The 57671-nt window shown below is 55.0% G+C and carries 50 protein-coding genes, 1 other RNA gene and 1 pseudogene (1 of these 52 running past the window's edge); 6 read left to right on the top strand and 46 right to left on the bottom strand.

What is annotated here, in order from left to right; genetic code table 11:
• Window positions 1-117: 117 nt before the first annotated feature.
• Entirely contained in the window at window positions 118-1452 is a 1335-nt protein-coding gene (locus FHS19_RS09755) for a PhoH family protein (protein ID WP_183581713.1), read from the bottom strand.
• 48 nt (window positions 1453-1500) lie between these two features.
• Here FHS19_RS09755 and FHS19_RS09750 point away from each other — a divergent pair, with 48 nt between their 5' ends.
• Window positions 1501-2124: a YhcN/YlaJ family sporulation lipoprotein gene (locus FHS19_RS09750; RefSeq protein ID WP_312887186.1), complete on the top strand. Its 624-nt coding sequence runs from the start codon at window positions 1501-1503 to the stop codon at window positions 2122-2124.
• A gap of 270 nt (window positions 2125-2394) precedes the next feature.
• On the opposite strand, the gene FHS19_RS09745 is transcribed toward FHS19_RS09750, so the two are convergent.
• The 5 genes from FHS19_RS09745 to FHS19_RS09725 form a co-directional block, all read right to left on the bottom strand.
• On the bottom strand, window positions 2395-3474 hold the full coding sequence (locus tag FHS19_RS09745; RefSeq protein ID WP_183581711.1) for an LCP family protein: 1080 nt from the start codon (window positions 3472-3474) through the stop codon (window positions 2395-2397).
• Window positions 3475-3566: 92 nt separating this feature from the next.
• Window positions 3567-3863, bottom strand: coding sequence for a YlaH-like family protein (locus FHS19_RS09740; RefSeq protein WP_076169828.1), 297 nt, complete (start codon window positions 3861-3863; stop codon window positions 3567-3569).
• A gap of 45 nt (window positions 3864-3908) precedes the next feature.
• Entirely contained in the window at window positions 3909-5750 is a 1842-nt protein-coding gene (gene typA / locus FHS19_RS09735) for a translational GTPase TypA (RefSeq protein ID WP_183581710.1), read from the bottom strand.
• Between the two features lie 150 nt (window positions 5751-5900).
• On the bottom strand, window positions 5901-6410 hold the full coding sequence (locus FHS19_RS09730) for a hypothetical protein (RefSeq protein ID WP_183581709.1): 510 nt from the start codon (window positions 6408-6410) through the stop codon (window positions 5901-5903).
• 253 nt (window positions 6411-6663) lie between these two features.
• Entirely contained in the window at window positions 6664-7326 is a 663-nt protein-coding gene (locus FHS19_RS09725; protein WP_183581708.1) for a TerC family protein, read from the bottom strand.
• Window positions 7327-7458: 132 nt separating this feature from the next.
• Here FHS19_RS09725 and FHS19_RS09720 point away from each other — a divergent pair, with 132 nt between their 5' ends.
• Complete coding sequence (locus FHS19_RS09720; RefSeq protein WP_183581707.1) at window positions 7459-8148, top strand: TerC family protein; 690 nt, start codon at window positions 7459-7461, stop codon at window positions 8146-8148.
• Window positions 8149-8227: 79 nt separating this feature from the next.
• Here FHS19_RS09720 and thiI read toward each other — a convergent pair whose 3' ends face one another.
• The 6 genes from thiI to FHS19_RS09690 form a co-directional block, all read right to left on the bottom strand.
• The gene (gene thiI, locus FHS19_RS09715) at window positions 8228-9457 is read right to left on the bottom strand and encodes a tRNA uracil 4-sulfurtransferase ThiI (protein WP_183581706.1); all 1230 of its coding nucleotides are present in this window, start codon (window positions 9455-9457) and stop codon (window positions 8228-8230) included.
• The gene (locus FHS19_RS09710) at window positions 9454-10614 is read right to left on the bottom strand and encodes a cysteine desulfurase family protein (RefSeq protein WP_183581705.1); all 1161 of its coding nucleotides are present in this window, start codon (window positions 10612-10614) and stop codon (window positions 9454-9456) included. Before FHS19_RS09710 ends, thiI begins: the two co-directional genes overlap by 4 nt.
• A 132-nt stretch (window positions 10615-10746) precedes the next feature.
• Window positions 10747-11472, bottom strand: a complete 726-nt coding sequence (locus FHS19_RS09705) for a lytic transglycosylase domain-containing protein (RefSeq protein ID WP_183581704.1) — start codon at window positions 11470-11472, stop codon at window positions 10747-10749.
• Between the two features lie 163 nt (window positions 11473-11635).
• Complete coding sequence (locus tag FHS19_RS34830; RefSeq protein WP_246426533.1) at window positions 11636-12274, bottom strand: DUF5353 domain-containing protein; 639 nt, start codon at window positions 12272-12274, stop codon at window positions 11636-11638.
• A gap of 59 nt (window positions 12275-12333) precedes the next feature.
• Window positions 12334-12552 (bottom strand): DUF1540 domain-containing protein, encoded by a 219-nt coding sequence (locus tag FHS19_RS09695; RefSeq protein ID WP_183581703.1) that lies wholly within the window; start codon window positions 12550-12552, stop codon window positions 12334-12336.
• Between the two features lie 136 nt (window positions 12553-12688).
• The gene (locus tag FHS19_RS09690; protein ID WP_183581702.1) at window positions 12689-13195 is read right to left on the bottom strand and encodes a YpuI family protein; all 507 of its coding nucleotides are present in this window, start codon (window positions 13193-13195) and stop codon (window positions 12689-12691) included.
• 249 nt (window positions 13196-13444) lie between these two features.
• Here FHS19_RS09690 and FHS19_RS09685 point away from each other — a divergent pair, with 249 nt between their 5' ends.
• On the top strand, window positions 13445-15334 hold the full coding sequence (locus FHS19_RS09685; RefSeq protein WP_183581701.1) for a S8 family peptidase: 1890 nt from the start codon (window positions 13445-13447) through the stop codon (window positions 15332-15334).
• Window positions 15335-15848: 514 nt separating this feature from the next.
• Here the strand turns inward: FHS19_RS09685 and rnpB are convergent.
• From rnpB to FHS19_RS09530, 31 genes are all read right to left on the bottom strand, one after another.
• Window positions 15849-16259, bottom strand: an RNA gene (gene rnpB / locus FHS19_RS09680) — RNase P RNA component class A.
• Window positions 16260-16342: 83 nt separating this feature from the next.
• A complete protein-coding gene (locus FHS19_RS09675; protein WP_183581700.1) occupies window positions 16343-17458 on the bottom strand; it encodes a Nif3-like dinuclear metal center hexameric protein in 1116 nt (371 codons plus the stop codon).
• A complete protein-coding gene (locus FHS19_RS09670) occupies window positions 17434-18210 on the bottom strand; it encodes a tRNA (adenine(22)-N(1))-methyltransferase (protein ID WP_183581699.1) in 777 nt (258 codons plus the stop codon). Before FHS19_RS09670 ends, FHS19_RS09675 begins: the two co-directional genes overlap by 25 nt.
• A 364-nt stretch (window positions 18211-18574) precedes the next feature.
• Complete coding sequence (gene rpoD, locus FHS19_RS09665) at window positions 18575-19708, bottom strand: RNA polymerase sigma factor RpoD (RefSeq protein ID WP_183581698.1); 1134 nt, start codon at window positions 19706-19708, stop codon at window positions 18575-18577.
• Window positions 19709-19749: 41 nt separating this feature from the next.
• Entirely contained in the window at window positions 19750-21570 is a 1821-nt protein-coding gene (gene dnaG / locus FHS19_RS09660) for a DNA primase (RefSeq protein WP_183582872.1), read from the bottom strand.
• A gap of 48 nt (window positions 21571-21618) precedes the next feature.
• Window positions 21619-22077 (bottom strand): YaiI/YqxD family protein, encoded by a 459-nt coding sequence (locus FHS19_RS09655; RefSeq protein ID WP_183581697.1) that lies wholly within the window; start codon window positions 22075-22077, stop codon window positions 21619-21621.
• A 287-nt stretch (window positions 22078-22364) separates the two neighbouring features.
• On the bottom strand, window positions 22365-24440 hold the full coding sequence (gene glyS / locus FHS19_RS09650) for a glycine--tRNA ligase subunit beta (protein ID WP_183581696.1): 2076 nt from the start codon (window positions 24438-24440) through the stop codon (window positions 22365-22367).
• Window positions 24433-25320: a glycine--tRNA ligase subunit alpha gene (glyQ, locus tag FHS19_RS09645; protein WP_183581695.1), complete on the bottom strand. Its 888-nt coding sequence runs from the start codon at window positions 25318-25320 to the stop codon at window positions 24433-24435. Before glyQ ends, glyS begins: the two co-directional genes overlap by 8 nt.
• Before the next feature lie 378 nt (window positions 25321-25698).
• On the bottom strand, window positions 25699-26460 hold the full coding sequence (recO, locus tag FHS19_RS09640; protein ID WP_183581694.1) for a DNA repair protein RecO: 762 nt from the start codon (window positions 26458-26460) through the stop codon (window positions 25699-25701).
• 36 nt (window positions 26461-26496) lie between these two features.
• Entirely contained in the window at window positions 26497-26652 is a 156-nt protein-coding gene (locus FHS19_RS09635; protein ID WP_094598739.1) for a YqzL family protein, read from the bottom strand.
• Between the two features lie 125 nt (window positions 26653-26777).
• Window positions 26778-27677 (bottom strand): GTPase Era, encoded by a 900-nt coding sequence (gene era / locus FHS19_RS09630; RefSeq protein ID WP_183581693.1) that lies wholly within the window; start codon window positions 27675-27677, stop codon window positions 26778-26780.
• A 145-nt stretch (window positions 27678-27822) separates the two neighbouring features.
• Entirely contained in the window at window positions 27823-28239 is a 417-nt protein-coding gene (locus FHS19_RS09625) for a cytidine deaminase (RefSeq protein WP_183581692.1), read from the bottom strand.
• Window positions 28240-28270: 31 nt separating this feature from the next.
• Complete coding sequence (locus tag FHS19_RS09620; protein WP_183581691.1) at window positions 28271-28636, bottom strand: diacylglycerol kinase family protein; 366 nt, start codon at window positions 28634-28636, stop codon at window positions 28271-28273.
• A complete protein-coding gene (ybeY, locus tag FHS19_RS09615; protein ID WP_183581690.1) occupies window positions 28636-29133 on the bottom strand; it encodes an rRNA maturation RNase YbeY in 498 nt (165 codons plus the stop codon). Before ybeY ends, FHS19_RS09620 begins: the two co-directional genes overlap by 1 nt.
• A 3-nt stretch (window positions 29134-29136) precedes the next feature.
• Window positions 29137-31392, bottom strand: coding sequence for an HD family phosphohydrolase (locus FHS19_RS09610; RefSeq protein ID WP_183581689.1), 2256 nt, complete (start codon window positions 31390-31392; stop codon window positions 29137-29139).
• Window positions 31393-31406: 14 nt separating this feature from the next.
• A complete protein-coding gene (locus tag FHS19_RS09605; RefSeq protein ID WP_373558043.1) occupies window positions 31407-32324 on the bottom strand; it encodes a PhoH family protein in 918 nt (305 codons plus the stop codon).
• A 60-nt stretch (window positions 32325-32384) separates the two neighbouring features.
• Window positions 32385-33581, bottom strand: coding sequence for a sporulation protein YqfD (gene yqfD, locus FHS19_RS09600; RefSeq protein ID WP_183581687.1), 1197 nt, complete (start codon window positions 33579-33581; stop codon window positions 32385-32387).
• Window positions 33578-33871, bottom strand: a complete 294-nt coding sequence (gene yqfC, locus FHS19_RS09595) for a sporulation protein YqfC (RefSeq protein WP_076169802.1) — start codon at window positions 33869-33871, stop codon at window positions 33578-33580. The genes yqfD and yqfC overlap by 4 nt, the downstream gene beginning before the upstream one ends.
• A 338-nt stretch (window positions 33872-34209) precedes the next feature.
• Complete coding sequence (locus tag FHS19_RS09590; RefSeq protein ID WP_183581686.1) at window positions 34210-34833, bottom strand: YqfB family membrane protein; 624 nt, start codon at window positions 34831-34833, stop codon at window positions 34210-34212.
• A gap of 13 nt (window positions 34834-34846) precedes the next feature.
• On the bottom strand, window positions 34847-35854 hold the full coding sequence (floA, locus tag FHS19_RS09585; RefSeq protein WP_183581685.1) for a flotillin-like protein FloA: 1008 nt from the start codon (window positions 35852-35854) through the stop codon (window positions 34847-34849).
• Between the two features lie 96 nt (window positions 35855-35950).
• Window positions 35951-37279, bottom strand: a complete 1329-nt coding sequence (locus tag FHS19_RS09580; RefSeq protein ID WP_183582871.1) for an NfeD family protein — start codon at window positions 37277-37279, stop codon at window positions 35951-35953.
• 159 nt (window positions 37280-37438) lie between these two features.
• Window positions 37439-37882 carry a GatB/YqeY domain-containing protein gene (locus FHS19_RS09575; protein ID WP_076169799.1) on the bottom strand — a complete coding sequence of 148 codons (444 nt, stop codon included), beginning with the start codon at window positions 37880-37882 and terminating at the stop codon, window positions 37439-37441.
• Between the two features lie 16 nt (window positions 37883-37898).
• On the bottom strand, window positions 37899-38072 hold the full coding sequence (rpsU, locus tag FHS19_RS09570) for a 30S ribosomal protein S21 (RefSeq protein ID WP_005547957.1): 174 nt from the start codon (window positions 38070-38072) through the stop codon (window positions 37899-37901).
• Between the two features lie 138 nt (window positions 38073-38210).
• The gene (locus FHS19_RS09565) at window positions 38211-38570 is read right to left on the bottom strand and encodes a histidine triad nucleotide-binding protein (protein WP_183581684.1); all 360 of its coding nucleotides are present in this window, start codon (window positions 38568-38570) and stop codon (window positions 38211-38213) included.
• Between the two features lie 183 nt (window positions 38571-38753).
• Window positions 38754-39308: a RodZ family helix-turn-helix domain-containing protein gene (locus FHS19_RS09560; RefSeq protein WP_183583014.1), complete on the bottom strand. Its 555-nt coding sequence runs from the start codon at window positions 39306-39308 to the stop codon at window positions 38754-38756.
• Window positions 39309-39408: 100 nt separating this feature from the next.
• Window positions 39409-42861, bottom strand: a complete 3453-nt coding sequence (locus FHS19_RS09555; protein WP_183581683.1) for an SbcC/MukB-like Walker B domain-containing protein — start codon at window positions 42859-42861, stop codon at window positions 39409-39411.
• Window position 42862: 1 nt separating this feature from the next.
• Window positions 42863-44035, bottom strand: a complete 1173-nt coding sequence (locus tag FHS19_RS09550) for an exonuclease SbcCD subunit D (RefSeq protein ID WP_183581682.1) — start codon at window positions 44033-44035, stop codon at window positions 42863-42865.
• Between the two features lie 280 nt (window positions 44036-44315).
• Window positions 44316-48389 carry a helicase-exonuclease AddAB subunit AddA gene (gene addA / locus FHS19_RS09545; protein WP_183581681.1) on the bottom strand — a complete coding sequence of 1358 codons (4074 nt, stop codon included), beginning with the start codon at window positions 48387-48389 and terminating at the stop codon, window positions 44316-44318.
• Window positions 48370-51900 carry a helicase-exonuclease AddAB subunit AddB gene (gene addB, locus FHS19_RS09540; RefSeq protein ID WP_183581680.1) on the bottom strand — a complete coding sequence of 1177 codons (3531 nt, stop codon included), beginning with the start codon at window positions 51898-51900 and terminating at the stop codon, window positions 48370-48372. Before addB ends, addA begins: the two co-directional genes overlap by 20 nt.
• Window positions 51901-52201: 301 nt before the next feature.
• On the bottom strand, window positions 52202-52579 hold the full coding sequence (locus FHS19_RS09535; protein WP_183581679.1) for an ArsR/SmtB family transcription factor: 378 nt from the start codon (window positions 52577-52579) through the stop codon (window positions 52202-52204).
• A 2-nt stretch (window positions 52580-52581) separates the two neighbouring features.
• The gene (locus FHS19_RS09530) at window positions 52582-53007 is read right to left on the bottom strand and encodes an SRPBCC family protein (RefSeq protein WP_089548220.1); all 426 of its coding nucleotides are present in this window, start codon (window positions 53005-53007) and stop codon (window positions 52582-52584) included.
• A gap of 277 nt (window positions 53008-53284) precedes the next feature.
• On the opposite strand from FHS19_RS09530, the gene FHS19_RS09525 reads away from it, so the two are divergent.
• The gene (locus tag FHS19_RS09525; protein ID WP_246426611.1) at window positions 53285-54370 is read left to right on the top strand and encodes a hypothetical protein; all 1086 of its coding nucleotides are present in this window, start codon (window positions 53285-53287) and stop codon (window positions 54368-54370) included.
• A gap of 91 nt (window positions 54371-54461) precedes the next feature.
• Here FHS19_RS09525 and FHS19_RS09520 read toward each other — a convergent pair whose 3' ends face one another.
• Window positions 54462-55040 (bottom strand): GNAT family N-acetyltransferase, encoded by a 579-nt coding sequence (locus tag FHS19_RS09520; protein ID WP_183581678.1) that lies wholly within the window; start codon window positions 55038-55040, stop codon window positions 54462-54464.
• A 195-nt stretch (window positions 55041-55235) separates the two neighbouring features.
• Between FHS19_RS09520 and FHS19_RS34560 the strand changes: the two are divergent.
• Window positions 55236-55353: pseudogene (locus FHS19_RS34560) on the top strand (MazG nucleotide pyrophosphohydrolase domain-containing protein); the annotation flags it as partial.
• Window positions 55354-55442: 89 nt separating this feature from the next.
• On the opposite strand, the gene FHS19_RS09515 reads toward FHS19_RS34560, so the two are convergent.
• Together FHS19_RS09515 and FHS19_RS09510 are read right to left on the bottom strand one after the other, a co-directional pair.
• Window positions 55443-55970 carry a hypothetical protein gene (locus FHS19_RS09515; RefSeq protein WP_183581677.1) on the bottom strand — a complete coding sequence of 176 codons (528 nt, stop codon included), beginning with the start codon at window positions 55968-55970 and terminating at the stop codon, window positions 55443-55445.
• Window positions 55971-56095: 125 nt separating this feature from the next.
• Complete coding sequence (locus FHS19_RS09510) at window positions 56096-57466, bottom strand: class I SAM-dependent rRNA methyltransferase (protein ID WP_183581676.1); 1371 nt, start codon at window positions 57464-57466, stop codon at window positions 56096-56098.
• Between the two features lie 150 nt (window positions 57467-57616).
• Here FHS19_RS09510 and FHS19_RS09505 point away from each other — a divergent pair, with 150 nt between their 5' ends.
• Window positions 57617-57671 carry the beginning of a Na/Pi cotransporter family protein gene (locus FHS19_RS09505; protein WP_183581675.1) on the top strand. Its footprint extends 917 nt past the window's final position, so the window shows 55 of its 972 coding nt (coding positions 1-55); its start codon is at window positions 57617-57619; the stop codon falls past the right edge of the window.

The raw sequence follows: 57671 nt of genomic DNA, 5'->3' as shown, positions 1-57671 counted from the left end.
ATACTATATCTTCAAAAAAAGCCCCCAGCCGGCTCCAATGAACCGGACAAGGGGGATTTCTTTATGCGATGGAAGATCGTGATATCATTTCTCGGGAAATAGTACCGGCTTATGAGATCACAGTAAATCGGCTGCGAGCTGGGCCAGCTTGGAGCGCTCGCCTTTCTCCAAGGTGATGTGCCCGCTGATCCCTTCCTGTTTGAATTTTTCCACGATATACGACAGGCCGTTGCTCGATGCATCCAAATAAGGGTGATCGATCTGCTCGGGATCCCCCATCAGGATAATTTTACTGCCCTCCCCTACCCTAGAGACGATCGTTTTCACTTCGTGGCGGGAAAGGTTTTGGGCTTCGTCCACGATGATAAACTGGCCGGGGATGGACCGTCCGCGGATATAGGTGAGTGCCTCCACCTGGATGCTGCCCAGACCCATTAAAATTTTATCGATATCGCCCGACTTTTTCGTATCAAACAAAAACTCCAGATTGTCGTAAATCGGCTGCATCCACGGACGGAGCTTCTCTTCCTTCTCTCCGGGCAGATAACCGATATCCTTGCCCATCGGAACGACCGGCCTTGCGATCAGCAGTTTTTTGTATTTATGTTCGTCTTCGACCTTCATCAGGCCGGCTGCCAAGGCAAGCAGCGTTTTGCCCGTACCGGCCTTTCCGGTAATCGTTACGATCGGAATATCGTCGTTAAGGAGCAGCTCCAGTGCCATGCGCTGCTGCGCATTGCGCGCGCTGATTCCCCACACGGACTCATTGCTCAAGAAGAGCGGCTCCAACCGGAGCGCATCCGCATTCACCTTCAGCAAGGCCGATTTCGTGCTCCCCATCTCGTCTTTTAGGATGACAAATTCATGCGGATACAGCGGGTAAGGCAGCTGCAGCGGCTTAATGGACAAAAAACGGTACGAATAGAACTCGTCGATGATGGAAGGATGCACCTTAAGCGTAGAATATCCGGTATACAGGTCTCCGGGGCCTACGATGCGGTCGGACAAGTAATCCTGGGTCACAAGACCAAGCACGTCCGCCTTGATGCGAACGAGCACATCCTTGCTCACCAGCACTACCGACGTCGGTTCCTCCTTGCCCTGCTCCTCCAGATGATAATTTAAGGCGACTGCCAAAATACGGTTATCATTGGACATTTCGCCGAACATTTCTTGTACTTTGACAAAACTGCGGTGATTCAGCTCCACTTTCAGGCTGCCCCCGTTTTCCAGAAGCACCCCGCTGTGCAAATGGCCGCCGTTTTCCCTCAATCCGTCCAGCAGGCGGGACACCGTCCGCGCATTTCTCCCGATTTCGTCGGCATTCCGTTTCTTGGAGTCTATTTCTTCCAGAACGACGGCCGGAATCACGACTTCATGTTCATCAAACGCAAATATCGCCCGGGGATCATGCAGCAGCACATTGGTATCCAGTACAAATATCTTTCTCATACTTTCTCCCTCCACTGAACTCATAATAAACACATAAATTATTTCGTCATGGACATCCTAAGTTACAACCCGTCATGCCAATTTATGACCTGGAAAGGACGATCACATATGAGAATGTTTTTGCTCGTTGTGTTAACTATGGCTCTACTGAGCGGTTGTAATCATCAGAACACTGCATCACCCTCTCCTCAAAGTCAACAGGGGCCGACAGCCGCCTCAACCGGCGACCATCATCGTCTTTCACTCCGGTCTGCAGGAAACACGGCCGTGCGTTCTGCAGAAGATACAACGGACCTGGCTTTGAAAGACCATTTGGAAAATATCGCCGAAAAGGTAAACGGTGTGAAAAAAGCGCATGCTGTCGTGATGGGCAATACTGCCGTTGTAGGCATCGACGTAGACGGCGATTTGACGCGTTCCCGCGTCGGTACCATCAAATATACGGTTGCCGAAGCACTCAAAAAGGATCCCCGGGGCAAAAACGCCCTCGTGACGGCCGATATGGATTTGTCCAGCCGGATTGCCGAAATCGGTCAGCATATTCAAAAAGGGGAACCCGTATCGGGATTCGCTTCCGAACTGGCGGACATTGTCGGCCGGATTGTGCCGCAGCTCCCGCGCGATGTCAAATCGCGTCAGAACAGCCCTTCTTCGCCGAGCCCAACCCGCTAAGCATAGGACAGGCGAAATTCCAGCCGAATCAACAAATTTTGCAATAAGAAAAAAGCCCAGTGATCAGATCACTAGGCTTTTTTTGCATGGCGCGTCAAAACATACACCGGATTCAGCAGAAGTCGGCACAGACGGATTCACGGCTGGTTGACGTTGCATTTCATATATCGGAGTCCACTTCGTAACCGTCTCGGACATCGCACTGACCTCCTGTACAGGTTCCATTGTACTCTAGTATATTATATGTCGTCCCAAAACTTGCACCCAACTTTACGGATTTGAGCTTTCATCCGCTGAAGTACCGGCTTCCACGGCGGTCTTGCCGGCAAGCTCGTCCTTCAATGCCTGCTTTGCTTTATCCAGCTCGTCATCGTCTACATACACGTAAGGGCTTTTCCAGTTGCCGGTAATCGGCATGAATTTGACGTCTTCTTTTTTAATTTTCCAATAGGCTGCAATCATGTTCTTCAATTGATCCTTCTCGACGTCGGTTTCCATGTTGTTATCCATGGCATCCAGCACTCCGCCCAGGCTCGTGACGCCTTTGAACGTCTGCATCTTGTCGATCAGGGAATGAAGAACTTCGTTCTGTCTGCGGTTGCGGTCAAAATCGTCGGAAGCGTCCGTCTTCGGACGGCAGTTGGACTTCCGGTAGCGCACGAAATCGAGCGCCTGCTTCCCGTTCAGTTCCTGCTCACCCTTCTTCAGGTTGATGTCCGTTCCGTCGGCTTTATCCCGGTAGCACATGTTCTTGTCGACTGTCACGTCAACTCCGCCAAGCGCATCTACCGCATCGCGGAAGGCCTGGAAATTCAGCACCGTCACGTAATCGATATCGATGTCCAAATACTTGGAGAACATCGTCTTCATCTCATCGGTCGCCTTGATCCCGGATTCCTTCTCGTCGGCCAGGAAATTCGGATAATAGGCGTTGGCCTTATTTTCACGGTAACCCTTCAGCTCGATCTTTGTATCACGCGGAACCGAGACCAGCGTTGCCGATTTCGTGTCCGGGTTAAAGGCGGCGATCATGATGACGTCAGACAGGTGCGTCTTCGTCTCCGGACGATAGTCCGTTCCAAGCAGCAGCATCGTAATCGGCTTGACCTTGGCGGATTGGGAAGGAGCGACCGGTGCATCCACACCCGTGTCCAGTACGCCATGATCCGCTTTATAGTACAAATATCCCGCGTATCCCGCTGCGGCGAGTACAGCTAATATAATCAGAATCAGTACGAATTTCAAAAACGTTTTGAACCCGCTCTTTTTCTTTTTCTTCTTTGGAGGCACTTTCCCTTTCGGGGTGCCGCCCTGAGATCTTGGAGGTAGACTCGTATTGCTGGGACTCATCTCAAACACCTTTTTCATTTATTTTGAGGTAATCTCTCTATAAACGATGACAACCTTCGTAATGTTGCAAGAGCCGGGCCACAGCGGGCGCGTTAGACCCGCTTGGCAGCCGCTTCGGCTTTCTTCTTCTGCCGCGCTTCCACGAAGTAGCGGATGCGCACCGTGAACATCAGAGCTACCGCGACAAGCAGACATTGAATGATCGGAAGCTTGTCGTGCTGAAAAATCAGCAGCATTCCGGAGCCGATAGCCATCAGAATGTACAGCAGAATCTCTTTGAGAAGCGGAAGCTTCTGTTTGACCCGAAACACCTTGTTGTATACGTAGGTGATCAGCACAAAGATGATAATATAGGAGATAATCGGATGCGCTGCTAACCAAGCTTGCACGGACAGTTCACTCCTTCCAGAAATGAGGTGAGGACCTTACCCGGATCACATGTTGGCTTCGGCCATCTTGCGGTGCTTCTCGGCACGTTCGCGCTCACTCTTGTTCAGAATCTTCTTGCGCAGACGAACCGATTTCGGCGTGATTTCACAATACTCATCGTCATTCAAATATTCAAGCGCCTGTTCAAGTGAGAATAGACGAGGCGTCTTCATTTTTACTGTATCATCTTTCGTCGCGGAACGCACGTTTGTCAGCTGCTTTTCTTTGCAGATGTTAACGATGATGTCGTTATCGCGCGTATGCTCACCGACGATCATGCCCTCATAAATTTCGGTTCCCGGCTCCAGGAACAGGATGCCCCGGTCTTCAACGCCCATCATGCCGTAGAAGGTGCTCGTTCCGGTTTCGCTGGAAACCAGCACGCCCTGATGGCGTCCGCCGACCTGACCGCTGTGCAGCGGGCCGTAGCTGTCAAAGGCATGGTTCATGACGCCATAACCGCGGGTCAGCGTCAGGAAATGCGTGCGGTAACCGATCAGGCCGCGTGCGGGAATCAGAAACTCCAGGCGCACCTGTCCGCTGCCGGTGTTGACCATGTTCACCATTTCGGCCTTGCGGGAACCGAGGCTTTCCATGACCGCGCCCATGCTCTCTTCAGGCACGTCGATCAGAAGGCGCTCGATCGGCTCCATCTTGGCGCCGTCGATTTCCTTGACGATGACTTCAGGCTTGGAAACCTGCATCTCGTATCCTTCGCGGCGCATATTCTCGATCAGGATGCCGAGGTGAAGCTCGCCGCGTCCCGACACGATAAACGCATCCGGGCTGTCCGTTTCTTCTACGCGTAGGCTGACATCGGTCTCCAACTCCTTCATCAGACGCTCGCGCAGCTTACGGGACGTTACCCACTTGCCCTCGCGGCCGGCAAACGGACTGTTGTTGACCAGGAAAGTCATCTGGAGCGTCGGCTCGTCGATCTTAAGAACCGGCAGCGCTTCAGGATGGTTCGGATCGGCGATCGTTTCTCCGATATTGATGTCCTTGATTCCGGCGATGGCGATGATATCGCCCGCTCCGGCTTCTTCCTGCTCCACGCGCTTCAGTCCCTGGAAGCCGAACAGCTTCTCGATCCGGGCGGTTTTGCTCTTGCCGTCGCGCATGATGACCGTAACCGATTGACCTTGCTTGATCACGCCGCGGTTGACCCGGCCGATCGCGATCCGTCCAAGATACTCATTGTAGTCCATCAGTGTAACGAGGAACTGAAGCGGCTCATCGACCTTCTCCGTCGGAGAAGGAATGTGCTCGGTAATCGTTTCATACAGGGCCAGCATGTTGTCGTCCTGCTTGTCCGGGTCCAGGCTCGAGGTTCCATTCAGCGCCGAAGCGTAAACGACCGGGAAGTTCAGCTGGTCGTCGTTTGCTTCAAGCTCGATGAAGAGGTCGAGTACTTCGTCGATAACTTCGGCCGGACGGGCCGCCGGACGGTCAATCTTGTTGACGACGACGATCGGCGTCAGATTCGCCTCAAGCGCTTTGCGGAGCACGAATTTGGTCTGAGGCATACAGCCTTCATATGCGTCAACGACGAGAAGTACACCGTCGACCATCTTCATAATCCGTTCCACCTCGCCGCCGAAGTCGGCGTGCCCCGGGGTGTCCACAATGTTAATCAGAAAATCTTTATACGTAATGGCCGTGTTCTTGGCCAGAATGGTAATGCCGCGTTCGCGCTCCAAATCGTTGGAGTCCATGGCGCGTTCCTGCAGATGTTCGTGCTTGGCGAATATCCCCGATTGCTGCAGCAACTGGTCAACCAGAGTCGTCTTGCCGTGGTCAACGTGCGCAATAATCGCAATGTTGCGAATTTGATCTCTTGAATGCATGGCTTTTATCCAGATCCTTTCCCTTTCAAATCGTAACGAAGTCTTTCAACAAATGAAGCGTCAGGCGGTAGCGCCGACGCTTCTACATCCCTTATATTATAATGAAGTTTCAGAAAAAAACAAGTGTTTTACAGAAAATAGAGGCTTGATTCACCAGCCGCTCTTCCACTTTCGGTTTCTGGATTTCCCCCTTCCGGCAATCAGCCAAACGCCCAATGCGATCAGCAGCACGGCGAAGATATAGATCACCGCGGTATGAAGAAGGCTGAAGAAGAACAGCACCAGCGAGGCCAGTCCCAAAATGACGGAGGCCGGAAGCAGGGAGGATGGACGCGGCTTTTCAAACAGGTAATACTCGTACATTCCGACCGCGATCCCGAGCAGAAGGGCGGGCCACAAGTAAGACATCAGCCCCCAGCTGATCGTGCTGCACAGTAAAAAGAGCAGTCCGTACACCGTCAAAATACCGCCGGGTACAAGCACCGTGGCACGCGCCCGGTTGCCGAAAAACAGCATATGCAGAACCAGTCCGGGAATCAAAAGGACCAGCGGCCACAGCGTGCGGCCCAAAAAACCGAAAACTCCAAGCTTGCCAAGCAAAATGACGATCCCAGCGATCACAATGAACAGGCCCAGCTTCAAGTCGTTTCTTGAGGACATTCTCCCACCCTCTTCTCTATAGCCGCTCCTTACGCCATACGCAAAAAACGACATATTTTCATCTTTAGTTTATCTGAAACCTGTGAAAAAAACCAGATTGCGCCTGTAATTTTTTAGGCACTCCCGTCCAAAATAACCCTGCAAAAGAAAGGTCCTTCTGCTAGCCCGTTTTAATCCATTCATTGCGATTCTTTATGTTCATAACAAGAAAAAAAAACCGGGTTAAACCCGGCTTTTGACGAGATTGTCCTGTTTATGGACGCGGCCGCAGCAGCCGCTGCTTGATACCGCCTGAGACGATCACCAATCCGGCCAATACGCCGGGAATGAGATGGTGGAATTCCGGCAGAGAGGCGGAGAGTAGAGCGCCAAGCTTGTGGTCCTGGAGGAGCATCTCCCCGGCTGTATAGGCTAGAATGCCTGCCCCGATGTATACGAGCACCGGGAAACGGTGAAGCCAGGTGACGATCAAATTGCTGCCCCAGACGACGATCGGTATGCTGATCGCAATGCCGATCACGATCAGCGCGAGATCCCCGTTCGCGAGTCCGGCAATGGCCAGCACGTTGTCAAGGCTCATAATGAAATCCGCCGCGAGAATGGTTCTGACCGCTTTCCAGATCGTGGAGGATTCCTTCAGCCGCAGTTCATCTTTGTTTTCAATCAGCAGATTTAGGGCGATCCAGATGAGCATGAACCCGCCGACCGCCTGAACATAAGGGACTTTCAGCAGAATGACCGCAATAAAAGTCAACAAGCACCTTAGAATGACAGCGCCGAGCGCTCCCCACCATACCGCCTGTTTACGCTGCTTCTCCGGCAGATCCTTGCTCGCCAGAGCAATCACGACGGCATTGTCACCGCTTAGGACCAAATTGATCATAAGGATCTGAATGAGCAGCCAAATCGATTCCAAAGGTCAACACCCCCACTCTACATCTATGTGGGAGTTGGCCAGGCTATGCTTGACTTCACATGAAAAATTAGCCTATAATGAATCGATTTGCTATTGAACTCCGTATACAGTCATAATAAGGAGTGACCTCATTTGGACAGTGTAATAGAATTTTTAGTCAATTTGATCAAGATCGTCTTTTTGGATTTAATACTGGCTGGCGATAACGCCATCGTAATTGGCCTTGCTGCGAGGAATCTTGCTCCCTCGACTCAGAAAAAGGCTATTTTTTATGGAACCGGCGGTGCGGTCCTGCTCCGCATCATTGCGACGATCGTCGTCGTCTGGCTGCTGAAAGTGCCGTGGCTGCTCGCGCTGGGTGGTGTCATGCTCGTATGGATCGCGTACAAACTGCTGGCCGATAACGACGATCATACGGACATCAAGGCAGGCCAAACCTTGTGGGGAGCTATACGGACCATCATTGTGGCGGATGCCGCGATGGGGCTGGACAATGTGATCGCCGTGGCTGGCGCAGCCCAGCAGAATATCATCCTCGTCATTCTCGGACTGCTCATCAGCGTTCCGATTGTCGTTTGGGGAAGCACCCTGTTTATTAAGCTTATTAACAAGTTTCCTTGGATTATTTACCTTGGTTCGGCCGTACTCGGTTACACGGCATCCAACATGATTACGGAAGAAAAGCGGTTTGCTCCGTTTTTTGAAGAATATCCGCTCCTGCGGGTGCTGTTTATCGTGATCGTAGTCATAGCCATTCTCGCCCTCGGATACCTGAAACGCGCGTCGATGAAAAAACGGAAGGACGAACATTCGTATAGTTAGAACGTACTTTTACCGGCTTGTCAAAAAAAGGAGGCTCTTCTATTGAAGAGCCTCCTTTTTTTGTTTCCTAATCTTGATCTTAGAACCAATCCTCGTTAACGCCGCCTGCTTCGTCTTCCTCTCCAATCACATAATCCTTGGTCAGCACCAGCGTTTCGGTCCGCTCAAAGGCGTCGTGGATCAGCTCGGGGAGCTTCTCGATCGACGCCTCCACCTTCTCGACGACCCGCAAATTCGGATTCGTCGTCGGTGACTTGGGCACAAACAGGGTGCAGCAGTCTTCATAAGGAAGAATCGAGGTATCGTATGTGCCGATCTCCTTCGAAATCCGAATGATCTCGTTCTTGTCCATCATGATCAGCGGCCGCAGAAGCGGCAGCACGGTCGCCCGGCCGATCACGTTCATGCTTGGCAGGGTTTGGCTGGCGACCTGACCGAGGCTGTCTCCGGTGACAATCGCAAGCGCCCCTTCACGCTCGGCCAGCAGTTCGGCAATCCGCAGCATGGAACGCCGCATCAGGGTAATGATCAAATTGTCCTGTCCAATACCGGTGAAGGACGTCTGCACTTCGGTAAACGGCACCAGATGAATCTTGATCTCCCCTGCATACCCTGAGAGCACTTTCGCCAGCTCGATGACCTTCTCTTTGGCGAGGCGGCTTGTAAACGGGTAGCTGTAGAAGTGAACGCACTCCACTTCGAGCCCTCTGCGCATGGAGGACCACCCTGCGACCGGGCTGTCGATTCCGCCGGAGAGCAGCAGCATGGCCTTGCCGTTGCTTCCCCGCGGAAATCCGCCGACGGCAGGAATCGTCTGGCAGAATATATAAGTTCCCTGCTCGCGGATCTCCACATGCAAGGTGAGCTCGGGATCCTTCATGCTCACTTTTAACAGCGGATACTTCTTCAGCAGCGGCGCACCTACCAGATGGTTCATTTCATGGGATGAGTGCGGGAAAGCCTTCCAGACTCGCCGGGCATGGACCTTAAAGGTAACCTCTTCTTCCATGTCCATCTGCGCAAGAAATGCCGAAGATGTTTCCAAAATGGAATCCAGCTCCGTGGAGCTGACGACAACCGGGCTGATCGACGTCAGCCCGAATATTTTTTGGAGCGAGGCAATCAGCGGTTCCGCTTCTTCCCCGTTCAGTTCAACGTATAGTCTTCCGTACTCCTTGCGAATTTTCGCTTTGGGAAAATCCTTAAGAATGGACCGGATATGCGAGATAACCGCATTTTCGAAGCGCCCCCGGTTTTTTCCTTTGAGTGTAATTTCTCCGTAACGGAGCAGAAGCATATCATATTTCAATGGATTTCATTCCTTCCTGTCATTAAAGGCGTCAGCCGGTTGACCGCATCCTGAAGCGCGTCCTTCAACTGCTGCAAATCATTCTTGGTGTTGGTAAGCCCCATGCTGATCCTGATCGCGCTGGAGGCTTCATCCTCGCTCCGTCCCATGGCAAGCAGGACACGGCTTGGCTCCGCCGTCTTGGAAGAGCAGGCCGATTTGGTGGACACCAGCATGCCGTGCTCCTCGAGCGAATGCAGCAGGACTTCGGCTTTCATCCCGGGAAAGGACACGTTGACGATATGCGGTGCCCCATCTTCGTCGCTGTTCAGCACAAGGGCCGGCACCGTTCGGATAAATGCGAGCAAATCGTCCCGAAGTGCCCCGACCTGCTCACCGAATGGCCCCAATTGCTCTTTAGCCATCCGCATCGCTTTGGCCATGGCGACAATCCCCGGATAATTCTCCGTCCCTGAGCGCATGCCGGACTCCTGCTTGCCTCCCGACAGCAGCGGGTGAAGCTGAACCCCTTCCTTTCGGAATAGTACGCCGGCTCCTTTGGGACCGCGGATTTTGTGTGCGGATAACGTATATAAATCCGCCTGCCACGCCTGCAGGTCGACAGGCAGCTTGCCGAAGCCCTGAACACCGTCCACATGGAACAGGGTCAGCGGATTGCACTGTTTAATGATTCGTCCCGCCGCCTCCAGCGGCTGCACGGCTCCGGTCTCATTGTTTACATGCATGATGCTGACCAGGATGGTGTCCTTTCGAATCAGGCTGCGCAGCTGGTCCGGATGGATCCGGCCCTGCCGGTCCACCTCAAGAAAGGTCACCTCGAATCCGTGTTCCCGTAGGTACAGACAGCTGTCGTAAACGGACGGATGCTCCGTAGCGGTCGTGATAATGTGCTTGCCCCTGCCGGCATATTGAAAGGCCGTTCCTTTAATGGCCATATTGTTGCCTTCCGTTGCGCCCGAAGTCAAGATAATCTCGGCTGGCTTAACGCCAAGGGTGGCGGCACATACTTCCCGGGAACGCTTGATTAGTTTGGCGGCGTCCTCGCCCATCCGGTGAATGGATGAAGGATTGCCGTAATGCTGTCTCATCACTTCAGCCATCGTCTGGATAACTTCTTCGTTGGGTGGCGTACTTGCCGCATGGTCCCAATAGATCATCACGTTTCCTCCTTTACACGGATCACCCGAAGCAATATAAAGAGATCAAACTTCGGAAGAAGCGCTTCATATCGAGCCGCTTCCCGTTCTCCCGAGTTTGATCCCGTAACTTACAACGCTATGCGATTGGTATTAACCTTCATATTTTGCCCTGGCATCCGCAATTTTACGGATATAGTTCCTTGTTTCTGCAGGAAGCCGGTCCAAATGCTGCATCAATTCGGCATCGGTCGATACTCCGAGCTTGAGCACCCGGTTAGGCCCCGCATTGTACGCCGCCAGCGCCATGTTTTCTTGTCCACCGAAGCGGCTCAGCTGATACGAAAGGTATTTCGTGCCGGCATCGATGTTCTGGGCCGGGTCGAACGGATCGCTGACCCCGAGTCCCTGAGCCGTGCCGTCCATCAGCTGCATCAGGCCTTTGGCCCCCGCAGAAGACACGACATTCGGATTAAAGGTGGACTCCGTCTCGATGACGGCCTTGATTAGCGATTCGGACACGCCGTACTTGCGGCTTGCCTGTTCAATCAAGTCGTTGTAAGCGGTCGATTTACCGGTACCGGAATGCACCGGCTTGGACACTTCATCAACGTGCGTCACCGGCGAGGCGTTCACCTCTCCCAGCTGCTGCCACAGCAGGCCGTCACTCCACGATACACCGGGCACCGTCGGCTGTACTGAAGCATCAATTTCTCCTGCTGCCGCGCTGGAGTCATCCAGCAGCTGGTTCAGAATAACACCAAAATCAGAGGTGCTGCCATTCTCGATAATGTCTTGGAGAAGCTCGTCTCTATTTTGAATACGGCTGTTGTCCTGCATTGCCAACAACTGCTGCGCTGCAGCCGGATCGATTTGCATAGTCTCAAACCTCTTTTTCCCTCATAATCTCGTCCATGCGGATTGGATTTATTTTACCATGATTCCGCCGCCCTGCGCCAGACCTCTTCCAAAAAACGCTGACAAGAAAAAAGCGCCCTTAGCCGCTTCATCAGCGGCCAAAGACGCTTTATGCCTGTTTGATTTACCGGGCGAACGGAACCAGCACAAAGTAGCTGATCGTTGCCAAAATGCCGAGTCCCATCGCCCATCCGCCCCATACCTTGCTGCCTTGGCTGTACGCATAAAAGCCGATGACCGCAGCCAGGGGGCCCAGGATGATGGACCACATAAACAAGGACAAGACGCCGAAGCCTACACCGACATAGCCGGCCGTACGTCCAAAGTTTTGAACGGTGTCCCGGTTTTCGGTATCATCCGAAGTACGGACCTCATCCCTACGGACCGTAGGTGCCGGAGCTACTTCTGCGGCATACTCCTCGCGGTCATTTTTGTACAAATCCGCTCTCTTCCCGGCGGCATCCGCCTTCCGGTCGTCCCTGATCGAATATCCGGCAGCGCGGCTTGTGACTTCAGGAGATGTTACCTCTGATGCATACTCCTCTTTATGGGCGTCTCTGCGCGGATAATCGGTACGCATCCGTGTGACGATCGCCTGCCGGTATTCGTTATCCCGGGTTACAGAGGAAGTACCCGCCTCAGCTGCATATTCTTCTCGATGATTCGTGCGGGAATCGTGATTCGTTGAAACGGGAGTGATTCCTTTTCCTGCAAATGGGCTATCCGTCTTGTGTTCCTGTTCACGTTTGTTGAATTCATCCATGATTAGAAGCCTCCTCACGACAGATGGATAAGTGCATAAATGGAGTCGGGCGCTTGAATTTAAGAAGTTTTTGGCTTGAAGGTCAGACAGCAGGTAGCCGAAGAATTTTCCGCCCGGTCTTTGTGCTCTCCAAGCTCGCTGCCGTATTCCTCGCTGTACTTGGCGGAGGCGTGCTTGTCGATTTCGATCAGGATTTGCTCGGCTTTGCAGACGTTCTCTTCACCCCAGTAGCTGCAGTTGCTGACGCTGCATTTTACGTAGGTTCTTGGATCCTTCATTATTTATCACCTCAAGCTTCATTGTCCCCTGCTCCATATCGGCGTATCCCTGCTGCATCTTGTCAGTTGATGGTCGTCATGAGGAAAATAAAAAAAGATGCCAACATCAGGCATCTTTGGTGTAATCTTATAAGGTTTAAGCGTGCGAACGCTGGTTGTGCATCCGGCGCTCCGTCAAATAATCGCTTTCGTAATAAGTCAGATCGTCCCGAAGCTCTTCATATACTTTGGTAATATCGAGAATGATGTCTCTTACCGGCCGAACCGGTTTTACCCGGAAACGGATGGCGTCCTGCCCCGTGTAAGCGTAACGGCCATCTTCGGAATAGCTTTCGCTTTTCGGATAAAAGAAGTTGTTGACGCAATGATGATACACATTATAGAGAGCTTTTTCAGCAAAATCAGTGTCAAAATTGGCACGGCGCAATGCAATTCCCAGTTTCTCGGCTGATGCTTCGGAGAACACCAGAAGATGCCGCAGGTCAGACAAAAATCCTTTGTAAAATTGCAGCGTTTCCTCATTATTGTCTGGTGCAAGCTGCGGAATCGAATTCTCATTGAGGAATTGTTCCAGTTTCTCGATCGCGGATTTCAGCTTCTCTTTCGTGGTCTCACACAATTTTTGAACATTACCTGCTGACATAGCTAATTAGCTCCCCCTTAATTTGTTCCTTTCGGTCCCGGAGAGGATCCGAAATTTCATCACCATCGTTTGAAGCAAGGATCAATTTTCATGTACTATCCTAACATAAAACAAACTGGAACGGTATCCCTTTCTGGTCACGATTTGGACGAATTGAGCAGGTTTTTGCCTGAGTCCGCTGCCAGGGTATAAAATAGCTTCCCATTTCTCACGCTAAAGGTACTTATCATTCTTAAGGAGGTACTTTTTATGTCGAAAGGAAAATGGGTGGGCATCGGAACGGCAACCGTTTGCGGCGCGCTCGCGTTATTTTTGCTGCTCCCGCGCTCGGACAGCCGGCAGCAGGCCGCTGAATCCCCTCCCGTCCCGGCTCCGCATCAGGAGCATCGTTTAAAGAACAGCATGATGGCGCAGGATATCGCTTCAACCGATCATTTGACCCGGCTGGATGCGAGGCAGCATCTGACGGCTATGCTGAACAATCTGGGCAGCGCAAAGCCAAAGCAGATTACCGATTATGTACGGAATTTGCAGAAAACCCATGACCACTTTTCCATGCTGGTGTGGCAGGACCCTAAGCTGGATCAACCGCTTGAATATGCCAAAAAGGACGACTCCTGGACTTCCGAGGACCGGAAAAGGCTGGATCATTATTTAAGTATGGCCAAGAGGCAGGTAAAGAATCACCAGTCGTACCAGTCTCCCTCCTTCAAAATGGCTGGCAAGCAGTACTTCGTCATCGCGGAACCGTCGGCCAAAAGCCGCCAGAGCGTCATCGCCTTAATGAATCAAAAAATACTGCTCGATGTGGAAAATCATCAGAAGAAAAACCTGCGGCTGATCCCTTACCCGAGAGAGGGCAAGTTTAAAGTGGAATCGGTTCACGCCGATACGCTGCGCGATTTGACGGTCAAGACGGGACATGATAACGAAAACGCCAGCCATTTTTACGAGAACGAGATCGTCGTCCGCTTCCGACAGGATCCGTCTCCGGAAGAGATGAACCGGATCAAGGGTGCCGTCAAAGCGGAATCTGCCCGAAAACTCGGGTATGCTTACGTCTTCCGTTCCCGCACAATGGATTACAGCCAGCTGAAAGTGTACTTTTTAAACAACTGGAATCCGCATTATGTAGAACCGCATTATTTATATTTAACCAACGATACCGTTCCGGAAACAGGCAGCCTTCCGAACGTGCCGAATGACCTGCTGTTTGCGAAGTATCAGTGGAACCTCCCTGCGATCGAAACGAATCAGGGCTGGGATTTATCCAAGGGAAGCAACGATGTCATTGTCGGTATCGTCGACACCGGTGCAGACATTAACCATCCGGATCTTCAAGGTCAGCTGCTGTCCGGTTACAACGTTGTGGATCCCGGCAGCGATCCGCTGGACGATGTAGGCCACGGCACGCATGTGGCCGGCATCATCGGGGCCGTGGTCAACAATAATGAAGGCGTGGCCGGCATCAGCTGGTATAACAAAATATTACCGGTGAAGGCGCTTGATAAATCCGGATCAGGCACGACCTATTCGGTATCGGAAGGCATCATCTGGGCGGCGGATCATGGGGCCAAAGTCATTAATCTGAGCTTGGGCAACTACGCCGACTCCCAGTTCCTGCACGATGCGGTGAGATATGCCTATGACAAAGACATCGTGCTCGTTTCCGCGGCTGGGAATGACAACACCGAGCGGCCAGGCTTCCCTGCGGCCTATCCCGAAGTTCTCGCCGTTGCTGCGACCGATGCGAACATGAAAAAAGCCTCTTATTCCAATTACGGGGATTATATCGACGTGGCGGCGCCCGGGACGAGCATTGCCAGCACCTATCCAGGCAACCAGTACGCCGCCCTGTCCGGAACTTCGATGGCCAGCCCGCATGTCGCCGCCATGGCCGCGTTGATCCGCTCGCGGAATCCGGACTTGACCAATAAACAAGTGATGGACATTATGTGCCAAAGCACCATTGACCTGGGGCCGAAAGGTCATGACAAATATTACGGCAACGGTCAAATTGATATCTATAAAGCGTTGCAGGTCGCAGGCGGCGGCAATTCCCCACTTCAGCTGTGGCCGCAGCACGTACAGAACCAGATGAACTCGATTATGGGCAGCGAAAGCGAGAAAACCAAATAAATTTCATCAAAGAAAAGGCAATCCGCCCCTGAAAGTGGCGGGTTGCCTTTTTTAGCGAACGAGTTACCGTGTACGTTTTGCTCTCGACTTGCGGGCTGCGCGTCTCGAACCTCTGTACGCGGAAACCGTACCTACAATGTTTTCGTCGCGAACGACATAGTTATAGCAGTGTTTAGGAACGGGGACACAGTGATGTCTTTTTACGATTTCAACCGTGTGGACAATCGGAACGACCTGCGGATAGTAGTAATCTTGATAAACCACAGTCGGATCGGTATAAACCGGATCTGCAGGAGGACAATTAAAGCAGTGGCTCATTCGATAAGCATCTCCCTTCATAAATTTAATATAGTCTATTATGGAGATCCCAATCGGGATTGTACGTTTGTCCTTAGCTAAATGGTATCCGTCTAAAACAGGCTTGACCCGGGCTACAGACGGCAAAAAGGCGGTATCCCGTAAAATTACGGGATACCGCCTTGATTACGTCATCCTAATAAGAACTGTTGGCAGTTTGGAAAGTTTTACGTAAGCCGGGTTCTGTGCTCGTCGTGGTGCATTCGGGAACTACCCTCCCACGGATAAGCGACAATCATCTATCTAGGCCAATCATTACTGATTGGCTCCAGCGACCAACCCGAACGCGCCTCGGGCAAAGGCTGCTTCTCGAGGAAGCTGCGTTCCATTAGGTCTTGCTCCAGGTGGGGTTTACCAGGAACGAAGTCACCAACGCTCCTCGGGGTCTCTTACACCTCGGTTCCATCCTTGCCTGTGCCGCTGCATTCAGCAGCCATCGGCGGTCCATTTCTGTGGCACTATCCTTCAACTCGCGCTGACTGGACGTTATCCAGCACCCTGCCCTATGGAGCCCGGACTTTCCTCTCGCGGCGCCTTACGCGCCGCCAGCGATTGTCTGTTAAACTTTCCGGACAACAAAAAATATTATACTAGGAATTGCAGCCGGACACAATGGCAATTTCCTATAAATTTAACGAAGATTACCTTTTCTTACATAAAACGAAACGGCTCGGTGTTGATTTGGGACGCGGTGACTTTCGTGTCATAGCGGCTGTCCGACAGCTTGGCCTGCAGCCATTCAGCCGTTTTGGCCTTCATGATTTTCTCGGCATTATGCCCCGGATCGATCAGGGCAATCCCGGCCATCAGGGCATCCTGTGCGGTATGATAATCGATGTCTCCAGTCACGAGCACGTCAGCCCCGCGGAATATCGCGGAATTCACGTAGCGGCTGCCAGACCCGCCAAGAACGGCGGCCTTACCGATCTTGCGGTTTAGGTCGCCAACGACCCGGACATGCGGCACATCGAGCTTCTCCTTGACCACGTCGACGAATTGGGCCAGCGTCACCGGCTCCCGAAGCTTGCCTACCCGGCCAAGCCCGTAACTGCGCCCTTTTAGGTCAACCGGATACAGATCGTAAGCCACCTCTTCATACGGATGCGCCTTGATCATCGCCTGAACGACCTTGTTCCGGATCCCTTGAGGGACGATCGTCTCGATCCGGACCTCCTCCACCTGTTCCAGCTTCCCGGGCTTGCCGATATAAGGTTCCGTTCCTTCCTGCGGCAAAAAGGTGCCCGTGCCCTGCACGTTAAAGCTGCAGTGGCTGTAATTCCCGATGGCACCCGCTCCTGCATCCAGCATGGCAGTCCGTACCTTATCCGCATGGTTGGCCGGAACAAACACGACCAGCTTGAACAGCTTCTCGGCATGCACCTCATCCAGCGGTACGCCGTCTGCAATGCCAAGCGCCTCAGCCATCCAGTCGTTCATGCCCCCCTCGGCAATATCAAGATTGGTATGGCTGATGTAGACGGCGATATCATGCTTGATCAACTTCTCATAGATCTTCCCCATTGGGGTGTCGGTCTGAAGCTGCTTGAGCGGACGGAAAATGATGGCGTGATGCGCCACGATCAAGTCCGCGCCCATCGCGATAGCCTCCTCGACCACCTCGTCATTGACGTCCAGCGCTACCAGTACGCTCCGGATCTCCTTCTGGAGGCTGCCCAGCTGCAGCCCGATCCGGTCGTCCGGTACCGCCAAGTGCTTGGGGGCGAGCTGCTCCATATATTGAATTACCGTTTGTCCTTTTGCAAACATGCAAGCACCTCCCTGATTTGTTTCATTTCTTCAGTCAGTTCTCTGGCCTTGGATTCGGCGGAAGCCAGCTTGGATGACGATACGGACTTCAGAATGCCTTCCATCTTCGCCAGTTCGCCCTGCCATTTGGCTACAAGCACTTCATTTGGATGCTCAAGCAGCCAAGGTCCCATGCGGATCAGCAGATCCGTCGAAAGGATTACGTCGTCGCCGGCTTCCCCGGCCTTCCATACGCGCTCCCGATACAATTCCTCATTCGGCCGGACGGGCGATGAATGCTCCGGTACAGCCGTCAAAATCTCATACATTTTACCGTCTTCCTCGATAATCAGCTCGGACACCAGCACCCAGTCATGATCGAGCAGCCACCGGCGCAGCAAATCTTCGCCAACGTTCGGCTGCAGGATGAGCTGCTTCACCCCGGGCAGCTTGTCCTGCCCCTCGTTCAAAATGCTCGCAATCAGGCTTCCGCCCATTCCGGCGATTGTAATGACATCCACTTCCCCCGGAGAAATGACCGCCAGACCGTCTCCGAGCCGGACCGAAATGTCATCACCCCATCCAGCTTCCGCTACCTGCCTGGCCGCCGCTTGAAGGGGGCCTTGATTGACTTCCCCCGCCACGGCCTTTACCGCTCTCCCCGCCTCAACGGCTGCTACCGGCAGAAGCGCGTGGTCTGAGCCAATATCCGCGAGGCGGCTTCCATGGGGAATCTGCTCCATAATGAGCTGTAATCTTCTTGATAATTTCATATGTCCACCGTCACCATCAGTTATTTTTCCTTCCTATACCCTACCAAACGGCAGGTCCTTTCTGCAAATCGGCAGCAGCAGAAGCAGGGACCGGACCTCTGGAACACACAATTCCAATCTTTGGGTAAATGTCCAGATCATTTGCATTGGCTCGTTAAAAGCGCTAAAATAAAAACAAATTAAGGAAATAATTCTAAAAGAAAACAGAACTTACAGGCAGGCTGTCAGCCGAAGCCTCAGAAATACATAGCCCGTCCGCTGCGATATTGCGATATAAAGAAGCCCAGCCACCAAGGCCACTATCTTATATCAAAAAAAAGGACCTTACTGGCGGCACGCCGCAGAAGGTCCACGTTGGTTTCGCTTATTCGAGAAAATCCTTAAGCCGTTTGCTTCGGCTAGGATGCCGGAGCTTCCGGAGCGCTTTGGCTTCGATTTGGCGAATCCGTTCACGGGTAACGCCAAACACTTTGCCCACTTCCTCAAGCGTACGGGTCCGGCCGTCATCCAGACCGAAACGAAGCCGGAGCACATTCTCCTCGCGTTCAGTCAGCGTATCGAGCACGTCTTCCAGCTGTTCCTTCAGCAGCTCGTAGGCTGCCGCATCGGCAGGAGCCAGAGCTTCCTGATCCTCGATAAAATCTCCCAGGTGGGAATCATCCTCTTCCCCGATTGGCGTCTCAAGCGACACCGGCTCTTGGGCAATCTTCATGATTTCCCGGACCTTCTCCACACTGAGTTCCATCTCGGCCGCGATTTCCTCCGGCGTTGGTTCGCGCCCCAATTCCTGCAGCAGCTGACGGGATACCCGAATCAGCTTGTTGATCGTTTCCACCATATGAACCGGAATCCGGATCGTTCTCGCTTGGTCCGCGATCGCGCGCGTAATGGCCTGACGAATCCACCAAGTGGCATACGTACTGAATTTAAACCCTTTGTTATGGTCAAATTTCTCAACCGCCTTGATCAGGCCCATGTTGCCTTCCTGAATCAAATCAAGGAAGAGCATGCCGCGCCCGACGTAGCGTTTGGCGATACTGACAACGAGACGCAGGTTCGCTTCGGCCAGCCGCCGCTTCGCTTCCTCGTCCCCGTTCATAATCCGCTTAGCCAGCTCCACCTCATCGTCAGCGGACAAGAGAGGCACCCGGCCGATTTCCTTGAGATACATCCGTACGGGATCGTTGATCTTAATGCCCGGCGGCAAAGACAGGTCATCGTCAAAGTTAAAGTCGTCATTGTCGTTTCCTTCAGGGTCGTCGCCTTGACGCATATTGCCGACTTCCTCATCATTCTCATTGACCACTTCAATACCCAAATCGTTCAGATGCTCATAAAACTCATCCATCTGTTCAGGGTCTTGGTCGAACGGCGATAGTTTTTCCATAATATCTTTGTAATTCAGTGACGATCTCTTTTTACCCTGCTCAATCAGCTGATCCTTCACCTGATCAAGCGTAAATTCTGTCTCTAGTTCAGTATGCTGATCATTCGCCATATTTCGACTCCCTCCTCCCTAGAAACCATCGAAGCCAACGATTACTGTCTCTCTAGGGCTATAATCTCACTTGCAATTTGTGCAGCACGCAAAAAGTCTCCGGACCGTTCGGCAGATATCATTTCTTCTTTCTTCTGCTCTATTTTCCGTTTTTGCGGGACTTTTTGTACCTCCCGAATGCAATCATCCAGCTCTTGCACGCTCCACTCCCGCGGCATATCCATCATGGAGATGGAGCTGACGGTTTTCTCGAGGCGATCGTCGTGGAGCGACGACATAAACCGGCTGATATCCGGTGATTTGCCCTGTGCATAATAGGCATATAGATAAGCAGCAATCGCTGCATGATCATCAATGTTAAACGCGTCCCCAAGCCGTTCTTCCACGTAGCGGGCGGCCTCGGCATCCTGCAGCATCATGGCTAAAAGGCGACGTTCTCCGGTATGATAAGCCGGCAGTAATGTCGGGGCGGGAACATGCCCTTTTTTATGCCTACCATTATTCCACCTTTTGTCGTTATTATCCCCATCCGGCATGTTTTTTTGCATCGACTGGCGGATCTCGTTGCAATCCTGCTTCAAGCTGTCAAAGGAAAGCTGCAATTCTGAAGATAATTCCCTTAAATATACCTCCCGTTCGGTGGAAGAAGGCAGCACCGCGATGATGGGCAGGACTTCCTTCATGTAGGCGATTTTCCCATCTTCTTCTAGGAGTATATGGTTTTTTTTCAGATATATAAGCTTAAATTTTGTGGTCGAAACGGCGCCCTCGATAATCTGCCGCACGAACCGTTCCGCCCCGTATTTCCGGATGAATTCGTCAGGATCCAGCCCTTCGCTCAGCACCGCGATCTTGATGTTCAGCCCTACGGTTTCAAGCAGCGGAATCAACTTTATCGCCGCGGCTTGTCCGGCCCGGTCTCCGTCGTAGCAAACCAGCACTTCATCCGCCATCGTCTTCATCAGGGAGGCGTGATTCTCCGTTAAGGATGTGCCCATCGTGGCTACGCCGTTCTGAACCCCTGCTTCCCAAGCCGAGATCACGTCCCCATATCCCTCAAAAAGTACGATCTGCCGCGATTTGCGGATGGACGGTCTGGCCTGATGCAGGTTGTACAGCGTCCGGCTTTTGTTAAAGAGCTTGCTCTCGGGCGAATTCAAATACTTCGGCTGCCCTTCGCCAAGGATCCTGCCGGCAAAAGCGATCACCTTGCCGCTGCGGTCGTGGATCGGAAACATGATCCGGTCCCGGAAACGGTCCAAGTAATCCCCGCCGTCGCTGCGCTTCGTGAGCAATCCGCCCTTCTCCATCTCTTCGAGATCAAAGGAGCGCTTGGACAGAAACTGGACCAGCGTATTCCACGTATCCGGAGCATACCCGATTTGGAACAAATCGATCATCTTGTCGGTAAAGCCCCGCTGCCGCAAATAATCCATGGCTGCCTTGCCATGCTCCGTATTTTTCAGTAAAAAGTGATAAAACTTCGCTGTCCATTCGTAGGCCTGAAGCAGGCGGTCTCTCTCGGGATTCGGCTGATGCACCGGTCCCCCCAGCCCTTCCGGAACCGCGATGTGGCTCTCTTCCGCCATGACTTTAACGGCTTCGGGAAAAGATAATCCTTCGATTTCCATCCTGAATTTGATGGCATTTCCACCCTTGCCGCAGCCGTAGCAGTAAAAGATTTGCCGCTCAGGCGTGACCGTGAAAGACGGTGTTTTCTCCGAATGAAACGGGCAGAGGCCTTTCATGTATTTCCCCTGCTTGGTCAGATGAACGTACCTGCTTACCGTATCGACGATATCGTGCTGTTCCAGCACCGCGTCGATGACTTTTTCCGGAATGCTTCCATGTCCGGCACTCATCATAACCACCTTCATCTCTTTTTGCACGTAAAATATAATTCGCTATCGTTATACGTTCTCCTGCAAATCCTGCAAAAGTTTTGTCAGTTTCTGTTGAAATATTCTTTTATCCTCCGCCGTGATCGATTTCGGACCTTTGGAATGCTTGCCGCTCCTTCGCGCTTTGGCCTGATGGTGCCTGCGGTCGAGCATAAACTCGATGTCCTCGTTATGAAACTGCATGCCCCGAAAGGAGAGCACATAGCAATGTTTCGACAAGGCTAAAGCGGCCAGCCCGTAGTCCTGGGTAATCACAACGTCCCCCCGGCGGATATGATTGGCGATGTACAGATCGGCGCTCTGATCGCTCCGGTCCACCTGAACGGTCCGAACGCCCTCCCCGGCCTGGATCAAATGATCGAACGAAGAGACCATCAGCACGGGAATGCCCCAAGCCTTAGCCGCCGCGGCAATCTCCTGTTTCACCGGACAAGCATCGCCGTCCACAACGATTTGTCTGTCATCCATAGCCGATCGAGCCCACCTGTCATTCTTGGTATTCCGTACTATTATATACGAGCCTGTCCTATAAAAATCCTTCCGGGGCGGACATTACAACTTCTGACAGTGCTGCCGGAAAACTTTTGCATACATAGAACGAACTAAAGAATGAACGTTATAGGCCGCATTGGCTGTTATAACGGGAAGTTCAATGAAAAACTTTAGTTCAATCTATATACATGAAAAAGATACGAAAACGGGACCGTTTTGTTTCGTCCCGCTTCCGTATTCTTTTACCCGAAACCTTTAAAAGTTTACCATACCAGCTTGTTGAAATCGGCAAACTGCTTCAAATCGCGGTCGATCGATGCCAAAAGACCCAGACGGTTAGCCCGGACCCGCTCATCCTCGGCCATGACCATGACGGAATCGAAGAACTTCGTAACGGCTTCTTTGATGTCGCCAAGAAGGGCAAGGGCTTTGGCTCCATCCCGCTCCGACAGCGCTGTATGGTAATCGGCGGTGATGGACTGCCAAGCGCGGAACAGATTGGACTCGGCCTCTTCCACGAAGAGCGGCTCCTGAACTTCCGCCTTTTCCGCTTTGGCTGCCAGATTGCTGACCCGGTTAAAGGATTCCACGGTCGTCTTGAAGTCGTCTCCGCTGTTAACCGCCTGCATCAGCGCTTCCCCGCGGGATACGACGGAGATTACATCGTCGAAGCCGGCGGAAATGACGGCGTCCACTACGTCGTAGCGGAGTGTCTCGGAGAGCAGTTTCTTCACACGGAGGCCGAAGAATTCGACCAGATCCTTGCGGATGTCGTCCGGCTGACGGTCCAAGCTGCGAAGCTCAGCATGCACACCGAGCGCGATGTCGAACAGCTGGGACAGCGTGAGCGGCATCTGCTTAGCCAGCAGAATTTGCACGATGCCCTGGGACTGGCGTCTCAGCGCATAAGGGTCCTGGGAGCCGGTCGGGATGATGCCGATCGAGAAGCAGCCGACGATCGTGTCGATTTTGTCCGCGATGCTGACGATGGAACCCACGAGGCTGGACGGAACGTCGTCCGATGCCGAACGGGGCTGGTAATGCTCGAATACCGCCTTGGCCACATCTTCCCTTTCGCCGGCTTTGCGGGTATAGTCTTCGCCCATGACCCCTTGCAGTTCTGGAAATTCATACACCATTTGCGTAACGAGGTCGAATTTGCAGATGTCCGCAGCGCGGCTTACCGATTCGCTGTCCGTACCGGAAATGTGCAGCGTTTCTCCGATCTGGTCGGCTATGCGGCGGATCCGGCGGACCTTGTCGCCAACCGTGCCGATTTCCTCGTGGAAAACGATGCTTTCCAGTTTGGAGAGCGCGTCCTTGATCTCCAGCTTCTGGTCTTCCTCATAAAAGAACTTGGCGTCCGACAGGCGGGCTCGAAGCACCTTTTCGTTCCCTTTGGCGATCACGTCGAGCGACCGCTTGTCGCCGTTGCGCACCGTTACGAAGAAAGGCAGCAGCTGTCCCTCGCCATCCAGAACAGGGAAGTACCGCTGATGCTCCCGCATGGAAGTGATCAGCACATCCTGTGGAATGTTCAGGAAGGACGGATCGAATGTTCCGTTGAGCACCGTCGGCGTTTCCACCAGGAAAAGCACTTCCTCCAGCAGATCGTCCTTGACCGCAATGGTCCAGTTCTTCTCCGCAGCAAGCGACTCGATCTGCTCCAGAATCATGCCTTCGCGTTCCTTCACGTCGACGATGACGTGCTGGCCGCGCAATACTTCCGAGTAAGCGCCGGCTTCCGCCACGACGGCTTCCGTTCCGAGGAAACGGTGGCCGCGGGTCACGTTGCCCGACTTCACGCCGGTCACTTCCAGATCAATGACATCCGTGCCGAACAAAGCTGTAATCCAGCGGATCGGACGGATAAATTTATATTCGTAACTGCCCCAGCGCATATGCTTAGGGAATGTCATCGAAGAGAGGATGCCGAGCAGTGCTTCAGACAGCAGTGCGGCAGTCTCGACGCCGTTGCTGCTCTTCGTGAGGTAAATGTATTCCACGCCGTTCAGCTCTTTAAACGTAAACTGCTCGGGATCTACGCCTTGCCCGCGGGCGAAACCAAGCGCGGCCTTGCTCCAGTTGCCGTTCTCGTCGAGGGCGATTTTACGGGACGGGCCCTTCACTTCCTCCTGCACGTCCTCCTGCTTCTCCGCAACCGATTTAACAAGCACGGCCAAGCGGCGGGGAGTTGCGTAGGAGTGAACTACACCGTGGGCGATCCGGGACTGCTCCAGCCATTTCACCATGCGTTCTTCCAACTGCTCCATCGCTGCGCGTAAAAAACGTGCCGGTACTTCCTCCAGGCCGATTTCAAACAACAGGTCCTTAGACATTCAGGTCGCCTCCTTTCTTCAGCAGCGGGAAGCCGAGCTTCTCCCGCTCCTCCATGTAGGTTGCCGCCACTTGGCGGGCCAGATTGCGCACCCGGGTAATGTAGCCGGTACGCTCCGTAACGCTGATGGCTCCCCTTGCGTCGAGAAGGTTGAACGTGTGCGAGCATTTCAGGACATAATCATATGCCGGAAATACCAAATTCCGCTCCATCGCCTTGCCTGCTTCCTGCTCGTACATGTTGAACAGCGTAAACAGCATTTTTACATCGGACACTTCAAAGGTATACGTGGAATGCTCCACTTCCGCTTGATGGAACACGTCGCCGTAAGAAATGCCGTCAACCCATTCCAGGTCAAACACGTTTTCCTTCTCCTGAATGTAGGAAGCCAGGCGCTCCATGCCGTAGGTAATTTCCACAGCGACCGGGTTCGTTTCAATACCGCCCACCTGCTGGAAGTAAGTGAACTGGGTGATTTCCATCCCGTCCAGCCACACTTCCCATCCAAGGCCTGCGCATCCAAGCGAAGGGTTCTCCCAGTTGTCCTCGACAAAGCGGATATCGTGGTCAAGCGCATTCACTCCGAGCGCCTTCAGGCTATCGAGATACAGCTCCTGAATGTTGTCCGGGCTCGGTTTGATGATCACCTGGAACTGGTGGTGCTGATAGAGACGGTTCGGGTTTTCCCCGTATCGGCCGTCCGATGGCCGGCGGGAAGGTTCTACATAGGCTACCTTCCAGGGTTCCGGCCCGAGAGAACGCAAAAAGGTCATCGGGTTCATCGTGCCGGCCCCTTTTTCCGTGTCATAGGGATTCACGATAATGCAATTCTGATTGGCCCAGAACTGCTGCAGCGTCAAAATCATCTGCTGAAAGTTCATATACGACTCTCCTTCATTGGAAATTGGGGGGAATAGGCGGCTGATGTCCGCCAATCATGATCACAATTTCTGTACAACAAAAAGCTCCCGCCCTATGCCTGTTGTACAGACATAGGGACGAGAGCTGATCCCGCGGTTCCACCCTACTTGGCTGCCCCTCACATTAGCCGGGGAACAACCCACTTTTCCGATTTCGTATCACGCTCCCGAAGTGCCGGTTCATGGACTCCTTCCGCCAGGCTTGCACCCTCCCCGGCTCGCTAACAGGAATGGAAGACCCACTACTTCTTCGATCATTGCGTGTCAGACAATTTAATTAGAAACTTAATATATACTACAGGAAATGATTCCGGTAGTCAAGATCTCCTGCAAAAGATCCTACAGCCCGTACTTCTCCATCTGATCGAGGAAGCCCCGCGACTTCAAATTCAGCCCCAGCTGCATATCCATAAATGCCCGCATGACGGCCTTCAGCTCCGCCTTGGTCTCTTCCTTCACATCGACGTGGCCAAGCCGCCGCAAATCGAGCTGGGCAAACAGCCGCAGCAGCTTCATCGTCCTTGGCGATATCGCCATGGCCTGAGAATCCAGGTGCTTGCACGCACGGCACAGTACGCCTCCGAGCCGCGGACTCACCCAGTAGCGTTCCTCTTGGGGGGGAATATCCCTTCCACAAGAAATGCAGGATGACAGTTCGGGACCGTATCCTGCAGTCTGCAATATTTTCATCTCATACAAGTTGATAATGACGGCGGGATCTTTGCCCTCTTCCAGCGCGTCAAGACATGCCTTGAGCTGCTGGTACCAGAAGCTTCCCGTCTCCTCGTCCTGAAGCACGCGGTCAAGCAGCTCGCAGGCGTAGGAGGCATAAGCGGCAAGGACGATGTCCTCGCGCAGCACGTGATGCGATTGATTGATTTCCCCCGCGTTCAGCGTGCCGAGTCCCGTGCCGTTTCTGAAAAATACGTATTCCGCTGTCGTAAACAGCTGTGTCAGTGCAGCATGGCGGCTTTTCACTTTCTTTGCGCCCCGGACAAGTACGCCTACTTTACCCGCGTTTTCGGTGCAAATCGTAATGATTTTGTTCCCCTCGCCGTAGTCCATGCTGCGGATGACGATCCCTTCCACCCTGTATAGCATGCTTCTTCCCCCAGCCATTCCCGGAGCAGCCAAAGATCATTCGTTCTCTTCATAGGTATCCGTCTCATCCAGCAGCTGTGCCGCAGCCGCCGTCTCCGCTTCATCCGCCGTCATGCCGGCGGCTTGTTTATAGAGCAAGTAAGCATCCACATCTCCAGTCATCGCAAAATACTTCCACGAAAAATCTCGCATTCGTATTCATCCTTTCTTCGGAAATGACGTCTGCATCTTCAAAAAATAGGATGTTACGAAAGCCGTGAAACTATGTGTTGCAATTCCTGCCAAGACGGGATCCCCCACCGGGAATCGGATGCGTACTAGTCGCGGTTAAAGCCCAGATCACGAAGAATCCGCTCTTGGTTGCGCCAGTCTTTTTTCACTTTCACCCACAGCTCGAGAAATATTTTCGAGCCGAGCAGGTTTTGGATATCCTGCCGCGCCTGCTTGCCGACTTCCTTCAGCAGCGAGCCCTGCTTGCCAATAATGATGCCCTTTTGTGAGTCCCGCTCCACGAAGATCACCGCCGAAATATACACGACGCCGTTGTCCTGCACGCGCATATCTTCGATCGCGACCGCGATGGAATGTGGAACTTCTTCGCGGGTCATATGCAAAATTTTCTCGCGGATCAGCTCCGCGCAGACGAACTGCTCCGGATGGTCCGTAACCTGATCTTCGGGATAGTATTGCGGCCCTTCGGGCAAATACTTCTCCACCTGCTCGAGCAGGGTGTTCACGTTATTGCCCAGCATGGCCGAAATCGGCACGATCTCGGCGAAATCATGCAGTTTGCGGTATTCCTCGATAATCGGAAGCAGCGCCGGCGGCTCAATTTTGTCAATCTTGTTGAGCACGAGAATGACCGGCGTCTTCACCTTCTTCAGCTGCTCGATGATAAAGCGGTCCCCGCCGCCGAATCCTTCGGATGTATCGGCCAGAAACAGGACGGCCTCGACCTCCTGCAGTGTATTCAGCGCGGTCTGGTTCATGAAGTCGCCAAGTTTGGACTGGCGCTTGTGAATACCCGGCGTATCCAAAAACACGATTTGGGAGTGATCCGTTGTATATACGCCATGAATTTTGTTGCGTGTCGTCTGCGGCTTGTCCGACATAATGGCGATTTTCTGGCCGATGACTTGATTCATCAGCGTCGATTTCCCCACGTTCGGTCTGCCTATAATGGCCACAAAGCCTGATTTGAATGACGGTTTCGCCATGTAAGTCATTACCCTCCTATAATGCTTCCTTCAGCAGGAAGACCATCAGGGCCCGCATTCTTCGTACCGCGGTGAAGCATCGATGCTCACCGGCTGCCGAAGATGGGGCCCCAGGTTCATATGTGTATTCAATAACTCGTACAGCTTATTCGCTGGCACTGCGCTTCAGGTCGGACGGTCCAAACGCTCCCGGCAGCAGATCCCTCACCGTGGTTTCCTGGATGTCCCCCTTCAAATTGCCCATGATGACTTTCATGTCGGGAGCGCACAGCTCCAACAGAACCTGGCGGCACACACCGCATGGCGAGATCGGGCCTTCGGTATCTCCCACAACGGCGATCGCCTGGAAGCTGCCGGGCTGATGACCGTCTGCTATCGCGCGGAACAGGGCGGTTCGTTCCGCACAGTTGGTCGGCCCGTACGCCGCGTTCTCCACGTTGCAGCCGTGATGGATATGACCCTCGGCGTCCAGCAGGGCCGCTCCCACGCCGAAATGGGAATACGGGGTGTACGCCTTGGTCCGTGCCTTGATCGCTTCTTGCATTAATTGAGCTGTGTCCACTATATTATTCCTCCTGTAACTTCTAATGTTGTCATCCCAGCCAAGCTGCGACAGGCTCATAGAACACGATGATGGCGACGACGACGGCAAAGATGGCCGTCAGCAGCACTGCGCCGGCTGCGGTATCTTTCGCCGCCTTGGCCATAGGATGTGCCTCCGGCGATACCATATCCACCACGACCTCGACGGCGGTGTTCAGCAGTTCTGCAGCCATCACCATCGTGATCGCGATGAGCAGGAACAGCCACCTCTGCCACGTCAGCTGCAGCAGGGCGGCAGCGGCAATGACCACAACCGCCGCCGCGGCATGAAACCGCATGTTGCGCTGGGTCTTCAAAGCATACCCGATTCCTTCCGCGGCATAACCGAATGAAGCAAGGAAGGAGCGCTTGGCCATTACCGGGTCAACCCCACCTGGGCCAGAACAGCCTCCTGCTTGCCCATCATCTCGGCTTCGCTTGCCGCATCCTGATGATCGTAGCCGAGCAGGTGCAGAAATCCGTGGACGAACAGGAAGCCGATTTCACGCTCCACGGAGTGCCCGTATTCTTCGCTTTGCGCCTTGGCCCGGTCGAGGGAGATAATAATGTCGCCGAGCATCTCCGGCATATCCTGCAGCTCCTCGTCCTCTTCCAGCTCATACACGATGTCCAGCTCCTCGTCCAGGCTCTCATTCATCGCGAAGGACAAGACGTCCGTCGGGCGGTCGATGCCGCGGTACTCGAGGTTCAGCTCATGAATCTGCTTATCGTCGACGAATGTGAGCGCCACTTCGCCGTCCTCCACCCCTTCCGCTTCCCCTGCCTTCTGCAGGATGACCTCCAGCGTGGCGATCAGCTCATCGCTGACCGGATGCTCATTTTGTTCATTGTTCCAAGCCAGATGCAGACCCATCTATCAACCGCTCCTTCTATTCTCTTCATCCATCTTCGTCTTTTTGATTTCTTCCGGATACTCGATCCGGGAGTGGAAAATCCCCATGACGCTTTCTTTCAGCGTCTTTGCGATAATGTCCAATTCCTTCATGGTCAGATCGCACTCATTAAACTGATGGTCGTCCAGCCGGCTCTTGATGATTTTCTCGATCACCGATTCCACCTGGGTGACGGTTGGATTGCGGAGGGACCGTACGGCAGCCTCGACGCTGTCCGCGATACCGATGACGGCCGACTCTTTGGACTGGGCCTTCGGCCCCGGGTAACGGAAATCCTCTTCCGTGAAATCCGGTTCCTTGCCCTGCTCCTCCGCCAGGCGAAGCGCCTTGTGGTAGAAGAAATGCAGGAAGGTCGTGCCGTGGTGCTGCTCGGCGATATCGCGAATCGGCTTCGGCAGCTTGTAATCCTTGAGCATTTCAACCCCGTCCCTCGCATGCGCGATAATGATCGACTTGCTCAGCTTCGGATCGATCGAGTCGTGGGGGTTCTCCATATTGTTCTGGTTTTCTATAAAATAGCTTGGCCGTTTCGTCTTCCCAATATCATGGTAATACGATCCGACACGGCACAGCAGCCCGTTGGCGCCGATAGCTTCGGCCGCCGCCTCCGACAAATTGCCGACCATGACGCTGTGATGGTACGTCCCTGGCGTTTCGGTAAGCAGCTTGCGCAGCAGCGGGTGATTCGGGTTCGACAGCTCCACCAGCTTCAGGGCCGACAGAATGCCGAACGTGACCTCAAAAAACGGCATCAGGCCGATGACCAGAATCGCGGTCAGCAGTCCCCCCGCAAAGGCAAACCCCAGAGCGTACAGCGTGTACATTTGCTGCCAGTCGTCGTTGTCGATCAGGTTAATCAAAAATACGGTCAACGAGCCGAACAAGCAAACCATGATCCCGCCCTTCAGCAGGGTCGACCGCTGGCTTGCCTTATGGATTGTAAAAATAGACACGTAGGAGACGATCAGTGAGAACAAGCCGAACTTAAAATCAAACATTTGTCCCTGGTGCACATTCAGAATGACGCTGGACAGAATACTGAAGACCATGGCGCAGAAAAACGCGAGCGACATGTCCAGCAGCAGCGTAACCAGCATCGAGCCAATGGCCACCGGCGCTAAATAGCCGAGATAGGGCCGCTCGCTGCTCTGCAAAATGCCGGCGACATGCATGGAAACGATCGTAATAATAAAAATTAGAACAAGCATCAGCAGCTGGGAATTGTTATACCCAAACCTGCCCCCGTTAACCTGGCGGATAAACATCATAAGTCCTAATGCCAGCAGGAGGGACAAAAGCAGCAGCCCAAACTGCGGCCAATAGTTGACGTCATTTTTAAGGAGGCCGTTATCGTCCAGCAGGTTGTACAGCTCTTCCGTGATCAGCTCGCCCTTGGCGACAAGCACGCCGCCCTGCTTGATGTATACCGTAGGAGTATTCTCCCTGGCTTGCACCTTGGCTTCTTTCGTGGCCTCTTCATCATAGAACTTGTTGGCCGTAATGGCGATCTTCGACAGCTCCTGCACCACTTCGCGAGCGGTGCGCTGGCTCAGAGAACTCGTACTGACGAGCTCGGCCACCTTGGCCCTCGCGGTCTGGGCGTCCACGATCTGGTCGTTGGTCAGCCGCGATACGATTTCACGCGCCACCGGCTTCATCTCGGTGATATCGGCAGAGGTCAGACGCGGAATTTTGATGAAGGTCTCTTCCGGAATTTTATAGACCTGCTGGCTGGTCACCTTCAGCATTTCATTCAGCAGCGCGTCGGAATAGGTGCCCGAACTCCGCGTATTATTGACGTAGTTCTGCACAAAATCCTGGGCGCGCTGGGGAATCTCCTGACGGTAAATCGCCACCTTGTCCTCGCGGGAAACCTGGTCGTCCTGATTGAGCTTGTCGATGCGGTCGAGCAGCGAGGCGATCAGGCTATCGTTCCGGATGGGAACGATCGTATAAATCGGCTGCACGCGTTCGGCAGCTTCCTCCTGCGCCTTGAGGGTCGCTTTGTTGTTTGGAATCTGCATCGGCGCCGTAATTTCCTTCTCGCTGTGCGTGCCGACCTGAATGTTGTATTTTTCCGGAAGCAAATCCGGCGCCAGGCTCACGTAGAACAGAATGGCCAGACATAAAAAGAGAACATAGCGGGTTGCCGCGCTATGTTTCCATCCGATATTTTTAGTTGAGAAAGATTTGCCTGATGACGCTTCTTTCGAAGTCATAAAGATAATCCCCTCTAATCTTGGTTTTCTGCAGCTTTGTCGTAAGCAACAATGATTTTCTGCACTAGGGAGTGACGCACGACATCCTGCTCGGCGAACTGCACAAACCCGATCTCTTCAATGCCGCTCAAGATCGACTTCGCTTCAACCAGCCCGGACTTCTTGCCTCTCGGCAGGTCAATCTGGGTCACGTCGCCCGTGATGACCATTTTCGAGCCGAACCCAAGACGGGTAAGAAACATTTTCATTTGTTCAGGTGTCGTGTTCTGGGCCTCGTCCAATATGATAAAAGAATCATCCAGCGTCCGTCCCCGCATATAGGCGAGCGGAGCGATCTCAATCAATCCCCGTTCCAGCGACTTTGCGGTCTGTTCGGGTCCCATGACGTCATAGAGCGCATCGTATAGCGGACGCAAATACGGGTCAACCTTCTCCTGAAGGTCCCCCGGCAGAAAGCCGAGGCTTTCCCCCGCTTCGACAGCCGGACGCGTCAGCACGATCCGTTTGACGGAGCCCTCCTTCAAGGCCGCCACCGCCAAAACGACTGCCAAATAGGTCTTGCCTGTTCCCGCAGGCCCGATACCGAATACAACGTCACGTTTGCGGATGGTGGTGACGTAATGCTTCTGGCCGATCGTCTTGACGCGGATCGGTTTGCCCCGGAACGTGGTGGTAATCTCACCCTTGAACAGGTCGAGCAGCTGATCCGCGCGGAAGTCCTTCGCCAAGTCGATCGCATAGGAAACGTCGCGTTCGGTCAGAATGTAACCGTTGCGGACCAGCTGGAGAAGCACCTCGAACAGCTCGGTCAGCACCTGCACGTCGCGGTCGCTGCCGCGGACGGTAATTTCCGCTTCCCTCGACACGATCTGGGCGGGAATTTCCGCTTCGATCATTTTCAGAAAGGTGTCCTGCGGTCCGAAAATGGACATCCCTTCGCTTGCACTTTGAAGTAAGATTTGTGCGCTGTGATTTTTTTCTGACAAATAGCCTCATTCTCCTTGGTTGTGAACTATGGGAAGCTCTTCGGCAATCTTCTCTTCCACTTCGAAAAGCACTTTCATATAAACTTTACCATTCTCTTTCTTCTCATGCAAAATTTTTTGGCTGATGATCTGCGAATCGGTCCCATATTTCGCCAAAATATCCCGTACCGCTCCGTCCAATCCCTGTTTCTTGGCCTCTTCGACGGTCAGCGTTTCCTGGCTTTCCCGCACTTCCATGACTTTCTCCGTCATCCATCCGACAGGGAGCCTCAAGGAGCGCCAGGTTAGAGGATCATGCTCCGTCAGCGTTTCGGAAGCCTGATACGGATCCTTTCCGTAGCCCCACAGCTGCACCGCGCGGTCACCGATCACAAAATAAGACTTGGTCTTTCTTTCCCCGGTATACACTTTATGCTTCTGGACCAGCGGAACCTCAAGGCTGTATTCGTGCCAAACCAGCCCTTTGACCTCCCCTTTGGCGACGACAACCTGGGTGTTCCCGCCTTCAACGCCAAGGATGCCCGATATGAGCACCTGTCCTTTTTTCACGCGGGAGTTCTTCTCGACGAGCGGGCGGCCCTGCTCCGCGTAAATGCTCGTCACCACGGCGTCCGTCCGGCTGATCAGATGGCGCGGGTCGGTCAGCGGCTGCTTCGGCGGTTCGGCCGCCTCCACGATCTGGATCGTGATGGTGGTGCCTTTGCGCTCCACCCCGATCCAGGACGTGCCCGGAAGCCGGATGCTCAGCTCACGCGACAGCTTGTCCGGCGAATCTAAGCGGAAAATCCACTTGAACGGGCGGACCCCCTCCTTCTTCGCTGCTTCGAGCACGTCTTCGGTCGCGATTTTTTCGTTGCCGGTTACCCTGACGTTCCACACCATCGATGACAGCAGGAAGAGCAGAACAAAAAACAGTACGATGCCCACCATAAAAAACTTGCGCTTATACAGCTTGACCAGCGTAAAAGGCAGGCCTATCCGGCCCTGTACATGCACCCGGCAGCCTGTCCGTTTCAACAAGGGACGAAGAGCATGAAAATCCCTCAGCAGCACCTTCATCTCTGCCAAATTTCCGTTTTTGGGCTCGATGTCCCATACCGGTACACCGTTCTCCGCCAATGCATTGATGAAATACTCCACATGCTCCCCCCGGACAGCAATCAGCACGCAGCCGCGAACCCGGGTTAACGTCGGGATCTTCATGGACTCTCCTCCGTTCCTGTATATTTAATGTTCGTTACCGATCCTTCGATCATCACTTCTTCCGGCAGAATCGACCGGATCATAAGCCCGGAGCCTTCGATCTCGAGCAGTCCCTGGGACAGGGAAAGGACCATTTTATCGGGTGAAAAATGCCGGACGCCCCGATGATTTTCGATATAGAGTTCTTTGTTTCCCACCATAGTGATGCGCGGCAGATCGAACAAAACGTCCTGCGGAACATCCAGCATTTCGTTCGTCCACTTCCGCAGCCTGCGGCTGATCCCGGCCATACGAAGGTCTTCCCCCTTCCTGTACTCTACACCTTATGCGCGTAAAGCCCGGTTTATGAAGCTTTTCAGGGGAGATCAGGCCTTAAGATCACACGCCTTGCGCAGCACAAAAGAAAAACGCCTCTCGGCGTATGGTCACAGCAGACAGGCTGTGCGGTCAACATGTATAGTCGGCGAAAGCCAGACCAATTTTTGCGGCAGTCTTGCCCGAGTTATTGTTATAAAGCAAGGACCTTTACAGCCTAGTTTTTCTTTATATGTAAAAAAGGCCTCTTCCGCTGCCCGGAAAGATACGCGGATCTTCCCGGGCCGAAAGAGGCCTCCCTGCTAGATTATCGTTATTTCCGTGGATTTAACGGACGTTTGGAGCGGGGCGGGCCCAGAATTTCGGCCCAGATGATCCCTTGTCTGGCCTGCTCGGCCAAAGGGGACACCGGGGCAGCTTCCTCACGATCAGACGTGCTGTCAGCCGCCGCCATATCCATTTTCGTCGATATTTTGTCCAGAGAAGCGTTCACCCTGTTGATCTCCCGCTGCATTGTACGGGTTCGATCCGCCAGCGTATCCTCTGTCGGGGACGGCTTCTCCTCCGCCCACATCGAGGATACTCCTTCGCCTGTATCATAGTCCGGAGCCGGACGGTAGTCTTGGGAATATGCGGGTGTTTCCGGGGCCGACGAATCATACGATCCGAACGGGGAGCTCCTTCTGCCGGCAGGTTCCTGCGGCTGTGGCCGGGAGCCGTATGCCGGCTCCGGCCGATCCTCATCGTATCCCTCATCCTCGTCCTCGTCGTAATCGTCCGCATCGTCCCGTTGTTGATACGGGCGGCCTTCTCCCCCGAACGTGGGCATGCCCCGGGGCTGCTGCCTCTGCTTCGATTTATTTCCTCTTTTGCTCAGCGCAGAGATGACCGCAAATCCAATGATCAGGATCCAGTAAAAGTGTTCAATGATCCACATGGATGCTCATTCCCTACTTGTTATTTTTCGGACTGCCGCCGCCGTCTCCGCTATCCCCCATTTTGCCCAGCGAACCGCGCATTTGGGTATCGGCTTCAATGTTCTTCAGGTTCATGTAATCCATGACGCCCAGCTTGCCTGAGCGAAGGGATTCCGCCATGGCGAGCGGCACTTCGGATTCAGATTCCACAACCCGCGCTCTCATCTCGACGACGCGAGCCTTCATTTCCTGTTCTTGAGCTACCGCCATCGCACGGCGTTCCTCGGCTTTCGCCTGGGCGATCCGCTTATCGGCTTCGGCCTGCTCGGTCTGCAGGTAAGCTCCGATGTTCTTGCCTACATCCACGTCGGCGATATCGATCGACAGAATTTCAAAAGCGGTTCCCGCATCCAGCCCTTTGGCCAATACGGTACGGGAAATGGAGTCGGGGTTCTCCAGCACGTCCTTGTGCATGTCACTGGAGCCGACGGTCGTTACGATCCCTTCGCCTACGCGGGCAATAATTGTTTCTTCACCCGCACCCCCGACGAGTCGGTCGATATTGGCACGGACTGTTACCCGGGCCTTAACCTTCACTTCAATCCCGTTCTTCGCAACGGCGGCTACGACCGGAGTTTCAATGACTCTCGGGTTGACGCTCATCTGAACGGCCTGCAGCACGTCGCGGCCGGCCAGGTCGATGGCGGCGGCACGCGTAAATTCGAGCGGAATGTTGGCGCGCTGGGCCGCAATGAGGGCGTTAACCACCCGGTCCACGTTACCTCCGGCCAAATAGTGGCTTTCCAGCTGATTGATGTTGAGGCCAAGACCGGCCTTCGTCGCCTTGATGAGCGGATTGACGATCCGGCTCGGCGTGACGCGCCGCAGTCTCATAGCCACCAGCGTAATAATCCCGATCCGGACGCCGGACGCCAGCGCCGAGATCCAGAGCATGACCGGGAAAAAGCTGAAAAATACGCTGAGCACAATAATGATGACAACCGCAATCAGTAATACCGTGATAAGAGAAGTTCCATCCATACTGCCTATCAACCTCCAGGTAATCAATTGGTTTCATGTGACATTCTTTCCAGGTTCTTTACAACATGTTACACGAATCTCGCCAAAAAGCCAGCACTATTCCGGCTTGACGACAATTCTCGCACCTTCCACACGAACGACCTTGACTGGTGTGCCCGCCGCGACAAACTCTCCGTCCGTTACGACGTCGATCCGCTCGCCTTCCACATTCACGGTCCCGGCCGGACGAAGCGGCGTCACGCTAACGCCCGATTTTCCAAGCAAATCCTCCTTCGCATCGGTCGGCACGAAGCCCTGCTCCTTAGTCAGCGATTCTTTCAGGATAAATCGGTTCCAGACGCCCTTCTCCTTAAATATAATCGCGACGATCACCACGACCACGACGGCTGCCGCAAATGCGATCCCGAGCGAGAACAAGGCGTGTGTGGTATCGTAAGCTGCACGGACAACGCCAGCGACCAGGCTGACAGCACCCAAAATACCGAGGATGCCGAAGCTCGGAACAAACATTTCTAGAATCATGAGAATGAGCCCGATAATAAAGAGCAGCCACGTCTCGGATCCTGCGAAACCCGCCACATAGTTACCGAAGAAATACAGTACGAAGGCCACCACGCCCACGATCCCCGGAACGCCAAAGCCAGGAATCATCAGCTCGATGACCACACCGGCAATCCCCAGGAACAGCAAAATGATCATCACGGCTGGATGAGTCAAAAAGGCTGCCACCTTCTCCGCGCCGGTATGCTCGACCCGGAAAATGTCATCCGTCGAGTATCCCATCCATTGAATCGCCTCCTCAGGCGTTGAAGCGATATGATCGGCATATCCGACCTTCAAAGCCTGTTCGCTCGACAGGGCGATGATATCGCCTTTCTCCTTCTTCTCCCCGATCGCTGGCATGTCGACGACCATGTTGATATCCGCCATTCCCTCGGCGATTTTGCTGTCCCGTCCGCTGGACTCGGCCGCTGCGCTCATTTTCGATTTCCAGTACGCAACCAGCTTGGCGTCATCTACGCGCTTTCCCGTACGGTCCACCATGGCGGCGGCGCCGATCATGCTGCCGGGCTTCATGACGATTTTATCGGCATTCAGCGCGATATAGCTGCCGGCCGAAGCGGCATTGCCTTGAATGTAAGCAAGCGTATCGATGCTGCTGTCGCGGATCATCTGCCCGATTCTGTCGGCGGTATCGACGAGCCCGCCCGGGGTGTTGATCTCGAGCACAACGAGCCCGGCATTCATCTTGGCCGCTTCGTTAAAGCCGCGGCGCATGAATTTTTCAAGTCCCGTTTCGATTTCCTGGTCCACCGGTATGATATAGACCGGGCCGCTCTTTGGGCCGCTCTTCTCTCCGGTTTCAGCGGATACAGGGCCAGGAAGCCAGCTGCCGGCAACCAAGAAAATGAGCATCAGCATCATCACAACGGGCTTAAGCCCTTGTTTGGCCAAATACACCTTACCCCTCCTTTCCACATTCCCGTTATAATGTCCATCATATGGTAGTTATTACGCATCATAGAAGGGAATCGTTTCAGAAATGAAAAAACACCCCTGAATTCAGGGGTGTTTCACTTATGTTTATTGCAGAAATTGTTGAACCACTTGGTTCACAAGTTTGCCGTCTGAGCGTCCCTTTACCTTCGGCATGAGCGCGCTCATCACTTTCCCCATGTCGGCTTTCGAAGAAGCACCGGTTTCCTGGATGGTCTGCTGTACAATAACTTTAATTTCTTCTTCGGAAAGCTGTGCGGGAAGATACTGACCGATAATCTCGATTTCTGCTTTGGCATGTTCCGCAAGATCCTCGCGGTCTGCTTTTTGAAATTCTTGGAGGGCATCTTTGCGCTGTTTGATTTCACGACTGAGGATATCAAGCACTTCGTTGTCATCCAAAGTTCTTTTCAAATCTATTTCAAGATTCTTGATCGTCGAACGAACCATTCGAATCGTGGAGAGTTTGAACTTGTCTTTACTCTTCATCGCCTGCTTCATATCTTCGTTCAATCGTTCGCTAAGATTCATGCTAGTTCAAATCCTCCTAAAACTTTCTCTTACGAGCAGCCTCGGACTTTTTCTTGCGCTTTACGCTTGGCTTTTCATAATGCTTACGTTTCTTCACCTCAGCCAATACGCCATCCTTAGCGATGGAGCGCTTAAAGCGGCGAAGTGCAGCATCAATAGTCTCGTTTTTGCGAACTTTAGTTTCAGACACCAGTTTTCCCTCCCTCCGACCAGACCGTCCAAGAGCAATAACACGGTTCATCAAACTTAATTATAGGTGAAAGAGAAATAGGGTGTCAACCTCAGGGCCTATTTTTTCACCAAAGGCCGGATTTGCCGGGGTACAAGCTTATGCGTGAGAGTCGGAAATTCCGGTCAGGGCGCCCAGTTTGGCCCCTCCGAGCAGGTGATAGTGGATATGATGGACCGCTTGTCCGCTATCCGGTCCGCAATTGTTGATAAGCCGGTATCCCGTTTCATGGACGCCCAGATCCTTGGCGACCTGCTGGGCCACCTGATGCATTTCGGCGATCAGCGGGAGATCCTCCTCCTGAACCTCATTCATTGAGGCGATATGCTTTTTGGGGATAATTAGCACGTGCACCGGCGCGGCCGGCTGAATGTCACGAAATACCAGAATTTTATCATTTTCAAAAACCTTCTGGGAAGGGATGCTCCCTTCAACGATTTTGCAAAACAGGCAATCCATTGGATTGTTGCCTCCTTAATATCTAAGAGATTTTCTTTTCTTATCATACCGGATATAAAAACACCCGTCCAATGTCCTCACTCTATCCGGTTAAGAAATAGTCGCTTAGACGCCGAATCCAAAAGAAAAGGGACACCGGTTCTCCCGATATCCCTTTTCAGGTTCGTGCGCGTTACATCAGTGTTAAAAAAACGGCAGCAGCGACAGCGCCGTCAATCCGGCCAGAGGCAGAATCAATCGGTTAAAGCGGCGTCCGTAGAACGGGTACCCAAAGCCGTATCCAAACGGAGGATAGAACCCTGGGAAAAATGCACGGTAGTCATATCCCGGGAAACCTCCGCAAGGGTGGAAGCAGCCATGATGGACCGGCATGACCGCTGGCGCCACGTTGGCCGGAGCTACATGAGCCGGAGCCACGTTTGGTGACACATTAGCAGGAGATACATACATCGGAGCCATGTTCGCGTTCGGTGACACGTTTGCAGGAGACACATACGTCGGAGCCATGTTCGCGTTCGGTGACATGCTTGCAGGCGACACATACGTCGGTGCTGCGTTCGCATTCGGTGACACATTTGCGGGCGACACGTTTTCATGACCTACCGGTACCGCCAGATACAGCTTCTCCTCATCAACACTTTCCACAAATCCGTCGTGTACGCTTCCGTCCGCCATTGTCGCGCGGACATAGCGGTACATATGTTTTTTGCATAACTCTATGGCCTCAAACTTTTCCATTGCCCTTCACAGCCTCCCAATTTCAGAAGATTTACATGAACATCGTATTCAAGGCTGGGCGAATGGCTACTGTCTTTTTCAAAAAAATATGGATGATGGCCTAAAGCGTTTCAGGAACGATCCGGGAGCCGCCCCCGGCCTGCTCGGCAGGCACCACGATCAGCTTGCGCGGAAGGCGGGCCCGCAGCTCGGGCACATGGCTGATGATTCCGACCGACAAATGATCGTTATGCAGCTTCTCCAGAGAAGTGATTACCGTATCGAGCAGCTCGGGATCGAGCGTCCCAAATCCTTCGTCGAGGAAGAAAAACTGCAATGGATATTGGCCCCGGAGCTGAATTTGGGCCGACAGGGCCAGCGCAAGGGACAGGGAGGTCAGGAAGGTCTCGCCTCCGGACAGGGTGGACACCGGACGGCGCACCCCGCCGTTGGCGTCATCCCGAATCAGGAAGCCTCCCCCGGAATCGACCTCCAGCGCATAGCGCTGCTTGGTCAAGAAGCGCAGACGCTGCGAGGCGGCCTGGCTGACCTGCATCAGCTGCTCCTCGGCGATGTATTCGACAAAGGCATTGCCCCGGAGACAGGACTGCAGCTTGGAGAGCTTCTCGGCTTCCTGCTGCCGCTGTTTGCGGATCAGCTCCAGCTGTGACCAGCGGACATGACGCTTCTCCACGTCGTCCAGGTCCCGCTCCGCCCTTGCCCGCTGCTGGAGCGCCGTCTCATCGCGCTCCCGGCAGGCAGCCAGCTCCGCGGAAATCCGCTGCCACTCTTCTTCGGTTACGCCGCGGCCGTCCAGCTGCTCCGCCAAATGGCGGAGCTGCACCTTGATCTCCTGCTCCCGTTCGCGGTGCAGCCGGACCCGCTCCGCGCTGTGCACTTCTTCGTCAGGCGGCATGCAGGCGTCAGCCACTTCCTGCGATGTGGCGAACGGCGAAGCCGCCAGCTGCTCGTCCCAGCGGGCCTGAGCCTTGCGGCAGTGCTCCTCCGCTGATTCCGCCGCCTGGGCTGCCATCGCTGCCGCTTTGGCTGCTTCATGCTTATGCTGCTCGGCTGCCTGGCGCTTCTCTTTGGAGCGCGCCGCGGCTTCGCGAAGGGAGAGCAGGCGCTGCTTGCAGCCATCCAGCAGGCGGTCGGCGGACTCACTGCCGATCCAGGCCTGAAGGCGACGCTCTTTCTCGGCCAGCAAATCCTGCTTACCCTGAAGCTGAGCATCCCATTGAATGAGCGACTTGTCGAGATCGTTGATCTGCCGCTCAAGCAATTGGACCGAGGCCGTTTTCTCCTCGATAAAAGGGATGCTGATCTGCAGCCGCTCGCGGATCTCCTCGGCCTGCGCATCCTTCTGCTGGATTTCCGCGGACAGGCGGTCCGCCTGCTCCGGCTGAAGGTCCGGAAGCTCCCGGCGCCATTCCTCCTGAAGCCTCAGGTATTCCTGCTTCTCCGTTTCAAATCGTTCGCCCAGCTTGGCGTACGTTTCCCGTAGCGACTCGATTTCAGCTGTCCGCTTCACCTGCAGGGCGCTCAGCGCTTCCCCCCGCTCCTTCAGCGCGGCATGCTCACGCTGAAGCTGTCTCGTGGAGGATGCCAACGCTTCGGCGTCCGCCTCCATTTTCCGGATCCGGGATTCCCACGCGGATTTGGAAAATGGCTCCGTTTGCTCCGAATCCGAAACCAGCTCGAGGGCGGCGGCCGCTTCGCCGGCGCCTCCCAGCGGGCCAGACCCGGCCGCGGACGGAACCTCTACCCGCACTTGGTCCTGCGGTTCGTATGGCTCCAGCAAGCTCCGCGCCTCATGTACAAGCTGGCGCCCGCTCAGCCGCAGTTCCTGCAGCTGCTGGCGGAGAAGCCGCAGCAGTTCCAGCAGGCTCTCATCCGCACCTGGCGCCCCGTGATCCGGGGATACCGGTGCCGGATGATGGGATGAGCCGCATACCGGACACGGCTCTCCCGGGCGCAGCTCAGAGGCCAGCGCCAGCGAAAGCGCGTGGAGCTCCCGCTCTTTGGAGGAAGAACGGATCAGCGCCTCTTCTTGGTCGAGGCGGGACAAAGCCGCCTCCATCCGGCTGTCATGGCCCAGAACCTGCTCCACATGGGCCGAAACCGTCAGCGCAAACTGCTTCAGCTCCTGCTGATGCTGCTCCCGCTCCAGCGCGGCCTGCTTCAGCAGCGCTTCGGCCCGGCTCTGCTTCTGACCCTGCTCGGTATATTCGGCCTCAGCGCTTCGCAGCCGCCGCTCGCTGGCTCCCAGCTCCTGAACATGCCGCATCGCCTTATGCAGCCGCTCGCGGTCCTTCGCCTTCACTTCCAGCCCCTTCAGGCCTTCCTGCAGCTCGGACTGCCTCTTGAGCCCTTTGGAGAGCAGCTCCTGCTCTTTGGCCAGCGCTTCAGTCCGTTCCTTGCTTTCACGGGCCGTCTTTGATCGCTGTTCAGCCAACTGCTGCAGCACAGTCTTCAGCTCGTCCCGCTCCCGCTGCAGCAGTACCGCCTGCTCCAGCTGTTCCTGGCGCTGCAGCAGCTTTGGTTCCTCCGCGGCAAGCTCCCGGTGCGACGCATCGTCAGCGGCAGCGGCCTCACGTGCCGCCGCATCCGCGGCCTCCGCCTTCGTCTGAAGCTGCTGTGCCTCCTGAGTGCGCTTGTCCCATTCCTCTTTGATGTCCGTCCACTGCGTATACAAAGGCATAATCGCCCGGGCCGCGGCGGACTGTCCCAGCCGCCGCTCAAGCCGGACAATCGATTCTTCTTCGGCGGACAGCCGATGAAGCTCCTGTTCGCGCCGCTCTTTATCCAGCTGCAGCTCCCTGAATTTACCGGCCTTCTCGGCCTCCTCGGTCATTTGCCGCAGCTTCAGGCGGGAGGCCTCCGCCTCCAAGGCAGCTTCCTTGAGCCTGTTCTTCGCTTCTTCCACCGCTTCTGACCCTGCGCTGCCGAGACCTTGCTGCTCCGCCTCCACTTCCTTCAGTCCTGCGTCGTTTTCCTTCACCCGTCGGCTGAGCTTCTGAGCAAGCAGATCGCCGTATTTCTCCAAATGAAACAGGCGCTGCAGCATCTGCCTGCGTTCACTGCCCTTCAGCGACAGAAACTCGGCGAACTTCCCCTGGGGAAGGACCACGGCCCGGGTGAAGTCTTCCATTTTCAGCCCGATTTTGTCTTCCACGCAGCGGGTGACTTCAGCCAGCTTGTCCGCCATGACCGTTTCGCCTTCCGCGGTGACTTCGATAAACCGGCTCACCGTATTGCTGACCGACAGCTCGTTGATTCTTTTAAAACGGCGCTCCACTCTGTACCGCTTCGGTCCGTCCGCAGAACTGAGTTCAAAGGTAAAGGAGACGTACAGTGCATCTTCCGAGTGGTTCATGATGCCCTGCGTGCCGTTTACCGCACGTTCAACTTTGCCGTACAGAGCCAGGGTCATCGCGTCCAGAAGCGTCGATTTGCCGCTGCCCGTCGGTCCAAAAATACCGAACAGCCCCATCTGGCACAGCTCGTCAAAATCGATCTGCTGCATCTCGCGATAGCTCTGCAGGCCCGATAACTTCAGTGTGATCGGCTTCATGTTACGCTTCCTCCTTTACCTCTGTGTCTTCCGAAGTAAGCGCAAGGAACAATTCGACGAGCGCGTCATCCGGCTCGGCTCCTCCGGTCTGGCGCTGGTAGAACTTCCGGAACAGCTCCGGCACCGGCAGGCTCGACCGGCTGTATTCCACCTCGACCTGCTCCATCTCGGGATACACGGGACGGATATGTACGAACCCTTCGTGACTTTTGCGCAGCCTGTGAATATCCCCAAGAGACATCGCTTCGGTCAGCGAAATCTCCAAATCGATAAAACCGTTCGCATCCCTGCCTTCATCCAGCCAGCGATGAACTTCCTCCAGTCCGCCCTTTGCTTTCCACCGGATCAACGGCCGTCCGCAGGACAAATAAACCTCTTCCATCACAGGCAGCCGTCCCGGAGCCACATCGATAATGGCCACGGATTTCGCTTGACCGGCTTCGGAAAAGCTGTAGGCGAGCGGGGAGCCGCTGTAGCGGATCATCCCCTCCCCCTTGACCGCCTGCGGCCGATGCAGGTGGCCAAGCGCCGTATACTGCGCCCCGACCGTAAGCGCCGATGGGTCCACCGTATACGCGCCTCCGACTTGTATCGGCCGTTCCGAGTCGCTTTCCACGCCGCCAAGCACGTAAATGTGGCTCATGGCCAAATTGACGGTCTGCGGCGTAAAGTTTGACGCCAATTTCCGCATCAGCATGCCTACGCGAGCGCTGTATGCCCGGCGGAGCTCCTCTTCGTCGCCTTCGGCGGCGAGCAGTTCATTCAAGCGTGCCTCGGACGGATAAGGGAGCGCCGCAATCTTGGCGATCTCCCCGGTACGGGCCGCTTGTACCGTAACGGCTTCGGCCACGGGAAGTCCGACCAGCGTAATTCCCTGACGGGCGACCAGCGGCGTCACCGATGAAACCCGCTCAGGCTGGTCATGGTTGCCCGCAATCACCACGAGCGGTGTTCCTCCATCCGTCAGCCGTGCCGCCGCCTCGTAGAACAGCTGCTCCGCTGCTGCGGGCGGATTGACCGAATCATAGACATCCCCGGCCATCATGACCAGATCAACTTTCTGATCATGTACGATCCGGACCAGTTCCTCAACAAATTCCTCCTGCTCTTTCATCCGGCTCCGGCCCTCGAGCGTCCGTCCAAAGTGCCAGTCACCCGTATGAAGTATGCGCATACTGCTTCTCCTTCCTGAGCTTGCTCTCGCGCAAGCCGTGAACCCCGACGGATTTATGCCGTGTATGGGTCACACTTAAAAAATGAAAACACTCAACCAACGATTGATTCCTAAACCCAATCGCGTCTAAGAATACAATCGAATTCTATTAAACTATCGATTCTATTAAACTATCGATTCTATTAAAATATCGAGTCTAAAAAACGATCCATTCAAAAAAACTACCATTTTGAAAAACAATCAGATATATTCACTCAAAATAAGATCTTTCAATCCTCCACTACAGCAGTACGGACTGCTTGGCATCCACAAAATACAGCCATTTCTCCTGGATCGCTTCACCTAAAATATCTTCCAGCGCGCGGGCGTATAGCTCCAGCTGGAACCGGTAGCTCTCCGCCAGAGCGGCTATCCCACCGCGGTGTTCCAGCACCCGGTCGGTTTTATAGTCGACGATGACATATATACCGTCATGACGGAACAGGCAGTCGACGATCCCCTGAATGAGCACCACTTCGTCCGAAGCCCGGGTCCCTGCATCCGATGCCTTCATCGGTATGATGTTCCCCTCGTTAAAGCGCTCAGTCGCAAGCAGCGCTTGGTGCGCCTCATGAGCCGGAAGACCGTAGCTGAAAGGCATTTCCCTCGACACCCACTCCGCCGACTGCAGCCTCTTGCCGATGTCGCTGTCAAAAAAGGAGGCGATTTGCTCCGGCTCCACGATCTCCGCCTGCGAGCTTGTAAGGATCGCCAGATCGACAAGCCGCTGCAGCGTCGCTTCCACAACCTGCAAATCTACCATTCCGGCATCCAGTGGGATGTGCTGCATGACGGTATGGTACACCGTTCCCCGCTCCGTAGGACTCATCCGGCTCTGCTCCATAAATTTGGGCCGGCGCAGGGCGAGCGTTCCCGTCTGCTGGGAGGCAGGCAAGCTGTGCTCCCGCCGGACCCGGGTCTCCTCGACCCAGTCCAGGGTCGGCCCGTCCTGCAGGGTAAGCAGCCTTTTCATTTCGGTCACGGACGTTTTGGCCGAGAGCCGGCTGGCGGCGGCATGCGGATATTGCCAGGTCAGCCGGCCGGAGATTTGATCAGGTGACAGGAAAGAACCATCATCCGGATCATCGCTGCCCGGGTTTACCGTCTCTCTGCGAAGAAGCGAGTGCAGCTTGCGCCGGCGCTCCGGCGTCGATTCTTCCGCTTCCTCCCAGCCCCCAAGGGCCGCCAGCGAGAGATCCTCCGTGGAGAGGATCGAAATGCGCCAATCCGCCGGATCGTTCTCCAGCGCAGGGGCCGTCTCGCCTTCCAAACCGCCGAGCTCGCGCAGCTTGGCGGCCGCCGGGTGGCGGATCAGCGCAGGCCCGACCCAGTCCAGGTAGCTTCTGCCCCGGGCCAGGACATAATCGGGGAGCATCAGCTCCGGCCGGCTCTGCACCTGAGCCCAGGAGGACACCTTTTTCTCCAGATCCTTGACCGTTCCGACCAAGATCATCTTTTCTTTCGGCCGGGTCAGGCCGACGTAAAGCACCCGCATTTCCTCGGCCAGCAGCTCCAGCTGGGATCGGCGGCGTATGGCCAGGTTCGGGAGCGTCGGATAGCTGACCCTCTTCTCGGTATCCACAAATTTCGGTCCGAAGCCAAGCTCCTTATGCATCAGGAACGATGCGTTCAAATCCTGCTGGTTGAACATTTTGGACATGCCCGCCAAAAACACGACCGGAAATTCAAGGCCCTTGCTTTTGTGGATCGTCATAATCCGGACCGCATTGTCCCGGCTCTCGGCCGTGCCCGGTCCGCCCAGGTCCGATCCGTTGTCACGCAGCCTGGAAATAAACGTCAAAAAGCGGAACAGTCCGCGGGAAGACGTCGTCTGTTCAAACTGGACCGCCCGGTCGTGCAGCGCCTTCAGATTGTCCTGCCGCTGCATTCCTCCGGGGAGGCCGCCTACCCAATCCAAATATCCCGTTTCCCGGTATAGCAGCCAGATCAGATCTCCCAAGCTGCCTTGACGGGCAATATTCCGCCAGCGTTCCAGCGAAACCAGGAACCCTGCCAGCTTCCGCTGCAGCTCCGGAGAAAGGGTGAATTCCTCGTCCGCTGCGTCCGTTCGTTCCGCCCACTCCAGCGCCGCGGCACTCTCGGCATAGGCAGGGAGCGTTCCCTCTTCGTCCGGGATCGAGATCGAATCCTCAAGCTCCGCAGACGCGGGAGCCGTCCCTCCTGCAGCCGCCATGACGGCCTCATAGAACGTCCCCTTCCCGCATAACCGTACTTGGGCCAGATCTTCCTCGGTCAGGCCGACGATCGGCGAGCGCAGCACGCCTGCAAGCGGGATATCCTGCCGGGGGTTATCGATAATCTGGAGCAGGGACAGCATAATTTCCACTTCAGTCGCCTGGAAATATCCCTGATTCTGCTCTCCGTCGGCCGGGATGCCGAGCTGGCGCAGCTCCTCCATAATCAGCGGTCCCCAAATATAGGCGGACCGGAGCAGGATGACCATATCGCCGTAACGGACGGGCCGCATCGACTTGGTTTCCTTGTCGAACACTTTCATCGGCCTAAGCGACGTGTCTCCCATGAGCGCGCGTATTTTTTTGGCAATCGCCCTGGCTTCAAGCTGGGCCGTCTCCATTTCGGCGGCCTCGCTCTCCTGGATCAGGCCTCCGCCTTCGCCGCCGTCCTGAGGCTCTTCCTCGAACGCCTCCCCGCTTCTGGCCTTGTCGATCAGCACCAGCTCCGGCGCGTACGGGGACGAGCCCGACATCCCTTCGGCCTGGGCGGCCGGATAAGAAGCTCCGTAAATGAGCTCCGCCCGCTCATCGTAGCTGATCTCCGCCACCGTCTCATTCATCAGCTGGCGAAACACCATGTTCACTGCGTGTACCACTTCCAGCCGGCTGCGGAAATTACGGGCCAGGTCGATGCGGATGCCGCCGCCCTCAGCGGAAGCATACCTGCGGTATTTGTCCAGGAACAGGCTCGGCTCCGCCAGGCGGAAGCGGTAGATGCTCTGCTTGACGTCGCCGACCATGAACCGGTTGCCCGGCAGCTCGCGCGAAATCAGCTTGACGATATCTTCCTGCACACTGTTGGTATCCTGATACTCGTCCAGCAGCACTTCGTCGAACTGTTCCTGATATTCCACGGCCGCGTCCGAAGGAAGAGGCTGACCCGGCACCGAATCCGGGTGGCGCAGAATTTGCAGGCAGTAATGCTCCAGATCGCTGAAATCGACCGCGTTTCTCCTCTGCTTCTCGTGAAGATAGTGGTCACCGAACTCGATGACGATCTCGGACAGCTCTTTCATCAGCGGAGCCGCACGATGCAGCTCGGCGAGAAAGGCGTCGGCCGGCCGGCCGAACAGCGCCCCCTTCAGATCCTGCACCGTCTTCTTGACCGCTTCCCGCAGCTCCTTGACCCTTTCCTGCAGTGCCGGGTCGGTCTCCTCCTTGCGGCAGCTCTTCAGCTTGCTGAACGATACCGTTTGAAAGCGTTCGAACAGCTCGTCCCACGGGCGGTTGTCCAGCGCATCCCGAAGCGACTGGACCACTTCCAGATCCGCGTTGAGATTATCCAGATAGGGTCCCGGACCTCCGGGCAGCAGCGTCAGGCGCCGTGCCTGATCCAGCAGTCCTTCGGCCCCGGCAAGCGCCAGCCGCGCATCCTGAAGGATGCTCTTGACCCACTGGCTTTCGCCCAGACTTGCCGTATCCGGCAGCAAAAAGGACTCGGCCATATCCCGCAGCCACTGATCCGGCCAGGAATGGCTTCGTGAGAAATCGTAGAGCCTCTGCACCAAATGGTAGACGGCATCGTCCGTCCGCTCACCGCTAAACCAATCCACCAGCGCGATAAAATCACTGTCCTCCGGCTGCTCCCCGTATTTCTCCTCGAACAGCTCCTCCAGGATCTCCTGGCGCATCAGCTCGGCTTCGTTCTCGTTCAGGATCCGGAATCCCGGATCGATCGGGATCATCTGATAATACCTGCGGATCACTTCAAGGCAGAAGGAGTGAAGCGTCGTGATGGAAGCCCGGCCGAGCAGGGACAGCTGCCGCCGGAGGTGAGTATTCTCCGGATCCTTCTCCAGCTGCCGGTCCAGCGCATCTCGGATGCGCTCACGCATCTCGGCCGCAGCCGCCTTAGTGAACGTGGCGACAAGCAGCCGGTCCACGCTGAAGCCCTGCTCCTCATTCAATATTTTCCGGATGATCCTTTCCACCAGAACGGCCGTTTTCCCCGAGCCTGCCGCCGCCGCGACCAGAATGTGATCGCCGTGAAGCGAAATCGCCTTCCATTGATCGTCGCTCCACATACTCCCTGCCGGCTTTTCAATTTCGATCATGCGCATCTCCTCCTTGGCGGCTGGACATCATTTCCCATACCTGTGATTTATTCGGCTTGCCAAGCAAATGATAATGGTTGCCCTCGACATTTTCGTCGAACTGGCACACCGGCTTGAACGGACAGAACGTGCATGCCGTCTCCTGCTGGATGCGGTAAGGCTCGATGTCCACGTCCCCTTTAGTGATTCTCGTTCCGATCCGGGTGATGTTGTCCCTGACGGAAGACAGCAGCGTGTCCCACTGATCCGGCGTAGCGACCGATGCGGAGCTGTAGAAGCTTCCATCCGACTTGACGGCGACCGGGAGGATGGAAGAATGACCTTTGTCCAGGGATGCGTCCATCTTGGATATAACGTCGCGGTCGGCCAGCAGCAGCCCCTTCATTTTAAACCGTTTGAGCAGCTCTTCCGCCGCCTGGTCCATCGTCAGCCCGTTGCTCGACTGCAGGATCGGATCATGCACATGAAAATACAGCGTTCCAGCAGGAAGCGCCTTGCTGCCCAGCCAGTGCTCCGCATAGGTTAACAGCACGTCCAGGTAGGTCAGCATCTGCAGGGACAAGCCGTAATACACCTCATGAAGCCGCAGGTCCTTCTGTCCGGACTTGTAATCGATCACGCGCAGCAGAAGTCCGTTTTCGCCTTGGGCCATATCCACCCGGTCGATTCGCCCGATGACCTCCATCACCGTTCCGTTCTCGAGGGAGAAGGTCAGCGGAGGCAGCGGCTTACCCGGTCCAAAATCGAGTTCCAGGCCGATCGGCTCAAAGCTTCCCCGCCGTGCCTGTTCTCCCAGGATGACGGAGGCTCGGCTTACGATATTTTTGAGCTTGCGTGAAATGTAGCCGTAGCGCTTGCTGCTCATCAAAATTTCTCCTTGCAGCATCGGAGCGAGGCGCTCCACGGTCGTCTCCGCTTCGCGCCGGCACTCTTCGGCGGTCAGGCTTCCCCAGCTCCGCTTCTGCTCCTGCAGCCGCAGCGCCATTTGGGTGAGCGCCGCGTGGAACAGCTGGCCGATATCCGGCGCCTGAAGGCGGTACAGCTGCCGTTCGCGCAGCTTCAGCCCATGTGAAGCGAAGTGCGAAAACGGGCAGGCCACGAACCGCTCCATCCGGGATACGCTCGTCCGGATTGTGGCACCGTACAGCCTGCGGCTGGTCTGCGGCTCCAGCTGGCGGGTATCGTTGCGGTAAAACAGCGACCGCAGCAGCATATCCAGCGGCTCCTTCCATTCCCGTTCCCGGATATACCAGTTATACACATCCCACCACAGCTGCGGAATTTCCGCGCCCTGCTTCCATTTGCGCAGCTGAATGATCAAATGGCTGAGGCTCTGGCGCGGGTGGGACAAATACGCAAGCAGCTCTTCTTCCCTCTGCTCTGCCGATGGCTGCGCCGACAGGCGGCGGACCGGCAGACCGGGAAACATTTTGCGGACATGCCGCACCACTTCGGACGGCAGCAGCTCCTTACCTTCATCGTCTGCAGCCGGATAGCTGACCCACACATGGCGGCTGGCCGAGGTCAGGGCGTTGTATATCAGGAACCGTTCGTCGAGCAGTTTGCGCGAGATGCCCGGCGCCAGCTCCATCCCGGTTTGCGACAGCAGGGAGCGCTCCTGTTCGGTCAGCACCCCGTCATCCTGAAACACAGCCGGGATGACCCCGTCGTTGACGCCGAGCAGAAAGGCGTACTTCACGCCACCCGTCCGCGTCCGGTCCATATTTCCGACCAGCACCTGATCGAGCGCAGGCGGAACCAGGCCCAGCTTCAGTTCGCTCAGCCCCGTTTCCAGAATGCCGGCAAACAGCTCGATGGCCATTTTCTCCGCACCCATCATTTCCACAATTTGATCCAGCAGCTCCAGGACCGCGTCCCACAGCTGGCGGTGTTCCCTCGCCGCCTCGGGACGGCCGGACTCCAGCGCTTCACGGCTCCACAGGTCCAGCTTCTCGGGAATGTCGGCTTCCTCCAGCAGACGGAAAACCGCTGTACTGAGTTCCTCGGCGCTGCCCGCCTTCTTCACCCGCTTGCCGAACGCCCGCAGCGGCTCGCTGACCACCCTCCGACAATGCTCCATCAAGCTGAGAAGCTGTTCGCCGGATCTGCGCCGGTCGTAGCCGTTTTCTTCCAGGGACAGGCTCGGAACGGCCTTCCATGGGCGGCCGTCCGTCCAGCGGTATCCCTGGATTCCGCAGGCGAGAGCGTAGTTCTCGAGTACGTCCATATCCTCCCGCCCCAGCGACCCGTCCAGCGGAAGCAGCAGGTCGCTCTTGATGCAGCGGAATACGTCCTCATGCCGCCAGTTCCGGCGCACGACATCCAGTGCGGAACGAATAAACTCCACCAGCGGATGGTGCAGCTCGCTTCGCTTCTGGTCGAGGAAGAACGGAATGCCGTAGTCCCGGAACAGTGGCTCCACCAAGTGCTCGTAATCGCCCAAATTACGGACGAACACGGCCATTTCGCGGTACCTCGCCCCTTCCTCCCTGGCCAGGCGCAGCATCTCCCTCAATGCCCCTTCCACTTCGGTGCGCCGGTTCTCGGCCGCATAGAGGGAAATTCCTTCGGTTATCTGAACCTGATCTCTCTCCTGTCCCTTCCAGGGAATCCTCCGGTCATAACCGCGCTCCAAATGAGCCAACCTCGGGCTGAGGCGAAATTTGGGCAGGTCCGATGCCGGCAGGATTGAATCCTTCGTTTCGATGCCCAGCTCCTCGGCCATTCCTCTCAGCTTGATATAAGTCGTGGCGGTCGGATGAAACAGATCCAGCTCATGCGGCTGCATGCTGCCGTGGTACGGCTTGTCCAGCGTGAGCGCAATCGTGACCGATGACGCATGGGCCATCAGCTCGCGGATCACCCCGTATTCCTGCGGAGTCATCCCGTGGAAGCCGTCGATCCATACGTCCGCACCTTTGACATAAGACGAGCGGCGGATCCCCTCGGCTAAAGTAACGAGCATATCTTCATCATCTATATAAAGCGGTGATATTTCCTGTTCAAAGTCGCGATACACCGTCCATAAATCCTCCAGCTTATAGCGCAGGATCGGGGCGGCCGCCTTCTGCTCCGTCAGCTGGGTCAAATGCTCTTCCAGCACGGCGGAATCCACGCAGTACCGCTTGAGCTCGGTATACAGCTCGTTCAGCTTGCCTATAAAACCCAGCTGGTCACCGGAGGCACCGAACAGCTTCAGCTCCTCCTTGCGGCGCTGAATGATTTTGTACAGCAGCATTTTTTTACCTTCTTCGGTGATGCCGACTCTCGCTGAACCGCCGGTCTCCTGCATCACCCGGTAAGCCAGGCGCCGGAAGCTGAGAACCTGCGCACGGACGCTGCCTTTGACAGCACCTGATGATACCAGGCTGTGCTCCGCCTGGAATGAGCCCTGCTCGGGAACGAGCAGGATCAACGGGCTGCCCTTAGGCTCTGTTTGCAGCCGGGACGTGATTTCGCTTAGGATCGCCGTCGTCTTGCCGCTACCGGATCGTCCGATCAGAAAATGAACCGACATGGTGTTGCCTCCTTCATATGTAAACCTCGAAAACTATTAAATATAAGTATAACATAACCTTTTTTCAAAAGAACGTATGTTTGCGGAACTGTAAAAAGGAGGCACCTGCCGTTTTTTGCAATTATCCGGGTAAGATCAACCCGAAAGAACGCCGTTTCCCGGCATGCCAAACAGCGGTACAGGAGGATGTGATCCTCTTGCACCGCTGTCTCTAGTTTATCTTGATTTTTACTAATGCTGGAATCCAGGCTTCCGTCCAACATGGGGGTCATGGTTCAGTATAGAGCGATTGAATCACCGGCTAGTCTTGCTCCTTCTCCTTTTCCACCATGGTCAGCGGGGCAGGGAAACGTTCGGAACCGTCCGACTCCACGAAGTGCTGCAGGGCCGCCATCTTGTTCTCCCAAAAGCGTTCAAAATAGGAGTACCAATCCTTGAGTTCCTGCAAGGGCCCTGGATCCAGCCGGTACCTCGTCTCGCGGCCGACCTTCCTTTCCTTCACCAGCCCTGCCTCCGACAGGATCCGCAGATGCTTGGAAACCGCCGTCCGGCTCATCGGAAAATGGCTGCTGAGAACCGTTACGGGCATCTCCTGATCGGACAGCAGCTTCAGCAGCTGGCGCCGGGTCGGGTCGGCAACGGCCTGGAATACGTCGTGCTTGGACGCAGTCGCCGTCATGCTTACGCCTCGACGTATCTGCCCAGCTTCTGGTGGAGTCCGGCCCAGCCTTGGTCCATCGTCTCGCGCACGATCGTATGCGGCTGGTTGAACTCGGTCACTTGGTCCGCGCTCCAGCCGGAGTGGATGAGCGTCACTTCCGTTTTGCCGTCCAGCTCCTTCAGCTCGAAAGCAAGCGTCCAGTCCTTGCCCCAGCGGAACGCCAGCCGGTGCGGCGGATCCACTTCGGTCACCTTGCAGGGCGACATGCCGTACGGGCCGGCATTAATGTGAAATTCGTGGCCTACGACGGGCTGCATGTCATTGGGCATGAACCAGGCGGACAGTCCTTCGGGAGTCGCCACCGCCTCCCACACTTTCTGGATCGGAGCCTGGAATACACCGGTGTGGCGGATATCAGGCAATGCATTGTTTGTTGAGTTTTCCATGAATAAGTACCTCCGTATGCAGTAAATCAACCCGGTTTACATTCGAATGCGAAACCATTTGGTTTTATATGAATTATACGAAACCTTTTGGTTTCATGTCAACCCCTTGTCATTCTGTGGCCCGCAGGCCGGAATCCAACGAAAAAAGGAGCCTCTCGGCTCCTTATATTGCTATTATAGCGCATATTGCCAAAAACAAACAGTCTACCAATTTTCACCTGACATTCTATAATGAAGACGTTCCCACTTTAAGGCAAAGGGAGGAAATACGGTGGATATGATGGATTTTTCAAGCTCGTCTGAAATACAGCCCGGGACGGTCGGTTCGGCAAGAACCGCTGCAGCGGACTGGGTGATGCACCATGCCTCAAAGGAAAAAGGATTTATGGGCGCTTACTTCACGGGTTCCACGATTGGGTTGCCGGAAGATGCTCCGATGTCTCCAAGCTCCGATATCGACGTGATGGTCGTGTCCGAACTGGCGGAACCGCCGTTAAAACCGGGAAAGTTCATATATCGGGATACCCTCATCGAAGGCTCTTATATCTCCATATCCGAGCTGTCCTCGGTGCAAAAGGTGCTCGTCTCGCACCATCTCGCAGGCCCGTTCCGCGTCAATACGATTATCTCCGATCCCCATGGTCATTTGCATCGCCTGTATTCAGAAGTATCTCGGCATTTTGCCGACGAGGTCTGGGTAAGGCAGCGGTGCGAAAACGTACAGCAGCAAATCAGACGGTCTCTGCTCGGCCTCGATTTGTCGCTGCCGCTGCACGATTTGTTCATATCCTGGCTCTTCCCTACGGGCATCACCACGCATGTGCTGCTGCTCGCCGCCCTGAAAAACCCGACGGTGCGGCTCCGTTACGCAGCTGTCCGCGGCGTATTGGCGGAATACGGCCTGAGCTCTCTGTACCCCGAGCTGCTTCGCCATCTCGGCTGCGTAGATTTGGAGCCGGAGCGGGCGATGCAGCATGTCAGGTCGCTCGAGCGGACCTTCGACACCGCGGCTGCCGCCGCCAAAACGCCCTTTTTCTTCAGCAGCGACATTTCCCCGGTTTCCCGCCCGATCGCCATCGACGGGAGCATAACGTTAATTGAACAAGGCCTCCACCGTGAGGCGGTGTTTTGGATGGGCGCCACGTTCGCCCGCTGCCACAAAATTCTCGCCGCAGACAGCGATCCGAATGTGCAAAAAGAGCTTTCACCCGGTCTGGAAGCATTTCTGGCCGATCTCGGCTTTCACTCCGTCCAGGACTTCAGCACGCGTGCCGCTGCGGTAATCGACTTTTTGCCGGAGGTGTGGCGCGCGGCGGAAACGATCATGGCGTCCAACCCTGAAATTACCGGCCGTTCCATGTGATCTCCCAGCAGTCCATTGGCTTTTTACAATAAGCCATGTGCCCTATCACCACAAGCTGCAGCAATCAGCTGCATTTCATATGCGGCTCGTGTTACTTCTGGATCTTATACCAAACATACTTGTGGCCGTCGATGTCGATCGTCCCATTCTGATCAAAGCCGCTCTTCTGGAGCACGCGATTGGAGGCGGGGTTGTCCGTCCTGGCAACGCCGTTCAGCTCGGCAGCATCGGTATGGTCAAACAGAAATTTGACCAGCCCCTGTACCGCTTGGGACGTGTATCCTTTACGGGTATGCCGGCTGGACAGCGCATACATGATCTCGCGGTTGGGAAACGGCAGCTCCTCTTTGGGCCCTGTGCAGCACCAGCCGATGCACTCTTTCGTATTTTTGTCCAATATCACCAGGCGCAGCCGGAAGTCGCCGACAGCGCCTCCTTCGGCAACCGCTTTTACAAACTGCTCGTTTTCCTTGATCTCGTAATGTACCATCCAGTCGTACCGGACTTCCCGGGGCACATCCCAATCGGGCAAGTAACGCCGGATCTCCTCCTGCCGCGCCAGCTCGCAGATGGCATCGAGGTCCTCCAGCTGGTACTCCCGCAAAATAATATCGCCGCAATCGATGATAAAAGGGCGCTCCAGGTGAATCGTTTGCTGTTTAAGATCCATGAATATTAGTTCTCCTCTGTTGTTGATTGGGGGTACTCATGTTTTTTTCCAGTCTATGTGATTTATGCCGGAACGTAAATATTGGATATCCATCCAACTCCATCCTTTGGTTTGCGCGCCGATCTCTTGCCTTTATCCCATATACTTAAAAAAGTGCCTATCACTAGAACATGACTTGATTAGGAGGCGAAGACTGTGGACGTGAACGCATTTCAGCAATGGGTCAAGGAGTATTACGAACAACGGGGCTGGTCCCGAGCTGGATATCTTTATCCGGATCGGCTTTTTGGCGGAGGAGACCGGTGAAGTGGCCTGGGTAAAAAAATTCAAAAATCCCTTTTCGCATCCGGCGAAAAGGGATTTTTATTGCTTAAGTCTGCGGCGGTTTGGGCGTGGGTCATATTACAAGCCGCTGTAATAGACCGGCAGCTCGGACCGGTTGGCCGCCAGCCACAGCCGTTTATCCTTCGTCCAGCGCAGCGGGTAGCCGGCGCCGGCTTTGAGCGCCTTCCCTTTCAGAATATCGACAATCCATACGTCACGATTGGCCAGCAGCACCGCATACAAACCAGAGGCATTCCCAGTTGCGGCGATAAAGCGGGCGATGTCCGTTTCCTTTACGTTCGGTGCCTGTTGAGCCAAAATCCGCCAGGCCGCGGCCGGCAGCAATGGATCGGTTTCGTAAGATGCCCCCTCCCGGTTCAGGCGGATATGAAGAACGCCACGGCTTCGACCCTCTTTATATCCGTCAACAGGCACCTTTACGGTCTCGTTATCGTTCCAGACCAAGGGATAAATAAACAGGAATCCGTCGCTGTGTGACAAATAGCTCGCTCTTGGCCGGTGAAGCAGCTTGTTCCCGTCCCGGTCCAGCACAATCAAGTCGGCATCCGGGCCAAACGTGTCGTCCGAAGCAACCAGCAGGGCCACATGATCGTTGTCAGGTGACGCAGCTATACGCCGTATGACCGACAGTCAGAATCCACGCCTGGCACGTCCCTGCCCAACAAAAAAACCTTTCCGTCATGACGGAAAGGTTTGGTTCAAGACCAAAGTTAAGCCCTGCTGCGAACCTCAAATACGGCGAACTTGAGGTAATGGCCTTCATCGACGCCGAGAATTTGCGGGTGGTCTTTGCCGGCCGCACGCCATTCGATCAGGCGCAAAATTTTGCCGGCATCGGCCGCCGCTTCCTGGATCGTGGCCAGGAACAGGTCCGGGCGCATATGGTACGAGCAGCTGGCCGTGACGAGATATCCTCCCTCGTTCACCAGCTTCATGCCGTGCAGGTTAATATCCTTATAGCCGCGGCAGGCCCCTTTCACGGCGCTTTTCGTCTTGGCAAAAGCCGGCGGGTCCAAAATAACGACATCCCACGTCCGGCCGCCCCCTGCGGTCATTTTCTTCGAGGTATCGACCTTCTCCGCGTTCCCTGCGGCCCGCTGCCGCCGTTCCTCCACACCTTTGACCTGTTCGCGCAAATATTGGAACGCGTCGGCCACAACAAATTCCACGCGCTCCTCAAAGCCGTTCAGCACTACGTTTTCCCTGGCGCTCTCAATCGCGTGCTGGGAAATATCGAGGCAGGTGACCTTTTTAGCGCCATATTTGCAGGCGTTCAGCGTGAAGCTGCCCGTATGTGAAAAGCATTCCAGCACCGTGGCCCCGTCCCAGTAAGGGAAGGTGACGACCTTACCGCTTTTGTTCACCGGAAGGCTGACGGCCTGCCCGTCCTGCTCTACTTCCTGCAGCGTAATCCCGCTGCGTCCTCCCCAGCCGGTCATCAGCGGAGCGATCGAAGCACGGTTTTCCCGCTGGTCGAAGAAATAGCCTGTCTTCTGGCCTTCTTCAATGTCGACCTTCACGAACAGACCGTTCTCCATCACGGTCACGTGGCGTGGGCATTCCCCGTACAGCGGTCCCTTGGTCTGCTCAAGCCCTTCCAGCTCGCGGACGGGAACGTCGCTGCGTTCATAGATTCCCTGCGGGCTCAGCACCTCGACCAGCGCGTCAACGATATCCGTACGGTGCACGTCCATGCCCAGCGTCAGCAGCTGCACGACCAGCACATCGCCGAAGCGGTCTACAATCAGCCCGGGAAGAAAATCCGCCTCCCCATACACGAGACGGTAAGCATTGTCTCCTTTTAGGAATCGCTCCCGGTGCTCAAGGCAGCCACGGAAGCGTTCGGCAAAGAAGGCACGGTCCATCGTCTCGACGGGATGGTACGAGATGACCCGGACCGTAATTTGCGAGGCCGGATTGTAATAGCCCGTGGCCAGGTACCGCCCTTGATGATTGACCACATTCACGAGGTCGCCCGGCTCCGGGCTGCCCTCCACCGAGGCAATTTCATTGTTGTAAATCCAGGGATGCCCCTGTTCCAGCCGTTTCTTCCGGCTGCGCTCCAATACGACCGATGCCAATCGATTCACTCCTTCAACGTTTCATAAATGGATTATATGGATTCCGGCAAGCCCCCGGCCGGGGCCGCCCCCTTGGTGTCATGGTTGTCCAGGGTTGGACATATACGTAACTATGTTGACTCCATAAACAACCCAAGGAGGACTTGCCGCGTGTTTCAATCCGTCGTGTTTCCCGTCGTGTACGGGTTTGTTATTTTTATGGCCG

This window comes from Paenibacillus rhizosphaerae, from assembly GCF_014192015.1.
Taxonomy (GTDB): Bacteria; Bacillota; Bacilli; order Paenibacillales; family Paenibacillaceae; genus Paenibacillus_AQ; species Paenibacillus_AQ rhizosphaerae.
Note: the sequence above shows the minus strand (reverse complement) of the source record. Positions and strands in the feature narration are given on the sequence as shown.

What these genes read in the sequence shown, in the direction of transcription:
- FHS19_RS09755 (WP_183581713.1), bottom strand. Translation starts at nt 1,452, where the DNA reads ATGAGAAAGATATTTGTACTGGATACCAATGTGCTGCTGCATGATCCC.
- FHS19_RS09750 (WP_312887186.1), top strand. Translation starts at nt 1,501, where the DNA reads ATGGACATCCTAAGTTACAACCCGTCATGCCAATTTATGACCTGGAAA.
- FHS19_RS09745 (WP_183581711.1), bottom strand. Translation starts at nt 3,474, where the DNA reads ATGAGTCCCAGCAATACGAGTCTACCTCCAAGATCTCAGGGCGGCACC.
- typA (WP_183581710.1), bottom strand. Translation starts at nt 5,750, where the DNA reads ATGCATTCAAGAGATCAAATTCGCAACATTGCGATTATTGCGCACGTT.
- FHS19_RS09730 (WP_183581709.1), bottom strand. Translation starts at nt 6,410, where the DNA reads ATGTCCTCAAGAAACGACTTGAAGCTGGGCCTGTTCATTGTGATCGCT.
- FHS19_RS09710 (WP_183581705.1), bottom strand. Translation starts at nt 10,614, where the DNA reads ATGATCTATTGGGACCATGCGGCAAGTACGCCACCCAACGAAGAAGTT.
- FHS19_RS09705 (WP_183581704.1), bottom strand. Translation starts at nt 11,472, where the DNA reads ATGCAAATCGATCCGGCTGCAGCGCAGCAGTTGTTGGCAATGCAGGAC.
- FHS19_RS34830 (WP_246426533.1), bottom strand. Translation starts at nt 12,274, where the DNA reads ATGGATGAATTCAACAAACGTGAACAGGAACACAAGACGGATAGCCCA.
- FHS19_RS09695 (WP_183581703.1), bottom strand. Translation starts at nt 12,552, where the DNA reads ATGAAGGATCCAAGAACCTACGTAAAATGCAGCGTCAGCAACTGCAGC.
- FHS19_RS09690 (WP_183581702.1), bottom strand. Translation starts at nt 13,195, where the DNA reads ATGTCAGCAGGTAATGTTCAAAAATTGTGTGAGACCACGAAAGAGAAG.
- FHS19_RS09685 (WP_183581701.1), top strand. Translation starts at nt 13,445, where the DNA reads ATGTCGAAAGGAAAATGGGTGGGCATCGGAACGGCAACCGTTTGCGGC.
- FHS19_RS09675 (WP_183581700.1), bottom strand. Translation starts at nt 17,458, where the DNA reads ATGTTTGCAAAAGGACAAACGGTAATTCAATATATGGAGCAGCTCGCC.
- FHS19_RS09670 (WP_183581699.1), bottom strand. Translation starts at nt 18,210, where the DNA reads ATGAAATTATCAAGAAGATTACAGCTCATTATGGAGCAGATTCCCCAT.
- rpoD (WP_183581698.1), bottom strand. Translation starts at nt 19,708, where the DNA reads ATGGCGAATGATCAGCATACTGAACTAGAGACAGAATTTACGCTTGAT.
- dnaG (WP_183582872.1), bottom strand. Translation starts at nt 21,570, where the DNA reads ATGAGTGCCGGACATGGAAGCATTCCGGAAAAAGTCATCGACGCGGTG.
- FHS19_RS09655 (WP_183581697.1), bottom strand. Translation starts at nt 22,077, where the DNA reads ATGGATGACAGACAAATCGTTGTGGACGGCGATGCTTGTCCGGTGAAA.
- glyS (WP_183581696.1), bottom strand. Translation starts at nt 24,440, where the DNA reads ATGTCTAAGGACCTGTTGTTTGAAATCGGCCTGGAGGAAGTACCGGCA.
- glyQ (WP_183581695.1), bottom strand. Translation starts at nt 25,320, where the DNA reads ATGAACTTTCAGCAGATGATTTTGACGCTGCAGCAGTTCTGGGCCAAT.
- recO (WP_183581694.1), bottom strand. Translation starts at nt 26,460, where the DNA reads ATGCTATACAGGGTGGAAGGGATCGTCATCCGCAGCATGGACTACGGC.
- FHS19_RS09635 (WP_094598739.1), bottom strand. Translation starts at nt 26,652, where the DNA reads ATGCGAGATTTTTCGTGGAAGTATTTTGCGATGACTGGAGATGTGGAT.
- era (WP_183581693.1), bottom strand. Translation starts at nt 27,677, where the DNA reads ATGGCGAAACCGTCATTCAAATCAGGCTTTGTGGCCATTATAGGCAGA.
- FHS19_RS09620 (WP_183581691.1), bottom strand. Translation starts at nt 28,636, where the DNA reads ATGGCCAAGCGCTCCTTCCTTGCTTCATTCGGTTATGCCGCGGAAGGA.
- ybeY (WP_183581690.1), bottom strand. Translation starts at nt 29,133, where the DNA reads ATGGGTCTGCATCTGGCTTGGAACAATGAACAAAATGAGCATCCGGTC.
- FHS19_RS09610 (WP_183581689.1), bottom strand. Translation starts at nt 31,392, where the DNA reads ATGACTTCGAAAGAAGCGTCATCAGGCAAATCTTTCTCAACTAAAAAT.
- FHS19_RS09605 (WP_373558043.1), bottom strand. Translation starts at nt 32,324, where the DNA reads ATGTCCATTTTCGGACCGCAGGACACCTTTCTGAAAATGATCGAAGCG.
- yqfD (WP_183581687.1), bottom strand. Translation starts at nt 33,581, where the DNA reads ATGAAGATCCCGACGTTAACCCGGGTTCGCGGCTGCGTGCTGATTGCT.
- yqfC (WP_076169802.1), bottom strand. Translation starts at nt 33,871, where the DNA reads ATGGCCGGGATCAGCCGCAGGCTGCGGAAGTGGACGAACGAAATGCTG.
- FHS19_RS09590 (WP_183581686.1), bottom strand. Translation starts at nt 34,833, where the DNA reads ATGTGGATCATTGAACACTTTTACTGGATCCTGATCATTGGATTTGCG.
- floA (WP_183581685.1), bottom strand. Translation starts at nt 35,854, where the DNA reads ATGGATGGAACTTCTCTTATCACGGTATTACTGATTGCGGTTGTCATC.
- FHS19_RS09580 (WP_183582871.1), bottom strand. Translation starts at nt 37,279, where the DNA reads ATGATGCTGATGCTCATTTTCTTGGTTGCCGGCAGCTGGCTTCCTGGC.
- FHS19_RS09575 (WP_076169799.1), bottom strand. Translation starts at nt 37,882, where the DNA reads ATGAATCTTAGCGAACGATTGAACGAAGATATGAAGCAGGCGATGAAG.
- FHS19_RS09565 (WP_183581684.1), bottom strand. Translation starts at nt 38,570, where the DNA reads ATGGATTGCCTGTTTTGCAAAATCGTTGAAGGGAGCATCCCTTCCCAG.
- FHS19_RS09560 (WP_183583014.1), bottom strand. Translation starts at nt 39,308, where the DNA reads ATGGAAAAGTTTGAGGCCATAGAGTTATGCAAAAAACATATGTACCGC.
- FHS19_RS09555 (WP_183581683.1), bottom strand. Translation starts at nt 42,861, where the DNA reads ATGAAGCCGATCACACTGAAGTTATCGGGCCTGCAGAGCTATCGCGAG.
- FHS19_RS09550 (WP_183581682.1), bottom strand. Translation starts at nt 44,035, where the DNA reads ATGCGCATACTTCATACGGGTGACTGGCACTTTGGACGGACGCTCGAG.
- addA (WP_183581681.1), bottom strand. Translation starts at nt 48,389, where the DNA reads ATGCGCATGATCGAAATTGAAAAGCCGGCAGGGAGTATGTGGAGCGAC.
- addB (WP_183581680.1), bottom strand. Translation starts at nt 51,900, where the DNA reads ATGTCGGTTCATTTTCTGATCGGACGATCCGGTAGCGGCAAGACGACG.
- FHS19_RS09535 (WP_183581679.1), bottom strand. Translation starts at nt 52,579, where the DNA reads ATGACGGCGACTGCGTCCAAGCACGACGTATTCCAGGCCGTTGCCGAC.
- FHS19_RS09530 (WP_089548220.1), bottom strand. Translation starts at nt 53,007, where the DNA reads ATGGAAAACTCAACAAACAATGCATTGCCTGATATCCGCCACACCGGT.
- FHS19_RS09525 (WP_246426611.1), top strand. Translation starts at nt 53,285, where the DNA reads ATGATGGATTTTTCAAGCTCGTCTGAAATACAGCCCGGGACGGTCGGT.
- FHS19_RS09520 (WP_183581678.1), bottom strand. Translation starts at nt 55,040, where the DNA reads ATGGATCTTAAACAGCAAACGATTCACCTGGAGCGCCCTTTTATCATC.